Origin of the sequence: Bacillus cereus group sp. BceL291 (assembly GCF_051776705.1) — a bacterium.
GTDB lineage: Bacteria > Bacillota > Bacilli > Bacillales > Bacillaceae_G > Bacillus_A > Bacillus_A cereus.
On sequence record NZ_JBPWAP010000024.1, the window covers coordinates 1 to 57,333 of the forward strand.

Genomic DNA, 57,333 nt, shown 5'->3' on the forward strand with positions numbered 1-57,333 from the left:
TGAATCGAAAGATTCATAAAAAACGTCATCCTTTCTAGTTAGCTTTTTAGAAAGAATAACGTTTTTTTACACTTGGGGGTAGTCTAGATTCTTAAGTTGATGGGCATGTGGTAAAACCCCTATTTTATCAGATGATGGGTCATTAGACTTTGTGCCTGTATTAGGATTACTTAAAATTGCTCTCAATTCTTTTGGTGTATATGCCTTACCTAAATGTTCTTTAGCAATCCCTTGAATTGATACAGCAGCCCCAGCGATTATAGGCGAAGCGCTAGAAGTACCACGGAAATTAGAAGTATAACGATTCATTATACTCTGATCTGTAACTTTTTGTCCTTTACTATTTTGATTTTGATATGTATCTAATGTGTCAACATACTCTCCCCAACCATATACATCAATTCTACTACCATAGTTAGAGAAACCTAAACGTTTATGAGGAACTCTTGCAGTAGATGCTCCAACTATAATAGCTCCTGAATCTTTAAAGTCTGGACTATTTCGATTTAAAATCTGTTTACCATTACGGTCTTTAAATTCATCTAAATCAATCCCACCATTACCAGCTGCTTCTACAATAATAATGCCTTTATCTGTACCTTTGCGAATTGCGTTAAATATACTCGGGTATACTTCTACTGGTAAAGGGTCATCTCCATATCCATCATATTTAAAGGATTCCTCTATTAATAAAACATCTCCAGCCTGTAAAGAATCTACGGCACTTAAAATAGCATCTCTTACATCGATTCTCCCATTATCTCGGATCACTGAAATTACTTTTGCCTTTGCTTTTGGTGCAATCCCAATGTTCCCAATCCGATTGTCAGCTGCAGAAACAACACCTAGAACTGAAGTACCATGAGAAAGATCATTACTCATTTTTCCAGACATAAATTCAATATTTTGACCGACTAAATCTTCATGATTTAATAACCAGCCTTCTTCCAAATCTACAAAAGTTGCTCCTTGACCATCTCCTCCTTTAATTCCCCAAGCATAAGGAGCATTAATTCCTAAAGGTGCCTCTTCAAGATATCCCTGTCTCGAAAATCTAGGTTCATCATAAGGATTGACTGATAATACAGGCAATCTCGAGCTAGTTGTTGTATTTATACTCTTATTAGAACGAACTAGTATTTTACTAGAATTGTCATTAGCAGCATATACTGTATTTGTTACAAATGTCGTACCTACCCCAGCAAAAGTTGTAATTGCAAGTGATGATATCAACATACCTTTAAAATTTTTCATCTTTCCACCTCTAGTTTTCTATTAGAATTAACATATTTAATAATGTGTATGAACCGAAAAGCTTTTTATCTTATTATAAAAATTAATAGATTTTTATAACTTTTTGATTTACATAAAAACTCCTTTCATTCTTGTAATTCAATGTGTATATTTCAAAATAACAAACTCACTGTAACTATTATAGTTACACCTTTATTGATTTTCAACTACGAAATATAAATTTTTAAAAATAAATTTATATTACTTTAAAACAGAGCTAACCTTTTACGCATATAAAAAAACAAATTATCTGTGCAAATTACAGCGGTGAATAAGTTTATAGACTGCAAAAAAACAAGAAAAAGCAAAACACTAAGTGCTTTGCTACTTATAAAATTCCTTTTAACTTTTCACCAATTAACCTCGCTACATACTCATAGCCTTCTGGTCCAAAGTGTAATCCATCTTTTTCACCATTTTCTACAAATCTTTTATAATCCCGTTCTTGAATCATTTCAGCGAATACGTTTAGAAAATAACTTCCTGTTTCCCTCGCCACTTTCTCCACCACGTCTGCATACTGACCAAGCACTCTATTTGTTCTATTACGCTGTCTTTCTTCATCAACTGGTGCAGGACTAATCAGTAGTACTTTATCTGATGAAATATGGTTCACAATCTTCTCTAAGTTTTCTTTATATGCTTGTAATGACACTTGAGAAAAAGAAACCGCATCATTCGTACCAAGAAAAACTGTTACGAAATCTGGTTTATATGATATTACATCTTCTTCAATCCTATTTAACGCATCGAATGTATTATCCCCTGGAACACCTGCATTCACTACTTTCCACTTCGGAAACATCTCTTGCAAACGTGGTGTTAATCTCGGCATTCCATCAAAAAATGTTTCATCAGCTGTAATACTATCTCCAAAGCATACTAACGTTTTCATTAAGCTACTCTCCTTTTACGTATGAAACAACTTTCCTTCTATTGCTTTTATATATCTTTCAGCAGAACGTTCAACTGCCTCATCTGCATTTTCTTTTACTACTCGATGAAAAGCATTGTATAAACGATTAAACTGTAACGGCTTCACTCGGTTCACCATTTCTTCCACTTTTCTCGCTGGTAATGGAATTAAGTTTGGATAGCTATACATAAAACTTACCCACCGCTCATCCGCTACAACTTGAATAATATCACCTGTTAACAAAATCCCTTTTCCATCATTACCTTCTTCCCAATGCAATACAGAACCACCACTAAAATGTCCTCCAAGACGATGTACAGTAATCCCATCCGCTAATTGTAAAGACTCACCAGACCAATAAATAATACGACTACTTGGGCGCATCACCCATTCTTTATCATCTTCATGTATATAAATTGGTACATCAAATGTCTCTGCCCATTCTACTTGCGTTGAATAATAATGAGGATGAGACAATGCAATCGCATCTAATCCACCAAGCTCTTTTATTTTCGCAATTGTCGTTTCATCTAAATACGTAATACAGTCCCATAGTAAACGATATGACTCTGTTTTCACTATAAATGCCGTTTGACCGATCGCAAATCCTGGTTTTGTCGTAATACTATAAAGTCCATTTTCCTCTTCGATTATTACATTTTTATATGTATCATCTGTTTGCAAATTTTCTAAAGTCGTCCAAGACTGCCCTTTCGGATTCACATATTGCCTCTCTTCATCACAAATATGACAACTCACCGGTTCCTCTACACTCGCTGCATACTGCACACCGCACGTTGTACAAACGTAATTTTTCATCATAATTCCCCCTATCCCTATATTTTTATTAAACTGATTTTTGTTGATAATAATCTACTTTTTTATTTTCAATTAATAAACTTATAAAAGTAAGTAAATAAACAACTGTAACTGACAATGGAATTACAGTAAATCCTTTTTCGCTTCTGCAACATTCATCTCACTATCTCCCCAAAAATATTTGTGCTATAAAGTCACCTCAACCTCACCCATCCAATAACGCCAAGCTGCTAAATAATCTTCTAAATCTTTCGGGTGGTGCCGTAAACACGTATCTATACGCAAATATAATCCTATGACTATTTCTTCATATAAATCACGGTCTTTTTTATGAAATACACATTGTTTCATCGCATAATCGATTGTTTCTTTTGTTAAATCTTCCGGGGTTGAACAGAACGCATAAATTAAATCATATATAGGATCTCCTAACACTGGTAAAGGATCAATTACACCGTGCAGTTTATTCTCTTGAAATATAAAATTATGAAATCCAAGATCACCATGCAATAAAAATGGCTGATTTATTCCAGTCCCCCTACTTGGACTATTTGCTAACTTAAAAACCGTTCTATACTCTTCCTCACTTATGTAACGTCTTACATTTTCATGAGCTTCCATCACATTTGTCGTTAAAAATTCATTCCAAGATTGAACTGGGCTTTCTTTCCATCCCCAGCCATCAACCTCTGTAGCTACTTCATACTTATTGATAACTTCCTTTACAAGTTTACTAAGAACACTCCGTTTATGGCCTAGTTTGCAAGAAGTTGTGCCCTCAAGGAATGAGTAAACAATATAGCGATTTAAAGGTTCCTTATATAAAAGCTTTGGAAATAATTCGTCCTTTTTATAAAACTGAAGAAAATAAGCTTCTTCACGTATGACATCCGATTCATTCAACTTTATAACGTATTGTTCATCTAACAAATATATAGTACTTGTCGTTCCCCCGTTTAATGCTTTTACGCTATTTGGATAATGTGAAATAACTTTTTCCTTAACTAGTTGTGCAGTGATTATTGAAATGTCCATTCTCTCACCCTTCAACTCCGAATATTTCCTTAATTCAAAAGACAACTTTACTATTATTTGACAAACATAAGGGAATTCCTCCTAAAAATCTTAATATAACAAAAGATAATTTTATTTCATTTCAACTGCTTCCTTCAATATTCCATCATAAAGTTCATTCCATTTATGGTAATGCGATGTGATTTCTTCACTCCAAATGATCTTCATTTAATCTAGTAATTTCTATTGAATTATCTCTTTCTTTTAACTTAAGAACCAAACTTTCTACACCAAACACTTCTGTAAACGTATGACTGCCTACAATTAAATTAATTCCTTTAAATTTCGCATGTTGCACTGTATATAATGTTTTTTCACCTGTTATGTACGTGTCACATCCTTTTTCTAATGCACGTTCAATCAAATTTGTATTGTTTCCTGCACCGGTTAAGATCGCAATCCGTTTTACTGGTTTATCGTGATTTCTCCAGCTCTTCACTTTCTCTTCCATTTTTTCTTCAAGTTTTCCAACTAAGTTTGAAAAAGGAATCGCTTCTTTATATTCTCCTATTCCCGGTAGTTCTTCTTCCTCATAGGTTGAATATTCCAGTATTGTATCTATCCCAATTGCGTTAAATAACGATGTACACGTGCCAAACTTTACAAAATCTAACGGCAAATGAATCCAAAAATGATTCATTTCATATTGCTTCAATTTCTCAATACAAGCCTCTTCCATACCAAATAAAAAACTCCACGGCGCATGATGTGTAACTATCATATCGACTCCATTTCGATACGCTTCTTCAATAGTTTCTAACGTTAAATTTGTTGTGTAACCGATTTTGTGAAATTCATCTTTACTTATATAAGTAAAACCATATTCATCATCGCCATATTTATGAAGATGCTCTCCAAATAGTGATGTTATATGTTCATTAAACTGCTTTATATTCATTTTTATTTCTCCTTTCATTTACTTTTATATTTCATAAATAAGGAAATACTAAATTACAACGTTACATACATATAGGAGGACAATATGAAACCTGAATTTTTAAAAGCTGTACATGATGCAATCGGAAATGTCGAACACATTCATATAGAGGAAAGCGGTGCTGACAGCTTACTTATTCATCATGATGATGCACAGCAGTTACAACAAGTTGCTAAGGCGTTAGAAAATAATAATTTCCGCTCCGCTTTAAGAACAACTGGAAATGCTTCGTACATTGAAGTATTGAACAGATAATGAAAGTCCGGATGTATTCCGGGCTTTCTTTTTATCCCGCTATTCACCGGGCAGTAAGACCCCACTGATTAAAGTTTCACTTTATATTGAAACTTCAAACTCTTTCACATACACCGCTGTTCCAGCAATATCTATTTGTAACTTTTCGTTTTCTATCCCTTTCGTTACATAAACAGTTACACGACCATCTTTATTTATTTCCTGTCCTTGCTCAACGATTAAACCCAATTCATGTTCAAAACCTTTCTCTAAATACTCCACATAATACGCTCCCATTACACCTGAAGCTGTTCCTGTCACTGGATCTTCAATCGTCCCAGCGTAAGCTGATGAAAAATGACGGCCGTGCATTTGTGCTAGTTCATCATAAGTTTCTAGACAAATTGGGTGAATAGAAGCATTAGGTATTTCTTTTAATACTGATGGAAATGCAGCATTATTAGGTTTCATTCTCTCACATGCATTAAGATTTTTAATCGGTACAATTACAGTCCAATTACCGGTACTTCCATATACAATCGGTAAACTTACATCTAAATCATTTACTTCTAAACCGATACTATGAGCTAATTCTTCTGTTGAACCTGTAAATTCTTTAAACTGAGGTGCTGCCTGTCTCATTTTAATAAAGGTTTCTCCATTTTCATTTACACCTATTTGTATCGGTAAAATCCCAGCCTTCGTTTCAATCGTAAGGTTACTTTTCTCTTCTAATAAACCTTTTTCGCGCAAGGCAAATATCGTCCCTACTGTCCCATGACCACATAAATCCATTTCAAAACCAGGTGTAAAATAGCGCATTCTTATATCTCCTACTTCTGAGGAAAGAACAAAAGTTGTTTCGTTATATCCAACTTTTTCAGCAATAATTTGCATTTCCTCTTCCGTTAATCCATCTGCTTCTAATACAATACCTGCTGGATTTCCCTTATTTGGTTTATTCGTAAATGCGTCGTAATGAAATACATTTATAGTCTTCATTTTCTTTTCTCCTAACCTTCTTTAAAGATTTTATAATACAGCTCTATCTCCGTTTTCAACGAACAATTATTTCTCCAAAATATCCTCTGCATCTTTTCATTTGAAGTATGTGTGCTTCCAATGTAATAAGTAGCCCCTATTTTCTTTAACATATGCAACGATTGAAAATGCATATGGGAAGCAATTCCTTTCCCCCGATAATAAGGCATTACCCCAAAATAAAATAACCGTCCTTCACTTTCTGTTCCAGTTTCTATATGCGGTATGGACATACCAATCGGCTCATTTTTATCATAAAAAACAATACATGACTTTTCCCAGCCCGTACCTAACTCTGTTTGCACTGAATAAAAATGTTCATTGATAGTTAAAATTGAAGTTTGATTCCCTGAACCCGACATACATTGTTCCCAAATATATTTAAATTCTTTTTCCGATAACGTTCCTTCTGCTATTGATCGATATGTATATTGTCTTTCAAGCTCTTCTACATTGTTCAATTCTCTACATACTTCTATCTTTGCGGCATACAAAGAAAAACCGGCATCAAGTAACACTTTCACACTTGAGTTATAACTACTAAACCTTTTGTTTAATACAATACTCGCTCTTTTTAACTCCCAATTAAAACAAACCTGTTCCAATCTACTTATCTTTTCTTTATATGTTTGTACGTTATACAAAACATCTTCTTCTATTTCTTCAATCGTTACTGCCTTTGGTAAGCCATTTAACACTTTTTTAGAGGGCCCAAATAGATTCTGAATGATTGCAAGATCGTATATCACCACTTTAATTCACCTACACCTGGCTCAATAAACTTCCCTGAAGCATCCTCGTTTGAACCTCTTACCCAATCATATATATTTTTTGCTCCTTCTGCCGGAGTCATATTCGCATCAAAAGCACCAATGTCAGTCTTTAATTTTCCAGGGTGAATGGCAGTTACACGAATTCCTTTATTCTCAAACTCTTGTTGTAAGCAGAGTGTTAACATATTTTGTGCAGCTTTAGCAATTCGATATGAATATGAGAACTGACCTTGTGGAAACTCTTTGTTCGCCATTTTATGCAATGAACCTAATCGAGAAGACACATTTATGATTCTCGGATGATTCGATTTAGCTAAAGACACATATGTACCTTTTACAACTCGAATGACACCTAAGCAATGAATATTAAATAAGTCCGTTAACTCTTCTGAATTTGTATGTAAAATCTCAGTTTCCTTTCCAGTAATGCCAGCGTTATTTATAACTAGATCAATATACTCTGTATATTCCTCAAGCTGTTTCTTAATTTGCTCCGTACTCTCATCAGCCGATAAGTCTGCCAATATAGGAAAACATCTACAACTAAACATTTGCTTCAATTGCGTTACCGCAATCTTAGTTCTAACTAACGGATAAACAATATGCCCATTTTCATGAAATACTTTTACTAACTGTAACCCTAACCCTCGATTTCCACCTGTAATTAGAACCCTCATATATCCATCTCCTTATTTTTAAAATAAATAAGAAAATCCATCCACTCACCATTCTCTAAAGAAAACGCCTCTCTCTTGCATTCAAAAGAAAAACCTGCTCTTTCCGCAAGACGAACGGATGGCTCATTATCAACACGTATATGTAACTCGATTCTATGAAAATGAAGACGATTAAAAAATAATGAGATCGCAGCTTTCACACTTTCCATGCCATATCCATTTCTCCAATATTGATTATGTATGGAGTATCCCATCATCGCCCATTGATAGTCCATACGTAAAATTTTTATTAGCTCTAGCTTTCCAATATTAGCCCCATCTTCTTTACGAAAAATACCTAATACATACATCTCATCTCGATGTGCTGCTTCATCAAATCCTCTAATCCATTCCGTGAACCATTCTTTTGTTGATGATGCCATAACTTGATAACCATCGTCGTATTTATACTGAGATGGCAGCCTCTTATTAAATCCATCTAACCAACTTTCATAATCATCATTTTGGAACGGACGGATCATGAGTCTCTCTGTCTCTATCTGTAATAGCGGCAGCTTCATTTACATCTCTTCCCTTGATCAATATTTGAATATTCTTTATTATCTTACACAAAATACAAAATCTAGTAAATTATTATGTTTTTGATAAACATGCTTCTATTAAAATACAAAAGGAAACCCTGTTCTAAAGGGTTTCCTTTTGTCATCACACTACCAAACTTATCTGTAATTTAAAACGTTGTATTCTGTCTTTAATATTCCATAAACATCAACATCTTCATATGTATTTAATAAAAGTCTATTTTGTCTCAATGTGCCTTCTTTACGTAAACCCGACTTCTCTAATACTTTAATCGACGATCTATTTCTGGAAATGGCAGATGCCCAAATTTTGTTTAGACCTAATTCGATAAAGCCAAATTGAATCATTCTGTTTACAGCCTCAGTTGCAAAACCCTTTCCCCAATAATTCTTACCAATCCAATAACCAAGTTCACCTCTATTGTTACCCTTGTCAATTCTTAGTGTAATTGTACCTACAATTTCTCTTGATTCTTTAGAGACAATTCCTAAAGGATATTCGATTCCTTTCCTAATAAGTTCTGGTTGCATATCAACCCAATCTTGCGCGAACTCCAATTTATATGGATGCGGAAGCCCAAGAATATTAGCTAATTCCTTGTCATTAGCCAATTCTTTAATTCTAAAAACATCATCATTGGTAAAAGGTTCTATACATAAATGCTCAGTTTCTAATTTTATAGCCATCTTTTCTCCCCCTTGTACTGAAATTAGTTAGATCCCTTTATTTTCAATATTACACCAAAAACACAAAATTTTTAAAATCTTTATGATATCTACTAACAGAACCATAAACAAAAAATCCAGTTATGTACAAAGCATAACTGGATTCCTCATTATCTAATAGTTTTTTATTTTACAAGTACATTTTCTCTTAATTCCCTCTTTAACACTTTCCCTAAAGCATTTTTCGGTAACTCTTCTAAGAATACCACTTCTGGAATTTTGTAACTTGCTAACTTCTCTTTACAATACTGAAGAATACTTTCTTCTGTTAATGTTGTTTCGCCATCCTTCACAATGTAAGCTCTTGGAACCTCTCCCCAAAAGTCATCTGGAACTCCAACTACTGCAACTTCTAAAACACCATGTATTTCATGAATAACATCTTCTACCTGATCTGGATATACGTTGTCACCACCGCGTATAATAACGTCTTTATATCTTCCCATAATATGCAGGAATCCATCATCATCTATCATGCCAGCATCGCCCATGTTAAACCAGTTATCTTTTACTACCTTCTTTGTCGCCTTTTCATTATTCCAATATCCTTTAAACATGTATGGACTTTTCACATGAATCTCTCCAACTTCATTTGTTGTTAGTTCATGTCCTGTTTCCGGGTGAACAATTTTCACCTCTACATTTTTCAAGGTCTTTCCTACAGAAGACATCTTTTCTTTTCCCATCATTGGATGCCATGAGGTTACAACCCAACCTTCTGTACTACCATAGCCTTGCACCATATATATGCCTTTTTCCATATATTTTTGAATGAGTGTTTCTGGCACTTTTGTACCACCGCTTTGTGCTACTTTAAAGGTTGAAATGTTACGTTGTTTTTTATTTAGTTCATCAAGCATGTAACTATAAACGGCTGGGAAAGCAAGCATCGTAGTAATTTTCTCTTCTTCAATCTTATCCCAAATAAGAGCAGGATTCGAATCAGCTAAGAAGATCATCGTAACGCCATGATAAATACAATTTAAAATAGAAAGCACGCCACTCATATGAAACAATGGATGCACAGATAAAAAGCGTTCACCTGCTGGGATTTCTCTTTGTCCCGCAATTTCAGCAAAATAATGATGTAAGTTTTTATGTCCAATTACACATGCTTTTGCCTGTCCAGTCGTTCCTGATGTAAACAAGTAAATGGCATCGTCTTCTTCATGAACTTCTACGTTCGGTTCTGTCGTTGGCTGTTTTTGCAACTCTAATTCAAATGAACCAAAGCCTTCTTTTGTTGTTTGAATTACATAAGGAATTTCTTTAACAGCATCAACCTTTAATAACACTTCACTAAATTCTTCATCAATAACTAACACTTTTAATTTCGCTTCTTTTACAATCGTTTCTAATTCATAAACAGTCAGCTGATGATTTAGCGGAATAAATACCGCTCCAATTTTTAAACTTGCCATCATAACGCTTGGAAATGGGTGATTATTTTTGCATAGTATTCCTATACGATCTCCTCTTTGCACACCATTATGTAACAAATAATGTGCAAACTGATTTACTCGTTCATTATATTGCTGAAACGAATATCTTTTCTTCCCCCCTACAAGCGCTTCCAAATTTGGTGATTGCATTGCTCTTTTTTGTAGTAATTTTTGCATCGTTCTCAAGTAAAACTCCCCTTTATATATGTTAGGTTTTTTATTTTACCAGATTAACTATTAATTTACTAAAGATTACACTTAGTGAATATAAAAAGAATATAAAATAGCCATTTACTTTACAAGTAAATGGCTATTTTTCATTATATATTAGAATACTTCTTGTTCATCACATATTGCACATACTCAGGTGCACTTTTATCAATCTCTTCATCACTTAGTTTATATTCTGCACCATATAAATAAAAGGAAGGTATAAATTCCATACCTGTGTATAAGCATGTAGCTTGGAATGGTTTCGTCAACTCATCCATTGTAATTCCACTATTTTCATAGTCTTTTTCTAATCCACCTATAGAAATAGCTACACCAAATTCTTTCCCCTTCACTTTATCACCTTTAGATCCGTACGCAAATCCATATGTTAATACATCATCGAACCATTTTTTTAATAATGGTGGTGAGCTGTACCAGTAAAGCGGAAATTGAAATATATATCTGTCATGTTCTACTAATAACTTTTGCTCTTCTTCAATATTAAACTCCCAATTCGGTGCCACTTTATACAATTCATGCACCGTAATTTCATCCGAATATTTCTCAAGTTCTTCAATCCATCTTTTATTAATTTTTGATTTTTCAATATCAGGATGTGCTACAATTACAAGTGTTTTCATCTTTTTTCATCCCCTTTATAAATTATTCAACCCTTTACGTATTAGTATGAATGAGTCACATATAATTGAAAAGTACGTACTTTAAAGTGCTATAGGAACCTTAAAGTACCTGTGGAGGTGTTATATGAATCAAAATGATAATTGCCCAATTGCAACAACACTCGATGTAATCGGTGGAAAATGGAAAGTTCATATTTTATGTATTTTGTCGGATGGAAAAATGCGAACAAATGAAATTAAACGAGAAATCCCAAACATTACACAAAAGGTTCTTACACAACAACTTCGGCAACTTGAAGCTGATGGGATTATCTATCGTACCGTATATCAAGAAGTTCCACCAAAGGTTGAGTACACACTAAGTGAATACGGAAAATCTTTAATGCAAATAATGGATAATCTGTTTGAATGGGGAAAAGATCATCAGATTAAAAGATTACATGACTAAAAAAGCACTATATACTTTGTTTAATCCTCTACGTTCATATTTTTTATTTCTATAAAGTTTATTTTCATCATTTTTTAGCTAACTTGTTTTCTTAGATTGATGGACGTGACCCCACATCCATCAATCTAAAAAGATACAATTAGAAGAATGAGATTTCTATAAAGTTTCGCATATAAACACTACTTCCGCCTCATTAAACGCTCGCTCTACTTTTTCTAATCTCAATTGTACGTAAGCTATAAAGAAGCACCCCTAAACCGAGAATTTTTTCATTATTAGACGCATTAGAACCTAAGGTAATAGTAGGTACATTTAAACCCATAAACCTTTCACTCCATTCTATAGGCATATAAAAAGATACTCCTTAAAAATAAAAAACGCTATTCTCTCTGTAAAATCATAGAAAAGAATAGCGCTTTTTATTTTGAAATAGAAATCATCATTTAAACTAAACATGCTAATATTGATTTTGTGCGATTGTCAGTTACCTCATAATAAATTTCTAATCCTTTCCGAGTACCTGTAACCATTTTAGCAGCTTTTAGTTTAGATAAATGTTGACTAATTGTACTTTGAGGCATTTGTAAATCCCCATACATTGTTGTTACATTAGTAGGACCTTTTGCAAGCATTATTTTTACTAAAGATAGACGAACTGGATGCGCCAATACCTTTAACACCTCAGCGATTTCTTGAAACATTTCTTTTTTTTCTTTCATCTTATTTCTCCCCTTTTATATACATATTTATGTTATCCATATATATAATTCGGAGGTATATGCGTTTTTGTGTCCGTCATTTTAAAAAAATATAAAAAAACTTTAATCCGAAACTAAAGGATTAGCTTAACATAATGTCTCACCATTTTTATTGTAAAATAAATATTGCTTCCCCTCAGAAAATACAACACTTACACTAACTATTGAGATACATAGAAACCAAATAAAGGCTATGTTTCTCCTTCCTTTCGGATCATAAAAAACAGGTTTTTCTTTATCTTTCTCTTTTTGAATGTTTTTCTCCATTATATTTTTCACATACTCCTTCTTAATAGAACTATAGAATATTAAAGTGCAACTTTAATCAGTGGGGGTTTTGTTCATCCCCCCACTAATCATCAGCCCTCACCAATCGGGCTGCCCAGCAAATAGCGGAATAAATCCTTTTAGCTTTGAAGTGAATCTCTCACTTCCATATTCTATTGATTCTTCTTTTCATTCCCTTGCTGGTGGCCCCTATTTTCTTGTTGAGACCCCCTACCATTGTTCCCTTGCTCGTTTCCGTCATTTTCTTTCTGGGATCCTCTTCCATTGTTCCCTTGCCCATTTCCATTATTCCCTTGTTGAGATCCTCTTCCATTGTTCCCTTGCTGATTCCCATTATTTCCTTGTTGAGGATTTCTTCCATTGTTCCCTTGCCCATTTCCATTATTCCCTTGTTGAGACCCTCTTCCATTGTTCTCTTGCTCATTTCCATTATTTCCTTGTTGAGACCCTCTTCCATTGTCCCCTTGCCCATTTCCATTATTCCCCTGTTGAGATCCTCTTCCGTTGTTCCCTTGCTTGTTTCCATTATTCCCTTGTTGTGATCCTCTTCCATTGTTCCCTTGCCCATTTCCATTATTTCCTTGTTGTGATCCTCTTCCGTTGTTCCCTTGCCCATTTCCATTATTCCCTTGTTGTGATCCTCTTCCGTTGTTCTCTTGCTGTTTTCCATTATTTCCTTGTTGAGATTCTCTACTGTTATTCTCCTGTTGATTCCCTCTATTTTCTTGCTGAGATCCTCTTCCATTGTTTTCTTTTATTTGCTTCGATGGCTGTTCCTCTGTTTTCTTTTGTTCTTTCTGCTCTTGCTTTTCATATTTTTTTTCTTTTACAGGAGACAAATCCAGTGTTGCATCAGGAGATGACTCCGGGTGTGATTGCACCTCTTCTTCGTTTTCCACCGGATTAGACGGAGTGACAGGAGGCGTAAGTGATTTGTTCTTCTCATTCTCTTGCTTTATATAAACACCTGTGCCAATTCCAGCTTTTCTAGCATTCTCTCGTATTTGCATTGTGCTACTTTGATATTCAACTGTAATATGTTTTAGCTCATATTCTTTCTTTAATTCTTTCATTGCCTTTTCCAAAAGTGGTTCTAGTGCCTTGTCCTTTGCAACAGCTGTTAGCATAACTTGCTTATCATTCGTTAAATACTTATCCTCTTGACTTTGCTTTATAATAGTACGTATTACTTCTTGTAATTGTTTATTTTCCCATTGCTTCAATTCTTTTAAAATACGCCTTCCATCATCATTACAAGCCTGCAAATCTATAACACGAAAATCCTTTGTTACGCTCACCTCTAAACTTGGATTTATATCAACTGAGACGTAAGCAAATACTTTTTCTTCTGGTTGGTTGTAGAAAAACAGCACTGCAAATAGAAAACAAGCAACAAGTATTGATGCAGGCTTTAAAAAGGAAGGAATCGAAAAATGCGATGCTTTTTGTTCTTGCTCATCAAACGAGATTTCCTCCCCGATTATGCAAGAATCCCCTTTTCTTTTACACGTAATAAACTCTCCATTTGGTGTTAAAACAACTACGCTATGCTTTTTTATATCCATCACAATTCCTTTATTCATCATGCTTTTCCCCTCTTATGTAATCCAGAATATATGTATAGTTGTTTGCAAAAATAATACACATTGCAATAATGTATTTTCTATGTCGTTCCAACGTTTTACGACTTACCCTAACACGCGGTTCAATCTGTTTAAGCGGTAACTTTTTCTTTCGGAACAGCTCTTCCATCATTTCCTCTTCTTTTATAATTATTTTCACAATTTCTATTAAGTGCTCACGTGTATCACGATGCTTAGGAGATTCTTTAGCAAGCTCTGAGAATGTGATTTTAAACTCAGCTAGCACACTTTGAAAATGAAGAATTTCCTCCTTACGGTTACTATTTTCCATCTCTTTCATATACTCCGTAAGCGACACTTGCATTTCTAACATTTCCTCTTGCTCATCTTCTTTTAAAAAGACAAAGTTATGTTTAGACTCCTTACGTATATAGTCAATTACATCTCTTTTTATAAGAAGATCAGCAAACGCTAAAAAGGATTTTCCTTTTGTATAGGAATACTGTTCAATTGCTTCGTTAAAAGCAAACAATCCAATGCTATATTCATCATCCTGTTCTGTAATATATCGACGGCAGACAGATGAGATTGATTTTCTAATAAAAGGCTGATACTGTACGATAAACGCTTCTTTGTCTTCTTCGTTGTTTTGTATGTTACATACGATATCTTCTATTTTCGGTTTTCTTAAGATCTTCATTACTAAACTCAACACTTGTAATCTCCCAGCCTCCTTCAAATAGCAAAATGGCCACTACACAAGTGACCATTTAACCAGATTTTCTTGGTACTTTTCTTCGGTCTTGTTTTCTTGCTGTTAGTTATATTTTTCGAGTCTAACTTTTCCCAACGTTTTCTTAATAATTTTCCTTTTCTCTCGGCACTAAAGTTAAGTTTGTATTTTTATCTACTTTCTTATTTTCTACCGTTCGTTTTGCTTATTCTCTTTCTATTTTATCTGCAATTCTTGAATAACTCTTCTCTATATAATTGGTAATTTCATCCTTCCATTTTGGATGCCACTTAATCTAGTAATTTTATTAATACTTCTATATTCTTTCATAGTCATTTTTCTTCTATTTATTTTTTTCACTATACATATTCGGAGGAGTACAAAGTTTTATGGGGGTCAAAAAATATTTTCATAAAAAAATACATATTTATTTCAAAAATAAAAACCATCAATTTGAAAAAGGGTAATCAAATTGATGGTTTTCTTATAATATCTATTAAATTAAGTTGGATTCTCATTATATCTAAAAAAGCACTAACTATTTTCTACCGGTTTTCTCCATTTTTATCTTTCTTGGTTATCATAATATGTCTTATCTGCGTATTTTCTATCATTTCCTTTTAGATAAGCTAAAATTACTTTTGGATTTTTAAGTAAAGTCCAGTCTCCATATGTATCAAATCTTCTGCATGAAGTTATCATTCCATTTTTAATAGTACCGAATTTCTTATTATTTTTCTTTCCCCATTCTTTTAACCGTTTAGCGAAATCTGCATCTTCTGCCATAAGCATGTTTTCATTAAATCCGTTGATTGCCATAAAGTCTTTTCTATAGCACCAAAAAATCCCTACAGATATAGCTCCGTACTTAAAAAGTAAGGGGATGATTATTAACATTGCGGAGAGAAATATTCCTAAAGATATTCTTTCAAACTTTCCATTTACCCCACCACCAATGTATTTACCTGAAGCTAAATATTTATCTACATTAGACAACATAGACTCTGTCATTATGGTATCAGCGTCTATAGTGACGATTATTTCTCCATTAGCTATTTTAGCCCCTGCATTTCGAATTTTAGATAAGTTTTTATCGTTATTTTTCAATGTAACACAATTATAAGATTTTGCTATTTCCTCTGTTTTATCTGTGCAACGATTTAAAACAACTATAACTTCCGTTTGCTCTTTATATGCCTCTGATGCCTTTGCAATTGAATCTAAACATTTTCTAATGTACTTTTCTTCATTGTGTGCAGGAATTATAATAGAAAACTTCACATCTTTTTTCAAATTGACTCCTGAAGATTTGTTTGTCTCAGTCATAATATCCCCCTTATTTTATAAGGTAAATATCTGTTATACATAAAGTATATTAAAATTCAATAAATTATATTATAGGAACTGCAGGTAAACTATTACTTGAGTATTAAAAAACAAAAACGTTATTCTTTCTAAACAAGCAAAATTACTAGAAAGAATAACGTTTTTATTAGTTACATTAATATTTTATTCGTTGCTTTATTTTTTCAAAACGAGCATGTATAATTTTTCTGATATCTGGATGATTCTTATATAAAGTAACAGTATACATGATGGAAGATGCAAGAATAGTAGACCATATTAACCAATCTCTAGCATGAGAAAGAACTTTAATTATTTCACTCGTAAATTGTTCCTGTCCGTCATGAAATGTATAGCTCAGTAGTTACCTTATTTTTCAAAAAGACATTCTGATTATTTCTTTTTCACTTCTTCTACAAATTCCCATGTTTCTCCGTTATCTTTTGATTGATAAAGTGCACTACTATCGCCATTGTAGTCTCCATCTGCCCCTTGTCCAACTAACATATTAAAAACCCCATCTTTCTCATATGGCATACTAGGAGAATCAAAAGGACTTATTGTGGACTGTGTATGATCTAATTTCACTTCATGCGGCGGATATTCTACCTTTTTGAAAGATACTCCCCCATCATCTGTGCGATATAACTCTCCTTCATTACCAGAAGGCCTAATTGCTCCTAAAAACCCAAGTTTATCATTTATAAAAATGATTCCTGATACACTACCAATCCCCCCATTAAATGGGTCTGGATTGATAACCTCCCATGTTTTCCCTTCATCACTGGTCTTGCTTAATGAATAAAAAGCGCTCCCTAATGCTTTATCTGTCATATTTAGTTTATAACCAACTTCTTTCGATAGGAAAAACTGTTCTTTTTCATTCTTTAAATCTTGTTGTTCCTTCTCTTTAAGCATATCTTCTTTTGGAGGCGTCTTTGATTTACTCCAACTTGCGTCACTTATTAAATTATATCTAGCAGGGACTAGCTCTTTCTCTTTTCCAGGGACAAATATAGATACAGTATATCCAATGATATCAGAAGCTGCTTCTTTAACACTCTGCCTCTTACCATCCTCAGTAATATTAATAATTCCCTCTGTATTGGATCCCCAATTTCTTTTTCCATAATAAATCAACCCATACTTACTTTCATTCCATTTTTTGACCGTTTGCTTAACTGGGATCGCCTTAACCGTTTTAATTAAAGGTTCTACTAATTTATCATCATTATAATCAGGCTTTGCATATCCATCTCGTATTATAGTAATATCTTCTGATTTCTCCTTATTATAAGAGATTAAATAAGTTTCTTCTTTCCCATCAACATTTTTCCCATAAACAAATGTATCAAACGCTGTGATTGTTCCATCTGAATGAAATGTAAGATCAAAATCAGTTGCCATATACAATTTCTTTGGCAAAGGATATTTTTTATTTATATCTTCAAAAATACCTTCTACTCCAGATTTATATATATTATTATGTTTAAGTTTAACTGACCTTTCATGTTTTAACTTTTCTATAAACCATGCCAATTTGCCATTGTAATTTATTGCACTTTTATAAATCTGCATCCCATAAAATGATGTAATTGCAACAATAATGATAATAGAAATGGATCTCCATGCTATTGAATTTGTTAATTTTTTAGATTCATATTCTCTATTTTTTATCACCCGCATTGTAGTAAATGTAGTTATGGATATAAAAAGTACTATACACAATAACAAAATGTAAATATTATAATTCATTCTTCCGTACTTACAGTATAAGGCCAACTCATAGCAAAAGATCCCGTATACAATTATTAGTATTGGATTTGTTACTAATGACAGAAGTATCCTTTTTGTATTTTCTCTAAATATAGAAACCACTCCTAATTATATGAATTACTGATATTAAGTATACTTTATGAATATTCACCATTCTTATCATCGGATTTATACACATTCAAATAATATTTTCCTTGTTTCGCTACGAGTTTTCCCTTTATAGTATTTCCTTCATCTTTACCACAAGCTACGTAATTTTACATGTCTAATTCATGATAAAGTACCCATGTCATCCCAATATTTTGTTCATTTATCACAGAAATAACTACTTCTTTCAGAACTATAACATCAAACGTTTAAACATCTGTCTGATCAGGAGTACTCAGATTCCCTTTTACAAGCGTATTGGAAGTCCTTCTCCTCTTCGAGGGATCCACCTGTTTGCGGTTCTTGTTTTACAGTAACATTTGTTTGTTCTTTACTTTCTTTTCCTCTACTATCTTCCACTGTTAGTTCCACATTATATGTTCCTTTTTCTCCATATACGTGGGTAGGATTCGCTTCTGTACTTGTTGTACCATCACTATAAAATTTAATTTCTTCATTAAAAAGCATTTTTAATTTTTTTATATACTCTTACTGTCGACGTTCAAAAGCTAAACGTACTGCAAGACCTGTCAATACACTTGCCATAAGCCAACGCTGGACTCGCAGCCACGTTGGACGTGTGCCAAACCATTTCGCAATTTTACTTGCTGTGCATACAATTAGAAGGTTAACTATAAAGCTAACAGTGATTTGCGTAAGGCCCAAAACTGCACCTTGAAAAAGCAACGATCCCTTCTCTGGATCTTCAAATTGAGGTAAAAGTGATACATACAAAATAGCAATCTTTGGATTCAGAAGATTAGTCATTAGTCCCATTAAAAATAATTTCCGTGGTGGTTCATTAGAAATCGTACGAGGTTCCATAATAGATATAGCACCCGGTTTAATCGAATTCCAAGCTAGCCAGAGTAAGTAAGCAGCACCTGCCCACTTTACTGCTTCATATACAGCGGGAACCGCAAGGAATAGAACTGTAAGTCCAAACATAGTTGCGATTATATAGATTACAAATCCGAGCATGATGCTCAATAAAGAAATAAATCCCGCCATACGTCCCTCCGTAATGGAACGGGAAATGAGATAAATCATATTAGGCCCAGGTGAACAAACCATGCTAAGCGAAACAATTGCAAAAGCTATCAAGGTACTCAAGCTGACCATAAACCTTCCCCCTTTATGTTACATAAAATTTCCTATTATACATTTTATCATGATTGGGGAGAGAAAAAATTAATATAAACCGATGCAGCTAAGTAATATTATCGGATCGAATATAGTGTAATCACATATTTCTCATTCTCTTAAGTAAGGACTAAAAATAACCTATCCATAGAGCTACTAAAACCACTACGAATAAAGCAAAGCAACATGTAATATTTCGAATCCACTTTTGTATATCACCAAAATACCTTTCTATAAATATAGCGTTGATAGTAAGCATAAGAAATAAAACAATGTAAGTAAAAGCACCCAATTTATCGTTAAACTTCTTATTTGTAAATGTACTTACATGAAGGAATAGAAAAACAAACGTTACTATGAATAGCTCAAATAGCCTTTTTTTATTCACCCCACCACCACCTTACAGTAATTCCCTTTCATTCCATTTTATCAGAACATACTGTGTAGCAGCACATGAATATTATATTCATGTTAAAAAGGCCAACAATCCAAGATTGTTAGCCTCTACTTCCCCTATTCGTATCTTTTATCACTTTACTTCCTAACAACTGGAATCCACATTTCACCAAACACTAAGCCGTTTCTTTTCCCCATCTCAACCGTCGTATTTGGTCCACCAACATAAGCAAACTCATTTGCATCTGGTAAAGCTTGACCGAAGGCGATGCCAGTCAACTTATTACTTAACTCTTCAGCTGTTTTGTCTTCCCCTTTTACTACTAAGTATTCTCCCCTCGGAAACTGAATTACTCTAGATTCTTCTTCTATTTGTGCTTCTGTCATGACACCCGCATAATACATCATTTTGTTATTCACCGCTTCGCTCACAGAAAAAATGTATTCATTTGTCGCTAAAGCTTTTAAAGTGTCCAGCCTTCCATCTTCTTTAACAGCCGACCAAAAGGCTTCCTTTTCTTTATTTATTCCAGCAAAGTCTGTATATTCACTCTTAATTTCAGTTCCAATACCTAACACAATAAAGCTATCTTTTTCTTCTATAGTATAATTTTTCATATGCAAAACCTGCCTCTTTTTTTATTAATCAAACGATTTATCTTTTCATCTGATACGTTTATAATATCTTTAAACCATGTCAAAAAATGATACTGTTTAGGAGACCAACATGAAAAAAGTTGAACGGATCAATACAATTATGCGATATATCAACAACCGCTCCCACTTTACAATTTCTGAAATCATACGAGAATTTAACATATCAAGATCGACAGCTATTAGAGACATTAGAGAAATTGAAGCTATGGGAATGCCACTTGTCGCTGAAGTTGGGAGAACGGGTGGATATTTTGTTATGCATAATTCTATCCTGCCCGTTGTTCGCTTTACTGATAATGAAGTGAAAGCTCTTTTTATTGCCTTTATGGCTACGAGGAATCAACAACTTCCCTACCTAAAGAGTCATCAATCTTTAGCCGAAAAACTACTAGGACTCATCTCAGAAACCCAGCAGGATGACCTTGTTCTTTTAAATCAACTCTTGCTGTTCCAAGGAACTAATCCTCATAATCCCGATCTACTTGAGCTTTCTGATCTCCCCCATCCTATGTTAGAAAAACTCATTCAAATCCTTCTTTTGGATAACCATTTATTGATTACCATTAAAAAAGATGAAGAAATTAAGTCTTATCCAATTTATCTATTACACCTTTATCAAGAAAAAAGCCATTGGATTATTGAAGGATTTGACTTAAAAGAAGAAAAGAAGTTAATGTTTCCTGTCGATGATCTCATCAATATCGAACCATACACGACGAATAAAAGGCTCAATAAGAAAAAGATTTTAGAAAAACTAAGTAAGAAGGCTGAAGCAATTAACCTTGTACTTGAACTTGGTCCGACAGCAATTGCCCAGTTCAAAAAATACCATCCTTTAAAAATTTCAATATCTTATACTAATCCTTACCAATCCACAGCCATTTTAAAAACTTTTATCAATGTTAACAATCCCGATGAAGTGACGGAAATAATAAATTGGCTGCTTTTTCTAGGGAAGGATATTACAATTAGGGAAATGCCTGAAGAAATATTAAAAGATTTACAAGAGCGATTATGTTTATATTCCCCATAAGCAGTGATCAGTTAAACCTCAAAATATTGAGTTTAAGCGCTCACTACTGAACGAGGCTTCTATGAATAATACAACAAAAAAGGTATGAACTAACTTTTAGTTCATACCTTTTATATTAGAGTTTTCTATAAACACATTAAATTGCTTGTTTAAGATTTGAATGTGGATTTGGTCCATACTTATTCTCACCTTCATCACTTTCAATGATACAAAACACAAGTAGAACCGCTCCTCCAAATGGCACCAAATTTAATAGCTGCCACCATCCTGTTTTTCCACTATCATGTAATCGACGAGCTTCCACTGCCAGAGTAGGAACGATAAAAATTGTTATATATAGCAAGGTAATATTGGCTCTTAAGTAAAAGGCAGACGAAGAATAAGAGGCCAAATATATTAATGACCAAAACGTAACCTTATTAAATAAAGTAAAAATCCAGTACTCTTTTCTCGTAGCTCTCCCACTAAATTTCGCATAGTTTTTGAGAGTATATAAATACCATTTCATTTGAACCTCTCCCTTTTTCATCCCCTAAACGATTAATTTATACATTATATACCTTATAAGTATAAATATAACACACCACAACGATAACCTCTATATTCACACGGAATATTCTGTTTATTAACAAGTCATTTTAGTTAAGTGTTAACATACCATATTTCCAGGCACGTGTATTCGATTTATTATTCTCCTATTTACTTTAAAACTACTACAATTAAGCGAAGTATGAATGAATTATTAAAGCACGGAAAATCTTCCCGTGCTTTTTCAAAAAAATATATTATTCCGGATGATTTCATTCACTTACCCTAGCTGACGTTTAAATGCTTTACTAGCAAAGAAGTAAGCAATAACCATAATTCCGACGCACCAAGCGAGCGCAATCCAAATATCGTTTCCAACAGTTCCTTCATATAAAAGAGCACGAATCGCATTCACGATTGAAGTTACAGGCTGATTCTCTGCAAACACACGAACAATTTTTGGCATCGTTTCGGTAGGTACGAAGGCTGAACTAATAAATGGAAGAAAAACTAGTGGGTACGAGTAGGCTGTCGCCCCTTCCATAGACTTTGCCGTCAGCCCTGGAATGATAGCCAACCATGTTAGCGCTAACGTAAACATTCCTAGTATCCCAGCTACTGCAAGCCAATCTAGAATATTCGCACTGGAACGGAAACCCATTAAGAGCGCAACAAGAATAACTACAACGATAGTAAGTACATTAGCAACAAGAGAGGTTAAAACATGAGCCCACAATATCGATGAACGCTTAATAGGCATCGTAATGAAACGTGCCATCAGCCCACTCTTTACATCCGTAAAGAGTCGCACGGAAGTGTACGCTACACCGGATGCGATAGCCATTAGCAAAATTCCCGGCAATAAATAATTGACGTAGTTATCTGTTCCTGTCTGTATAGCCCCACCAAATACGTATACAAACAATAGCATCATCATAATCGGTGTAATCGCTACCGTAATAATTGTATCTGGACTACGCATAATATTGCGCATTAAGCGCCCAAGTAATACCCCTGTTTTGCTTTTCATTTACATCTCCTCCTTTTTGCCAATGATCGCAAGGAATATTTCTTCCAATGTAGGCTGCTTCTCGATATACTCCACTTTTGCCGGTGGGAACATCTCTTTCAGTTCAGTAAGAGTACCTGTCGTAATAATTTTTCCACCATGCAAAATTGCGATACGATCAGCCAGTTGTTCTGCTTCCTCCAAGTACTGAGTCGTAAGCAAAATAGTTGTACCACTATCAGCAAGTTCCTTGACTGTATCCCACACTTCAATCCGCGCTTCAGGATCGAGTCCAGTCGTTGGTTCGTCAAGAAAAATAACTGCTGGCGCCCCAATCAAACTCATCGCGATATCAAGCCGGCGCTTCATCCCGCCTGAATACTGATCTGCCCTTTGGTTTGCCGCATCAGTCAGGCTAAATCTTGCAAGTAGATTGTCAGCAACTTGAGCGGGACTGGAAACACCACGTAGCCTAGCAATCATTATCAAGTTTTCCCTCCCAGTCAGCATACCGTCTAAAGCTGCGAACTGCCCTGTCAAACTGATACTTTGACGAACATGATTTGGTTGACGCTGTACACCAAATCCGCAAATACTTACTTCACCACTATCTTGCTTCATGAGTGTCGAAAGGATGTTGACCGTTGTCGTCTTTCCCGCTCCATTTGAGCCTAGCAGCGCGAAAATTTCTCCACGCTGCACCTCAAAATCTACCCCTTTTAAAACTTCCTTGTCTTTAAAGGATTTTTTCAAGCCTTTTATAGAAATCGCTGCATGACTCATACTTTTTTCCTCCCTATAAAAATGTTTTGCGGAGATAATTTATTTACCTCTATCTATTTAGTACCACTGATATTCTGTATCACTTAGTACCGAGCTAAAAATATAACTGAATAGCTATGGTGGCAATTCATATGTGTAACCAGCTAATCAGTCGGTATTACTTATTCCATTTATTTTTTTCTCAATTTCTTCATAATACTTTCATTCAAATCTTCACGATACTTGGAGACGTAAGTTTTAGCATTTGCCACTAGTTCGTCAGCAAAGGAAGCCACGTCATCCCCAGTAATGTCAAGCACTTGTCTTCCTTCTGCTGCACCAGCTTCAAACAAATCGATTAATTCATACTGTATGTGTAACATATCCATCCCGTTACCCGCTGAGAAATTCCACATGTAGTTTTGAATTTTCTTAAATACAAATTGGTAGTCCTCTGGCAGAGCCTCAACTCGTGCCATCATCATTTTGTACTCTTTTTTATCACCAATTAACTTTTTAAACATTTCTAACATCTTATTTTCCTCCTTTTTTATAAAACCGAACAAGAAATTCCCAAAGTATCGGCCGGAACATTTTATCTTATGAACCTATTTTGACTTCAAGACGTTAATTTTTGACGATACAAAATCCCATTTTTTCCAAAACAATTCAAGCTCTTGGCGGCCCTCTTCATTTAATGAATAAAACTTACGAGGCGGTCCCATATCTGATGGTTTCTTTTCAATATTCACAAGCTTTTTCTTCTCTAATCGTACAAGGATGGTATACACCGTACCTTCCACAACTTCGGTAAACCCAAGATCATTCAGATGGCGGGTAATCTCATAGCCATACGTTTCACGGCGACTGATGATTTCCAGTACACACCCTTCCAGTGAACCTTTTAGCATTTCAGTTAAATTTTCCATGTCCTGATCCTCCTTTACCCCCTATTCTGTCTGACTTATATTCAGTATCACAGAGTACTAAGGCGAATTTTTTACTGAATAGCTTTTGAGTAAAACCACACTATTCAGTATTACTTATTACAACTACATTGTATGACTAAGTAGTTGTGGATGTCAACTTTATTTTCAAAAAAATTAAAAATCCGCTTTACCCTAACCGGATACAGCCTCCTTTTTTGTTGTAAGGGCCATCAAACTAGTAAAACAGAGCTGATTCAAAGTGTAATTTAAATCAGCTCTGTTTTATTGTTTTTATACCGATATATCTTGTTTTTTCACGATACAAATTGTTTCTCACTACCATTCCCATTGCATATAAAGCATAAAGGCAAGTGCGATCAGAGAAAATTTCCAGAGATTATCCGTACATGATACGAGCCCCTAAAATACAATTCTGTTAGAAATCTGTTCTCTATATTCTCTTTTATTTTATTTCTGATAGTTGATTAGCAACACTATCTAAAAATTTTTCTACCTTTTCTTTTGATGTATCCGGCGCATGATAACCGATCGTAAATGTAAGCCTTCCATTATAAGAGCTTGCTCCCATTGAAAAGAATGGTGCATACATAATAGGTGATGTCATATACCCGTCCTCAGCTTGAATTTCACCAAACTGAATAGATTCATCAGCGATTACTCCCAAATTTGTCAGTAACGGCAATGCCATTCCCATCTGTACAGCCTGTTCATATTGCTGATTAAACATTTCCTTCACTGTAGATAGCTTCATTTCTGCCAGTAACTCCATTCCTGCTGCTGAAGAAAGACCTGGATTTTGAGACTTTATTTTATCCATTGATTGTTTAACTCGAACAAGAGTCTGCTTAAATGTTTCATCGTCTTCCATTTTAATCACTGGCATTTCCATACCGGATAAATTGCAAATAGCACCAGTTGTATTATTAGGCAGATATCGACGTAAATCAATTGTCAAGCCAATCATTTTTTCTGCAGTGCGCGGTTCTGCATACACAGTGAAATGTGATAAAGCTCGGAAGTATGCAGTCATGATTACATCATTCAAGGTAGCCTGTTGAGCTTTTGTCCATTGGGTTAAACGTAGAGTTTGCTCATGGCTCAATCGCCGTACGGACATTTGGGGAAATTTATTTTTGTTAGGTTGAGATGGAAAAGACCATAACGATGCCTGTTGTTCTTGGTTAGGACGATACGCACTTTTTATGTTCGATATTCCAGCGTATTTGAATACATGTAATTGATCTCGACAACTCTCATTTCCCTCATCAAATTCCTTTATAATTTGCTTCTTAGACCATCCCAATGAAAGGTGAGTATATATCGTTCCAAGCAATTTAATATATTCCTTGACTCCTGCACCATCTGAACATAGATGAGACAATTTCACAACTAACATATCTGTTGTAGTGCCCCGTAATAATTTCGTTTGAACCATAGGCCCCTGAATACGATCACCAGGTTCCTTAATAAAATCTATTGCCATTATTTCAAGTTCTTGATTATTTCCTTCTGCAAAAAAGCAAATAGATGAATTAGTGTCAGATGAATGTTCCTCCCAGTAAGGAATATCATTTTCTACAAACCGGCTGTTCAAAACTGGTTGCAATTGCAACGTTATCCTTACTGATTCTTCAAGTATATCCTTTGATATACCTACAGGAAAATAAAGAACTGCATTAATTTGTTGATCTGCAGAATAAAGACCTAATACATAATTCATTCGATCTTGTGGTGTTACTGAATACTTTCTTTTCTCCATAATTCCGTCCCCCTTTAGGACTTTTTGTATAACCCTATTTTCCATATGCTTATAATTTTTCTAGTCATTTTTCTTCAAGAGCTAATAACGCTTATTTTTCGAATTTTTAACGAAATCATCTTCTCCGTATTGGTTTCATTCTTTTTGCAGGTGATATATTCATTATTTTATTGTTATCCACACTGCCTAACCTCACAATAAAACCAAACAAGAATAAATTAAGTTTATATATACGTAAACATTTTATTATAACGTCTATAAATTATCAATACGGCAAATAAATCATTTTTATGTCTGTCAATAAAAAACAATATATTCAAGGGCCACTTCATAATAAAAGATTGATGTGAATGTAAATGTACCCATATCACTTTCAAAATAAGAATGAGAATTTTTTCAACAAAAATAAGCTGCAGTTATTGATTTTACAGTAAAAAAGCCCCTCCATTTTGAAAATGCGCAATCAAAATGAGTAGGGCTATTTCTAATTTAAATTTTATAAAAGAATGATTATCATAAATAATATTTTAATTTTTAGTCTACCTTATTATTTTCAATCCATTTTCCTAATAAATGAATGGATTTTATTCATATAATTTGAGGTGGTATCGTTGGTTTTTAAAAATAGAAAGCTTATTTTCAAATCAAATGAAAAAGAGGTAAAATTATAGATATTCATGTAGAAATTTCGTTTTGGGGATACTTAAAATCTTAAGGTGATGGGCATGTGGTGTTACACTTTAAAAGCTTTATAAAATTATAAAATTTATAGATATAGCAGATTTTCTTTATTAATAATCATTTGTATGTACGTTTACTCACATACATACAAATGATTTATAAAGCTACAATTAAGTGAAAACATCTTTTCCGTTACGATAACATCATAGCCATGTCTTCTGCTGCATTTGTAATTAGTTTTAAACCAAATGTTTCTTGTAATACATCAAGCACGCCAGGTGAAATAAATTCAGGAGCCTTTGGACCGATGCGAATATCTTGAATCCCAAGACTAAATAGCCCGAGTAAAATGGCAACCGCTTTTTGTTCAAACCATGATAGCACAATACTTACTGGCAATTCATTCACTTCACATTGGAAAGCATCAGCTAAAGCAGCCGCTATTTTCACTGTAGAAATTGAATTATTGCACTGTCCTAAATCAATGTAACGCGGAATTTCCGTACCAGGTACAACACCGTAATCCACATCATTAAAGCGGAATTTCCCGCAAGAAGTTGTTAAAATAACCGTTTCTGGCGGAAGTGACGTTGCTAATTCACGATAATATTCTCCGCCTTTTCCCGGTGCATCACAACCCGCGATAACAAAGAAACGCTTTATTTTCCCCTCTTTTACTGCATCAATAATTTCTGGAGCTAATGATAATACTGTATTATGATGAAACCCTGTCACTAACTGTTCATCCGACTCCATATGTATTTCTGGAAGTTCTAGTGCTTTTTGAATTAATGGTGTAAAATCATCATTTTCAATTTTTTGTACACCTTCTAAACCTGCAATGTCATATGAAAAGAATCGATCAGAGTACGAGCCTTTAATTGGCATAACACAGTTCGTTGTAGCTAATATGGCACCAGTAAATTTTTCAAAAAGGCGTCTTTGATCATACCATGCCTTACCGATGTTTCCTTTTAAATGTTTATATTTTTTCAGCTGCGGGTATCCGTGTGCTGGTAGCATTTCAGAATGCGTATAAATATTAATGTCTTTTCCTTCTGTTTGCTTTAATAGTTCTTCTAGTGCAAATAAATTATGACCCGTAACTACAATTGCTTTACCTTCTACACGATTTTGTGTAATTTGTACAGGCTCTGGCACACCAAAATGATTCGTATGTGCCTCATCTAATAATTCCATCACCCGTAAAGCTGATTTCCCCACTTTCATAGCCATATCAATATGCTCTTGTTCGTTAAAGTTAGAATTTGTTAATGTCATATATAAAGCTTCTTGTGTTGTAGCATCTACAAATGCATCCGTATATCCTAGCTGAGCAGCATGTGTGCGATAAGCTGCAATTCCTTTTAGCCCAAACACAATCGTATCTTGTAAACTCACAATCGTTTCATTCTTGCCGCACACACCCATTACTTTACATCCGCCTGCTGGCGTTTGTTCACATTGATAACAAAACATATCATCCCACCCTCTCCCAATCATTCATTACACCTTAAGCATAATACCCATTGAAAAAAAGTGATGTGATATCAATCACAATAATATATAAAGATTTGTGACAGTTCATATTGTTGACATAATATTTTTATTGACACTAAAAAATATGCATTAGTGTACACACATCTTTCGATACTTTTAAATAGCTAATTAATTTGGAGAAATATATACAACGAAAAAAATTTTTGAATCCCATGTACAAATAGTTGCAATTCATCACATATGAAATAGATATAAAAATACGCTCTTCTTTCTATCATTCAATAGAAAGAAGAGCGCATTTGTCATTTTAAGGAACTATCATTTTTTATTAAAGTCTTTATTGTAAACCTTTTTATTTACAATACATTTACATTATCTTAACATTACTTACATTATTTATATGATATATTTATATAGAAGCTACTTAAGAAATTTCATATACATTTTATCTTTATGATCTCTTATCTAATCAATAAAAAGATCATGTTATATTTTTATAACAGGAGTGAATTACGATGACTGAAACTTTAAAAACACTTATAATGCTTGATGCTACTTACGTTGTTATAGCAATTATGACAGTACTAGTATTTGTATACTTGGAATTAAAATCTCAGTAATATATGCTGGCGTAATCGACAGATCCAGCATTTAAATATAGTTAGAAGAAAGAGAGGAGAAAATTATTTCTCCTCTCTTTTGTATTTCTACAATTTCTTATTTTAATAAATCCAATGTATGTAAAAATAATCCTTTGTCCCCTACTTCCCCATGACCAGGCACTACTGCATTTATATTTCTATATCGCTTCAGCACATTCTCAATCGATGTAGACCATTCATTTACATAAGCATCAGCAACGTTTCCTAAATCTTTCGCGGACGTAGATTTCACTAAACAGCCTCCAACTAAAATATTGTATTGCGGTAACCATACGACAATATTATCTTCTGTATGCCCTTTCCCTGGATAAAATGTTTCTACTTTCATATTTCCAAACTTCAAATTTGTAACGGTTTGTAAATCTCCAAGTGGCTCTTCATATCCACTTTTCTTTGCTAGTTCTGCGGTTAATGCTGTACTATGCGCTTTAATTCCTCTTTCTTTCAACGTTTTTATTCCGCCAATTCGATCAGCGTGCGCATGTGTAATAATGACATCCGTTACACGCTTCTGAAACTTCTTTTCTACCATTTCTATTAGTTCCTTCGTTAATTTGTCATCCCAAGAAGAATCAACAAGTACTAACCCTTTAGAAGTATTAAGAACTAGACCGTTCGAAGGAACTGCTTCTCCATTAAAAGAACCTAACTCCGTATGAACCCATACATTCTTGTTTAACTGAGATATTGAAATGGTTCCCGTCTCATTTTTTATTACTGTTTTCTCTACCTTTTGTGATGCTTGTACAGAAGAAATTGTGCTAACAAATTGAATTGTTCCTAGTAAACCTACACATAATCCTACTTTTAACAACGTATTCTTTTTCATGTCATCAACCCTTTCCTTCAAGCCAAATAGTTATTACCTATATTAGACAATTTATCTTCAGTGTTTGTTCCATATAATTGAACACTTTATAATCGCGGCTGATGTAAATACACGCATGGTGCAGTAAAAAAGATCACCCAAATGGATGATCTTTTTTATAATTTATCAACATATTGCTTCGCTTCTAGTAAGGAAAAACCAAAAACTTCTCTTACTCTCTTAACTGCTGTAACTTTTTTGCCTTCTTCTACAAGCTGGCGTAGTTCTTTATTAATTTCAGGTTCTCTTTCTACAATTCCCATTTCTTTCGTAATTAATTGTAATCTATCTTCAATTCTCTTTAAACGCGCATCATTTTTCTTTTCAATTGTAGCTAATTTTTCAGCGATATAAATGAAACCAAAGGCTACTATCGGTATAACCATCCAGAATTCCATAAATATTCCCCCTTACTAACTTTCATTTGTTTTATTTCACTAACTTATCAGCTTTAGTTATTGAAATCATTTATTCCTTACAAGGAAAGGGTAAACTAAAACTTTCTCAAAAATTTGTACTAGACATGATTTCTCCTCAAGGTTGCTCAAAATGGACTGGATTAGGTGTTTTTCTAGATGATTCTAATGAAGAATTACAGATTTATTCACTCGGATGGGGCGTTGGATTTCAATGTATGATGGTTTGTTATCCATACTGCGGGAATGGTGCTGTTATTATGACCAATTCCGATTTAGGTGTTCATCAAATGGAAGGGATCATTGGTGAGGTTGTAAAAACGTTATCCTTATAATGAAAATAAAGAAGCTGTTCCTTCCAGCTTCTTTATCTATATAACATTTTTCGCAACAATTTTTATATGTTCTGGTGCGATAATCTCCGTTATACTTTCTTGGAAATCTTCCCGCAACATTTCTTCCAAATGTTCTAACTGCACTTCAACATGTGTGCATTCTAAATTATGTATATTTAACAGTGCATAATGATCTTTTTTCTTAATTACTAAATATTGATTTTCCTCTGTCACAAGTACAGAACCTAATCGGACTCCTAATAAGCGTTGATCATCAAACTTCATAATTACTTCTCCTTCCCTCATATAAACAAAACTACAATGAAAATAATTACATTTATGAAAAAAAACGCTTATTTAGACTATATCATAATTTACTAAAATAGAAATATCTTTTTCTATTTCAATAAAAATCCCTATTTTTTCATATATTTCGATACAAAAAACTTTCTCAACATTAAATTTGAATTTTCAGTTTTTAATTCCGTAAAAATCTATTATAATAAAGTTAATAAATGTTTGACCTCTCCTAATTCATGTACATATGGATGATCAGTAGTTATCGCTACTGATCTATTTTTTTGATTTCAGAAAGTACATACGCTGCATCCTTTCCTACACCACAAATAAGTGCGGAACCCCTTTGAGATTGCCATGGTAAACCGATATAATACAATCCTTTTACTGGACTGATTCCCTTTATATGATTAGGAAATCCTTTCTCATTCACTGCCTGTTCAATTTCAATCCAATTATAATTTTGAACAAAACCAGTTGACCATAAAGTAAACGCTCCTTCATTCTACCTTCCCAGTCTTTAGCGCCTGTGCCCAGTCATATCTTTCTTGTTGAACAGCCAATCCAGCAGCTTCTTCCCAATTATAAGGAACTGAAATTTGTTCAATTGTCCATTCTCCCAAAACCTTTTCTATCACTACATATTTTGCATGCGGAGTTCCTGATTCCATTTTATGCATAACAGGTAACTCATCTTTGTATGCTGGAAGTCCTACACTTCCTGGATTTATAATGATCTTTCCGTTCGCTAAATAAACAACTCTAGGAATATGTGTATGACCACATACTATTATTTTTTGTTCTATATTTTGGAGTTGATCCATTATATTTTTTTCATTCTTTAATATTGCACCATTCTCATTCATCTCTTCTAACAAATACACTTCATCTGAAGTTGGCGTACCGTGACAACATAACATATCGTCTACAATAAATTGTGAAGGATGTTGTTTTAACCAACCTATATGATAATTTGTTAATTGATTTTGAACAAAAGTTAGTGTAGCAGATTGCTCTTGTATAGGTTCCCAAAGCATGCGATCACAATTGCCTTTAATATGTATCATCTCGCTACTCATTAATATTTCAATTGTCTCTAGAGGCTCTAACGGCCCATACACACTATCTCCTAAATTTATTATCATTTCGACCTTGCGACGTGTAATATCTTTTAATACCGATTTTAAAGCGTGACTATTTCCGTGGATATCTGAAATTATAGCTATTTTCATCTTAATCCCTACTTTAATATATTATTTATAAACATCTGCAGCCAATTCCCTCAAAACTTCTACATTCACTACTTCAAAACAACCATTGTTTTTCTTGATTATATTTTTATCACAAAAGAGATTCAAAGTACGTAATAAATGCCGATAGCTCGTTCCTAACAACTCCGCTATTTCCGTTAAATTCCCACTAAACACAATTCTATTTTCATGCTGAACTGCTCGTTCTCCTGCTGCTAACATGTAACTCGCAAGTCTATTTTCAAGCGGATACAATAAATTAATTGTACTGTTTTTGGAAAGTCGGTTTAATTTATGTGCCAATGATCCGCAAATACATCTTAAAAATTTCGCATCATGAAATAGCTTATTTCTCACCTTTCCTAAAGGTAAACCCACACAATACGAATCTGCCATCACTTGTACGTTTGAAGTGATTCTTTGAGAATGAATTAACTCCACATCTCCAAGTAACTGCAAACTATCGTAAAAACATAATAATACCGATTTCCCGTTACTTAATGTGTTAAACGCTTTCGCTTTTCCTTCAACAAAGAAATATAAATAATCTATCTCTTCATTTTCTCTACAAATAAACTCATTCTTTTTAAAAAATATAAGTTCCATATATGGCTTCATATCATGACTAAAAAATGAATCAATATTATTTTGCTTTATATACTCTGCTAATTTAATAGAATTACATACTTTCTTCATAGTTCCCCACCTTTACAACTCATCCCCATTGTAATCAAAATTTTCTTCTTCCACTATGACATATGTCATAACAATACACAATTTCAGCATGATACAGTCATTACAAATATGAAATATAAAGGGGATATTACATTGTATAACTTTCTTTCTGTCTTTATTGGTGTGCTCATCGCCGTTATGCTTCCATTAAACGGAATTTTATCCGAGTTAATTGGAAAGTATACAGCAAGCGTTGTCATTCACCTTGTCGGTTTAATTGCAGTTATTTTCGTTTTAATCTTAAACAAACATAAAATTCATTTCGATAAAGGTATTCCGCTTTTTTTATATAGCGCTGGAGCGATTGGAGTATTCACTGTTCTTTTTAATAATATAAGTTTCTCCGTCCTTGGTGCCTCTATTACGATCGCATTAAGTTTACTCGGCCAATCCATTGCTTCCATCATTATCGATCATTTCGGCTTATTAGGAATGAAAGTTGCAAAGTTTGAAAAGAAAAAACTAATTGGATTATGTTTCATCTCTTCTGGAATTATAATCATGACAATTTATTAATGGAGGCAAAAATATGTTATATATTACTATCGCTATTTTAGCTGGTGTTTCTATCGTCGTTGCTAGAATTATTAACGCGAATTTAGCAAAGGAAATTGGAAACTGGGAAGGCACGTTTTTCAATTATATTACTGGATTATTTTTCTCTATGTTATTTTTAATTTTCAGTTCAGATTCATTGTATATCCCTATTCATACGTTGCAATCTATTCCTATCGCCGTGTACTTAGGCGGATTAGTAGGCGTTATCGTTATTTCATTATCCAACTATATTACTCCTAAAATATCAGCCTTTTATTTAACATTACTCATCTTTATCGGACAATTATTTGCGGGGACTATTATTGATTTCTTCCTGACAAATGAACTCTCGATCGGGAAAGTTATCGGTGGCATTTTCGTATTAATTGGGCTCACTTACAATTTACTCATAGATCGCCCGATAAAAACTGTGAAGCATAACCAAGTTCAACTATAATACTTTACGCTTACCTATCATATATTAATAGAAAAGCTCTTCACACGAAGTAATAGAGAGGAGAAAATCCTATTAAAAAAATTATTTTATTGCTAGGTAGCGTATTGATTATTTGTGGAATTGTATGGTTTATAAACTCGGGAAAATCTATTCAAGATCTCTATACTGCAAACAAACCGAAAAAGAAAGCTACTATTATTTCAAGCTCGCGAGATCCAAATAAGCCTCCTGTTTTTTTAGGTAAACAGGAAATAAAAGATATACATGTAGAATCAATTAAAACAAAAAAGGATATCTTTCTCACAAAAACAGATGAATTAAAAACGTTTATTAACAGTATGAATACCGCAAAAAAAGGCAAATTAACATTGGATGAAGAAGGATCAGATTTAATAGATTGTGATATGTGGATTACTTTCGAGGATGGAACTTATAAAAAATATTTCATATGGGTAGTTGATCATCACAGCAGCGAAGTGATGATTGCGCAGCAAGATACTCCTGATGATGTAAACCTTACGTACTATCAGTTAAACGAAGATAGTTCACAAAAAGTTTATAATTTATTTAAAAAAATTATTTAAACGAAAAAGTCATGAGCACGCGAACTCATGACTTTTTGCACTATATATATTCCGGGAACACTCTACAACCCTTTTCCTGCTCTATATCATGACCAAAGAAAATAATTGGTTTCTCTTTTTTCACAACTTCTTTTAAACGTTTAATTGAAGATAAAGCTAATTCTGGATCAAATCCTGCGAACGGCACTTCATCTTCAAAATTCTCTTTCGTGTATGATGCATCAATCGTTAATAAAACTGAACCGGATTGCTCCGTCTCAATGAATAGCGACTGATGGCCTGGAGAATGACCTGGCGTATACAATAATTGAACACCTGGTACCACTTCATAATCCCCTTCAATAATTTTGTAGTTCAAATGCGGTAATATACATTCTTTCATATATTCTTCTCTATGAAGTGCTGCCTCATATTCCGTTCGCTGCACAATAATCGGTGTATTTGTAAAAGCACCGTTTCCTCCTGCATGATCAAAATGTAAGTGAGAACTAATAATATATAAAAGGTCGTCCGGCTCATACCCTACACGCTTTAATATATTCACGATTCTATCTTCTTCAGTCATTTTCGGTAAGATCTGTCCTTCAACAAATGTACCGTTAAAAAGCCCTTCATTATTAACTGCACTTTCTGGCATACCTGTGTCTACTAAAATAGGACCTTCTTCCGTCTCCAAAAGATAACACCACACCGGCAAGTTTAATAGTTTCCCCGGTGTTAACGCACTGTTAACAGACGAATGATCCAACATACAACGACCTGCTGGGATGAAACAAAGTTTCTTTACTGTCATTATGTATCCACCTTTACATTTAGTTTTGGATAAAGTAATACATTAAAAAATTCTTCTTTTTAGAAATAAACTCCTTCTAGACTATCAGTGCAGCTTGCATAAAAAAGAGGATATTTTTTTACATAGCAGTATTTCACCAACTATAATATAGAAGTAAAGAATTCTTACTTTAAATGAAACATTAACACCGATTAACGCTGAAAACTTAAAGAAAGCACATGCACTACTTGAAAGCGGGCACACCATTGGGAAAATCGTATTAGAAAAATTTTAATCATGATAGTGACAGATAGTATGTGAAATTATATTAACAATTTTTCGAATATATCTATCATAACGTACAATATATCAACGATTTTTCAAATATATCTATCACAAATCAAATTATATCAACGATTCGACAAGTTATATCAATTTATCAACAAATAACAACAATAAGAAAAGGCTGTTCCAGATGAACAGCCTCTTCTTTATTTACTTGAAATTTCTTTATTATTTTGAACGTCTAACGGAGCCCGCTTTCCTATTCCGAAAGCATAGAAACTAATTGTAACGATAGCTAAGAAAATGATACCTACAACTAGTGAAATGCGCGTATCATCGTTAAACCACATTCCGATTAATACCATAATTAAAAAGGCAATTGTTAAATAGTTTGTAACAGGAGCAAATGGCATTTTGAACGGATGATCTTTCATCTCTGCTCCCTTTTCTTTCCTAAAACGGATTTGACTAATTAAAATGACGAACCATGGTACCATACCAGGAAGTACACTCGCACTATATACATATACGAATAAGTTTTTCGGTGCGATGTAACTTAAAACAACACCAACCGCCAGACCGATAATTACGCCAACTGTACCAAATAAAGGTACACCATTTCCAGAAAGTTTCGTGAAATATTTCGGTGCTTGTCCATTTACACCTAACGTATAAAGCATACGACCAGCACTATAAATACCACTATTACAACCAGACATTGCTGCTGTAATAACAACGAAGTTAATAAGGCCAGCTGCTGCCGTAATACCAACCTTCGCAAAAGTTGCTACGAACGGGCTACCAATTGTACTTAATTGATCCCACGGATACACAGTTACAATAACGAAAATAGCACCGATGTAGAAAATTAAAATACGCCAAATTGTACTTTGAATCGCTCTTGTAAGTGTCTTCTTTGGATCCTTCGCTTCACCAGCAGTAATACCGATTAATTCCACACCTTGATACGCTCCAACTACAAGTGATAATGCAAAGAAGAATCCTGAAAAACCACCTGTAAAGAAACCGCCATTTGACCAAAGATTAGATATGCCAATCGCTTCTCCGCCGTTACCAATTCCGAAGAAAATAAGGCCAAATCCTGCAATAATCATTAATAGAATCGTAACGATTTTAATCATCGCAAACCAAAATTCAAATTCACCAAATGACTTAACAGAAATTAAGTTAGCTGCACCAAGAATAACCATTGCAATTATACCTGGTATCCAAGCTGGTAAATCCGGGAACCAATATTGCATATACGCTCCAACCGCGATAATTTCTGACATCCCAACGATAACCCACTGGAACCAGTTACTCCACGCTGTCATATAACCAGCTAGTGGATGAATATACTTATGACCGAATGTCGCAAATGAGCCTGTACTTGGCTCCATATACAACATTTCTCCCATGGCACGCATGATGAAGAAGATGAAAATACCTGCAATTGCATAAGCAAGCATTACTGACGGACCTGTCCATTTAATTGTGCTGGCTGATCCCATAAACAAACCAACACCAATCGTTCCGCCTAAAGCAATCATTTGAATATGACGTGCTTCTAAACCTCTTTTCAATTCTTTGTTTGCCACTTCACTTCCCCCTCTTAGATGATTCATAGCCGCATTTTAACACAAGATGCTTTCCCCTAACTCCTTTCGGCCCTGAAAATGATGAAGCAAACGTCATTTTACACTAGCTTTAAAGCTATCCTAAAATCGTTTTGTGCTCCTAATAAAATTCTCAAAACCTTTCATCTTCCAATATTCTATAAATCTTAAAATTACTTACCTTATATTAATTCATTAATCTGAAAAATTCAATTATTTTTTCAATAAATTATTATACATAAGTCTGATTAATTTTTAACTAAATTAACAATAAAATACATCTATTCAATATGATTCCGGCATGTATATTATTACAATATAAATAACCGAGGAGATGCTATCTTCCTCGGTTTCATATCTCAAATACTTCAACCTTTATAGTTGATAACGTAATTTCCCACACATTCGATTCATATACCAATAAGAAATTTAATATATTAATAAACTACTAACTTCTTTACCCCAGCCAAATTTTGAGGCAGAAACCTTTCTGCCTCAAAACAACGGGATAAAATATAAAAGAGTCTCATTAAAAAATGAGACTCTTTTACATTTTCATATTTAAATCGATTTCGAAGTTTGCTTACCAAAGATAAATACCCTAGTAAACACTGCCATTATAACTACAATAACTAGAAAATAAAGTGGCATCACCAGTAACGAGCCCGTATGCAATTGACTCATTCCCCAAATTGTCATCGTTACAATTACATAGTATCCTAAGCTAAACAACGCTCCAGCTGTACCAATGACATCTTGAAAATCTACTAACGCTAAACTTAAACAATTAGGTAACGCTACTCCAATTCCTAATAGCAATATAAACATCGCTATTAAAAATACAACCATATATATTACATTCGGATTTGATCCCACAAACGTAATAACAGATAAAAAGATAGCTCCTCCTGTCATTACGAGACAACTGATATATATAATTTTCTCTGGTTTATAAGTAGCAAGTAAACGTTTTGAAATTTTCGCTCCAACAATAGAAGCAGACGCTACAACAATTCCTAGAAATCCATACATACTAGGCGATAATTGAAAATATTCAATAAAGATAAACGGCGCTTCTGCGTAATAGCTAAATAAAACACCATTTGCTCCTCCAATTAACAACCCATATGTTACCACTTTCGGATTTGTAATTAACCTCTTCAAGACTGAAAATACATTTATTTTATTCGTTACTGAGCCCGTTTTTGTTTCAGGAAGAGAAACAAACGTATACAGAAAAATACCGATACTCATAACTACTAAACTTAAAAATACTATTTTAAATCCAAACATTTGATCAAGAAAGCCACCAATTAACGGTCCTATCGCTGGTGTAAAAGCAATGACTGCCGAGATTTGAGCAAACATAACATGCCTCTTATGCCCTTCTACACTTTCACGAAGAATCGTTTGCGTCACAACTGATCCTGCACTTGCTCCAAACGCTTGAATAAAACGACTTACCAATAAAACTTCAATGGAATTTGCAATAAAGCACAAGAAACTCCCAGCGCCGTATACAACAATTCCAAATAACATTGCCCAGCGACGGCCAATTATATCTGATAGCCATCCAATAAAAAATACACCTAAAGCAAATCCAGCAAAATACACACTAAGCGTTAACTGCACCTCATTATTACTTACATGTAACGCCTTTGAAATGTCCGGTAAAGACGGTGTGTAAATCGTTTCACTAATTTGCGGAAATGCGACAAGAATAATCATTAACAAAAGTGATGGTACTGAGACTTTTTTCATTTTTCATACCCTCCTATAACTTTGAAAATCTCAGAAGTAAAAAGACTTTCCTAAGCTACGGAACAGGAGGGGCCATTATAGAAATCCGGTCATAAAACAACAAAGAAAACACCTCAATTACGTATGCTAATACTTATAGGAGGGTAATATTAACATCGATTTTTAAATATACTTTTTCAATTATATTACATATTACTTTTATTTTTCTAGTATTATCATTTCGAATGCTCTTTTTATATTAGTGAACAAATAATACACGCCATAAAAAATAACAACTTGATATGAACTCCTTATTATGGAATAATTAGAAATAGTTTGAATTAATGAACCTGATTATAAAATGATAGACTCATATATTCCTAATGTCATAAAGTTGAACAAGTAGGAGGACTTTCGTAATGATTGAAATTTTAAGGACAGTATTAAACTTCCTAATTTCTCTATTCTCAGGAGAATTACCCTTTGTGTATTATGTATGGATTATTACCCTATTCCTAATTCAAATAATCCAATCTACTCTGAACTATAAGCTTTTTAACAAGAAAAACAATTTCAGCACTTATATATCGGAAGGATTACTTGCTTTTATTATTTTATTGTTTGGAGGAATATTAGTATCTAAGTTACTTGCTTACATAATAGACGATTCTACTATTAGTATGACGAATTTAACACATTATTTTGTTTCTCTTATCATATTAACTATATTTGTTGTAATAACCTGTGTTAAAGACTTTATAGAAACATCTATAAAGAATAAAAATACCTCTCTTTTTAGCTTTTTAGTAATTTCCTTCATAACAAGTATACTTTCATTCAAGTTTTTATCACCTTTAATTGAAGGTTCTTTTTCTCTTTCTAAATCTTTTATAACTACTTTAATCATTCTAGTAACTATATCAATCCCTCTATTAATTTCCTTAGAGGATAAGTATGCAGACGAAAAGGAAACGGAAAATTTATAGATTCTCATTTACATAAAAGAAAGAGGGAGTTCCCCTCTTTCTTTTATATCGTCCTATTTCACAAGACTAAATCATTCCTTTTAATATTAATCCTAAAACTGACATTATTATCGCGCTAATAATAATTCGCAAAATCCAAGTAGTGTTTGTACTTATTTTTTCTAATTGCTTATTGATTGTTGCTATGTCTTTCTCATTAATAGTGGTACGCGTTTCTAAATTTCGAATGTCTCTCATAATTTCTTTTTGCTCCGCCTTGAGATTGTCAATTTTAGCGTAAACATCTTCCATATATTCACACCCTCTGTTCATCTTAATAGAAAAATCTATATATATTATGAGACAACCCTCTTATCTGTGAATACGTTGCGTATATCCGCGTACCAAATTTTTTGTACAATCTAATTGAATTACTCACACGTTTCCATTCTTCTATTTATAAATTAGCGTTGAGATACATTAAAATTAGAAAAGGAATCCCTTGTTTATTTAACAACAAACAAGGTGCAATCCACCATTCGGGAGCACCTACGATAATTTCTATTGTTTTCATATTTACAACTCCATATAATCAGTATGATTTTCTGAAGAAGCCAATTTTTGAACTGCTTAAAGTATACTAATATGAATACGAAATAGCTGTATTGATAAACTCTCTAGAACAATAAATATACTGGCTGAAACGGATCTATATCCAATATTTTTTCCAGTAACATGAATGGTTATTTCTGATAAATGCGTTTGTACATCATTGTTTTCAAAAATTTCATCCTCAACCTTTACAATATCTGCTTCACAATCTACTTCTTTAAAAGTTTTCAATAATTTTGTTTCCAATAAACTACAATCAAAGCTCTCATCTTTTATTACGGCAAATTTAACCTTCATATCGATTTCCCCATTTTTAACAAACTAAAATCACTAAATCAATATAAATATATATTATTCTATTAAATAATTCAAAATATACGCTTCTTATATACATTATTAAAAATAAGTTCTAAAGAATTAAATGAAAAAAGAAATTACATATACAAATCCCCTCTTTCAACCAATCAATATAGAATTCCCTTATGCCCAATGATTAAAATCTTTTCATATTAAAGCCGTAGATTCTAAGGACTTTTTGTTTTTATATTGATAAGTCATTTCTTGAATTTTGTATCATCGGAATTAATAATATAGTAAAACAAATTAAATATTAGGCGTTCAACTAATCTTTCATATAATTCGTCTCTTAATTATTTTGCTCATTGCGCTTTTTTATTTTCCTCACTATTTCAACTAAACTTTGTGTAATAATACATATTTCAAATACATTATTTCCTTTCACTCATACTTTTATCATTGAGTTTTTATTCACAAATTCGTAACACATATATATGAGTTATCATGCTAAAATTAGTTTATTCACAAGAAGAAGTTCTTCTTAATAAATCAATCATTTTTAATACCCTGTTTAAAGCCTTGCCCCCCTGCAAGGTTTTTTCCTATTTAAATAGAGTAGTAGTTTTCGTTATGCTTCTCTCCCCCTTGTTCCTTACCCTACAAATAATACTTCATATTTATTTTAATTTTTCAGCATCCGTACTCGCTCTGTTCGAGAGCTCTTTACCAAATATTCAATCTAATGATAAGATTGACCAAATTAATATTTTCGTCCATAACTGTATCAAAAAGTACACTAAAGAAAAAATAGCACTCTCACAATTAAGTAAACGCGAGCTTTTTCTTCTATCTACTTACTATTTAAGGTTAATAGTGATATAACCAGATTTAAAAATTCGACTTAAATTCATTGATGAATGGAGAGGTTTATATGAAATTGAAAGACAAAGTAGCAATCATAACTGGTGGTGCAAGTGGAATTGGCGAATCTACTGTTCGTCTTTTTATCGAAGAAGGTGCAAAAGTAGTTATTGCTGACTTTTCTGAACGTGGAAAAGAACTATCAGATGAATTGAATGCACATGGATATAATACGTTATTTATTAAAACTGATGTAACAAAAGAGGCAGATATTAAACAGCTAATTCATGAGACAGTAAGTACATACGGTAAATTAGATATTATGTATGCCAATGCCGGCGTTGCTGATGATGCACCAGCAAACGAATTATCCTATGAAAAGTGGAAAAGAACTATTGATATTAATTTGTCTGGGGTATTCCTTTCTGATAAATATTCGATTGAACAATTCCTTAAACAAGGTACAGGTGGTGTCATCGTTAACGCTGGTTCGATTCATAGTTTTGTTTCATTACCTACCCCAACAGCATACTCCTCTGCAAAAGGTGGTGTGAAACTATTAACTCAAAATTTATGTACTGCCTACGCTAAATATGGAATACGTATTAATGCGGTGTGCCCCGGTTATATTGACACCCCTTTACTTGGTAGTGTTAATCCTGAACAGAAAGAATATTTAGCTTCACTTCATCCACAAGGCAGACTTGGAACACCAGAAGAAGTCGCTAAAGCTGTCTTATTTTTAGCAAGTGATGATGCTAGTTTTGTTAACGGTACAACACTTCTTGTTGATGGAGGCTATACTGCACGTTAATTTAAAAATTTTGAAGCACCCTAAGAAATATATAGTCTTCAACAAGAAAAAGCGCCATCACAAGTGACGGCGCTTTTTCTATGTAAGAGCAACTAGAAGGTATCCTTCTAGCCTACTCCCATTTATAAGTCCAAAACTGTTCAAGTTGCAGCCATTTTAATGTTGCTGCATCTTTGTTTTTTATTTTTGCATGCGTGTCTTCAAGCATTGCTTCTGTTTGTGAACGGTGCGCACCTAATGCAGTTAATTTATGATCAAATACTTCACTAATGTTATTTACAACATCCGGTTCTCCTAATACTGCTTCACGATTTTTCGTAATCGCAACAGCATGGATAACTGGGCGCTCTTCTTTTGGCATACGTGATACAGCGCGAACGACAGCGCGGCCAAATGCATTATGATCTGGATGTACACCGTGCTCTGGATAAAATGTAATAATTCGAGATGGATTTACTTCTTGAATAATTGCTTCAATTTTGTCAGCAACGAAATCAACATCTTCAAATTCTAACGTTTTATCATGGAAGCCAAGCATTCTTAAATCTTTAATACCCATCGCTTCACAAGCATCTTTCAATTCTTTCTTACGGATATGTGGAATCGTTTCACGGTTAGCGAATACGTTCTTACCCATGTTACGCCCCATTTGTCCTAGAGTACCACATGCATACGTTACAGGTACTCCTTGATCTGTTAATAAGCGAATTGTTCCTCCCGCAGCATATGCTTCATCATCTGGATGCGGAAATACAACAAGTACATGTCTCTCCATAAGTTTCCCTCCTTCTTACTTAAATGGTGTTAAGCTTAACTCAAGTGCAACTGCTAGACGACCTAAATTATCATGTCCAGCTAATAATAAACGCTCTTGATCGTCTACTTCCCAGTGCGTAATACCTTCAGCATATACCCAACCGTGATCCATTTTCAAACCAACTCGGTATGGATTTGTTCCAGTTATCTTCCCGCGTTCAAAACGGATAATCGCATTTCGAATGAAAGCACCAACTGTCATCATCTTTTCATTTATGTGTGATGCATACGCTCCGTTTGTCGTTTCTAAATGAATATATACATCTTTATTTACAAAACGTTCAATTTCATTTTGAATAAGAGAACTATCTTTTACTATTTCCATCGGAATTCACCTCTTTAAACCATTTTACGCAAAAATAATGTAAATTGCTATCTCTATATTAGAGGACAACGCTCACTTTTCCTAATAATTTGCACTGTGTTTTTTATATTTTTTATATGATATGTAAAAAATACATTTTTTCCTTCACTTTGTTAAATAGTTTTCTTTCTTTTTTGAATTTGCTACAATATATTTTATCCCGTATTATTGCAGCGAGATACATTTCGACAATTGAATACATAATTTAAAGAAGGTGACATGATTGGAACAGTCAGCACATGAAGTAGCAAATTGGCAATATTATTTTGCAATTGCCGTATTTTTAATCACGTACGGATTTATTATTTCTGAGAAATTGAATCGTGCTGTAATCGCACTATTCGGTGCTGCTATTATGATTATTTTTGGAGTTGTAGATTTACATACTGCTTTCACATCACATATTCAATGGGAAACGATTACCCTTTTAATTGGGATGATGATTCTCGTACATATTACGAGTCAATCAGGCGTCTTTGAATTTGTGGCCATTAAAGCGGCAAAAGCAGCTGGTGGAAAACCAATTCGCATTTTATTATTACTATCCCTATTAACTGCTGTCGGATCAGCATTTTTGGACAATGTAACGACTGTTTTATTAATCGTTCCTGTTACATTATCCATTACACGTATTTTAAAAGTAAATCCTGTGCCTTATTTGATTTCAGAAGTGCTGTTTTCAAATATAGGCGGAACAGCAACATTAATCGGTGATCCACCTAATATTATGATTGGATCAGCAAACAAGCATTTAGACTTTAACGCCTTTTTACTTAACTTAGCTCCAATCGTAATTATTATTTCTATCGTGACACTTGGCATTATTTACTTCATGTATCGTAACAAACTAAAAACAACACCTGAACAAATCGAAAAACTAATGGCATTAAACGAAAAAGATTACATTAAAGATCAAAGCCTCCTTTTAAAATCTATTTCGATTTTAGGACTAACTATTTTAGGCTTCGTACTTCATTCGATTATTCATGTAGACGCTGCTGTTATCGCGATGACAGGCGCTACACTTCTTATGTTAATCGGCGTGAAAGAACATGATATTGAAGATGTATTTGCCCATGTTGAATGGGTAACCATTTTCTTCTTCGCCGGATTATTTGTTCTCGTTGGCGGGTTAATTGATATCGGACTTATCTCTTCACTTGCAAGAGAAGTAATCGACGTAACAAACGGTGACATCGGATTCGCAGCTATACTTATTTTATGGGTATCTGGCATCGCATCTGCGACAATCGACAACATCCCATTTGTCGCAACGATGATTCCTCTTATTCAAGACTTAGCTACAGGACTCGGACTATCTGTCGATTCTCCGCAAATCGAAGTACTATGGTGGGCGTTATCTCTTGGAGCTTGCTTAGGAGGAAATGGAACACTAATCGGTGCATCTGCAAACGTAGTCGTTGCTGGTATTGCAAAACGTGAAGGACATGGCTTCTCTTATATGGACTTCTTAAAAATTGGTTTACCATTAACTATTGTTGCACTCTTGTTATCACATGCTTATATATATTTACGTTATTTAATGTAAAAGTTGCATTGCATGAAATTATATCGTCAAATACAAAAGGTTTGCAGCATCCGTGCTGCAAACCTTTTTTCATCACCAAAATATACCGATAATTGCTAAACCACCTAAAATCATACCACCAATTTGTCCGACAATTGTTGGTGATAATTGAACACCTTTTCTCACTTCAACAACTGGTCTTTCGTGCCTTAGTTGCTGCACTTCACTTTGAAGTTGGTGCACACTTCCGTGTAACTCTTTAATAAGTTCTTTTAATTCGGCGACCTCTTCATTTACTGGTTTTGCCTTTTCTAAATTCATTTTACATGACTCCTTATAAATTCAATCAACACACTGTAAATTTTCGCCAATTACCATTATATCTCCTGCATACTACATATATAATTTCGAATGTACTTTCTAACCTTGCAGCTCTATCCATTCATCCCGCAATATCCCCATAATCATACGGTCAAAACACTTCCCATCTCTTTGAACCGCTTCTCTCATACAGCCTTCCATTTGAAAACCCATCTTTTTATACAATGCAATGGCAGGTTTATTATACGAAATAACATCGAGACCGATGCGGTGTAAATTCAATTCATAGAAAGCATACTTTAGAATAAGATGTATTGCTTCTTTCCCATATCCTTTTCCTCTATCATTCGCATCTCCTATACCAATGGCTAATAAACCTGTTTTGTTATTCCACTCTATACCATGAAAGAAACACTATTCGATCTCCGTCCTTTTAATAACTCATCACTTGCTATTTCATTTAAAGATTGCGGGAATGCTACATCTGTATCAACATTTCTTAAATACTCACTATCTTCTTGCCACATAGCCATTACTTCAGCATCTGTTTCTCTCATAGCTGATAATTTAATCGTTTTATTTCGAAAAAGATTCATTGTCATTTCAAACTCCCCCTTTTAAATAACAGGGATACTTATTTTAGACTATTTATCCCCTTATTCCATAAACTGTTTCATAAACGGGATACTTACAATAAGCGCTGACATTGGCACATCTCCTCCATATTGAATTAACTTCATTGTATAATTTTTTATTTATTCTAACAATAATAGAAAGGCCCTCCAAATTTAGAGGGCCTTTCCTAATAGCAAAACTATATTATTTCGTAAACATTTTCTCCGCTTCATCCATTGCCATTTTGTTTCCTAAAGCAGAATAGTCCAGCCATGGTTGATCATTGATAATGTATACGTGCTTGCCTTTAACTGCTTTTAAGTCTTTCCAAATTGGCGTTTCTTGAAGTTGTTTAAATGCTGCTTTTGCTTTATCATCTCTATTTACAACAACGAAAATCGCATCTGCATCAAAGTCAGGTAATACTTCTTGTGAAATGACTTCGAAAGGGCGGTTTCCATCAATTTTCTCTACACCATTTGCAGGCTGTAACCCTAAGTCTTGGAATAAAATTGGTCCCATCGGTCTTTTCGTACTAAATACACGCAATTCTTTTGCAGTAACGCGAATTGCCATTACTTTTTCGTTATTACCTAGCTCTTTATCTATTAAACCTTTTACTCGTTTTGATTGCTCTTCGTAATCTTGAATATATTTATCTGCTTCTTTCTCACGGTTTACAAGTTTACCAACTTGTTTTAAATGATCTCTCCACGTACCTTCATCTAAATTGAAAGAATGTGTTTTTGCAATTTTTTCGTATTTCGCTACATCTTTACCAGCATATTTTTCATCAACATAAATGTCAGTTGGCTTTAATTGAAGTAACGCTTCCATATTCGGATCTGTTACAACACCAAGCTTCTTCGTATCTTTCAACTTCTCTTTAGCGTGCGGTAAGAAATCTTTTAAATCTCCACCAATAACAGAACCTACTGGTGTAATTCCTAATGCAAGTAAATCATTTGTTAAATGAATAGACATTGAAGCAATTTTTGGGTCATTACTTTTTTCCGTTTTTTTCGTTGCCTCTTCATTAGATTTCGTTTGACCACATGCTGCTAATACTAAAATACACATGATGCTAAATAAAATAGTAAGTTTCTTTTTCATATGTTCTCCTCTTTGAAGTATTTATTTTGTTTTTGTAAGTAAATAAAGAAAATACGGCGCTCCTAAAGCTGCCACTACTACACCAGCTGGAATAGAGTTTGGCTCAAATATAGAACGACCTATCGTATCTGCTAGCACTAAAATAATCATTCCGATAATGCCAGCTAGTGGAAGGAAATGTTGATACGTAGTACCTACTAACTTTCTTGCAATATGCGGAGCAACTAAACCAATAAAACCAATCCCTCCTGCCATCGATACACTCGCGCAAGATAATCCAACCGCTGTAGCTAAAAGGAGTAACCGTTCTTTTTGAACAGAAACACCAAGTCCCGCTGCCACACTATCACCGAGTGACAATGCATTTAACGTTTTAGATTTTAGCCATGCATACGGAGTTAGTATGAAAATCCAAGGTAATAATGCAAGGACATGAATCCAATCCCTTCCCCACACGTTACCAACTAACCATCTAGAAGCGAATGTATATGTCTCATCATTTAACTTGAGAGAGAAAAATAACGAAATTGCACTAAAGCCAGCTGAAACCGCAATACCAACGAGAATAAGTCTAATGGGAAGTAAACCTTTTGATCGATCACTCGCAAGTAAAATAATAAGAAATGCAGCTAATACTCCTCCGCCAAATGTAAATAACGGTATTAATATCGATGCATTCTCATTAATAGAATGAAAGAAAGTAACGAATATAATTAGCCCGAAAGATGCACCTGCATGCAGTCCAAGAATACCAGGATCGGCCAACGCATTCCTTGATAACCCTTGCAAAATCGCACCGGAAATCCCAAGGCCAATACCAGCTAACATTGTGATTATAATTCTTGGCATACGATAATCGTACAGCACGGTTGCACTCTCAAAATCACCATGACCGAAAAGCGTTTGAATTACTTTGAGCGGTGCAATGCTAAGTGTCCCCGTATTTAAGCTAAGCAAAATGACAGCGATACTAATACAACCAAATATTGTAGTTATAGTAACGGCTCTCGTTTTATCTGTGTTTAAAATCTTCTTCACTTACAACTCCCTCCCAACTTTACGTGCTATATAGAGGAAGAACGGAACTCCAACAAGAGCCACCATAATTCCTATCGCCAGTTCTTTAGGAGGGTTTACTGTTCTTGCCCCTAGGTCAGCTAAAACTAATAACATAGCACCTAATAATGCTGACATAGGAATAATGAGTCGATAATTCACACCAACTAATTTTCTAGCAATATGCGGGATAACTAGTCCTACAAATCCAATAGAGCCAACAGCTGAAACAGATACACCTGCAAGAATGACTACTATAATCATCCCTAGTATTCTCGTTCGGTTCGTTTTTACTCCTAAATTCGTAGCGACATCATCCCCCATTGATATGAGTGAAATAGACCGCCCTAAAATTGTCGCAAAAACAATTGTTATGAGAATAATAGGAACTAAAAATTTCAAGTGTTCCCACTTAACCCCTGCAACACCACCAGCGTACCAAAAAGCTAAATCTTGACTTAAGTCATAATAAATCGCGACACCTGAACTTAACGAATGTAAAAGCGCAGCCATAACTGCCCCAGCGATCGTTAATCTCATCGGTGTTAATCCGCCTGATGTGGCCGATCCGATAATAAAAATGAGTACTGTACTTAAGACCGCTCCAATAAAGGAGACAATCATTAAATAGGAATACGGCATATGCGGAAAAAAGGCAAAACTAAGTGCTACTACAAACATCGCACCTGCATTTATGCCAAGTACACCTGCATCAGCTAAAGGATTTCGTGTTACTCCTTGCATAACAGCCCCAGCGACCGCAAAAGCCGCTCCTACAACTGCTGCGCCAATTACCCTTGGGAGCCTTAATTCGTAAATGATTTGATGCTGCGTTAATTTCGGATTGTAATCAAAAACCGCTGTCCACACCGTTTGCAAATGAATATCCTTTGCACCAAATGCGACGGCCAAAAATATAGATCCAATTAAACATATAATTGTTAAGCTCATAAAACATATGAACTTAATATGTATCCAGCGGTTATTGCCAGCATGTATAGTAGACTTATGTAACATGTTTCATTTCATCCTTTATATGCAGTTGTTTTTTATAATTATTTTTAATTTATAATCATTACTGATAATAATTATCATTTTCATTTAGATATTATATCCTCACTTTTTTTAAATAGCAAACTATTTTTTTGCTTCGTTAAATATTAAAATACTCATTACAATTCCCTTCCAAAACTTACAAATACACGCAAAATAGAATACTAGCTTATTTTTAAAAGTGTAGTATACTTAATCATTATTTTGAGTTTTCAAATAAAAACATCCAAGGTGATGCAATGTTATATAAAACAACTACTCTATTTTACTTATGAACAAGCATTATCCTGCTTATTCCCAGTCGTTATTTTCTTAACACTAGCCCTTTCAAAAATCGTTTCGATCCCAGGGTTATACCGCTACGATTTCATACTCATCGTATGCCTTCTTATGCAGTGGGTTATGTACAAGACTGGCCTTGAGACGAAAGACGAATTAAAAGTAATTACTGTCTTCCACCTCATCGGCCTTTTACTAGAAATATATAAAGTTCATTTCGGTTCATGAAGTTATCCGGAAGAGGCATATTCAAAGGTTTTTGGAGTTCCACTTTACAGCGGCTTTATGTATGCAAGTGTTGCCAGTTACATATGCCAAGCGTGGAGAAGATTGCATTTACAAATGCATCATTGGCCGAAAGCTATTTTTGTAATACCTCTAGGAGCACTGATTTACTTCAATTTTTTCACACATCATTTTCTATACGATTTTAGATGGTTCTTAACGTTACTTCTATTCATCGTTTTCTTTCGAACATTTGTGGAATTTTCATTACGAGGCGTTACATATAAAATGCCGCTCGTTCTCTCCTTTTTTCTTATCGGATTCTTTATTTGGATTGCAGAAAACATCGCAACATTTTTCGGTGCATGGCAATATCCAAACCAACGGGAAACTTGGAATCTCGTTCACTTAAGTAAAATCAGCTCATGGTTTTTACTCGTTGTTATTAGCATTATGATTGTTACACAACTCAAACATTTGAAAGAGTCGAAAAAATAATGCTGATTATGTAAAAATAGTTAGCCCATCACTAATTAGAAAGTGATGGGCTTTTTACCTTCCTTATTAAAGGATTTACACATTATGAACTACTACTAGCAGAAGATGTTGCTGCAGATGAAGCGGCAATCGTTGCCATCATAGCAGCCTGTTGTGCTTGTATGAGGACTTCTATCATTGTTTGTAAACCTGTGTTGGTAGTTTTACTTTCCTCACCTTTCTGACTTACGAACAGTTGAATAGCAATAAGAATATTTGTATCTGTATGCCAACGGAACAATTTATCCCCCTGCAATTTTTCAATAAATGCTCTAATAGAATGAATCTCTTTTTCTCCATCCTCGAGTAACGCTAGTAACCCGATAGCTGGGTAATGCATCTGTTTTACTTTTACCTTTTCTTGCTTTAACAAATTCCATATATTTGTGCATTTTGCGACTAACAGTTCTTCCCTGACATCCTTCTTTAGTGAAAGAATATGACTCAAAAATTGAAGATCATTCCCTTTATGCAAACCAGCTGTCGCTAGTTTCTGATAAAGGCGTTCCACTCGGTCCATAAGTGTGTCTACATTCTCTGATTGTCCTGCTAATAAAACCGCGAGCGGATAATCATTTGTACTTGTAAGAAAGAGGTGATCCTTTTTCATGCGTTTATATACTTGCATCGAGCGTTGAATGTGCGCGCCATGCTGTTCATTTTCTTCTGTTAAAAGTACAGCTGCTGCGAGATAAGTAAATATACTCCGGCTAAACCCACCAGTGACCAATTGTTCATATAAATCTAAAAACTCCCGAAAAGCTTTCTGGTAATCTGTAAAGTGAATATCTAATGTTGCTGCCACTACAAAACGATGATAAGACTTTAAGTATGAAAACATCCCTACCTGATTCTTAATATAACTACTAATTTCTAAAAAACGTCCGAGATCAAACAGTTTATCACTACCTGCATACATAGCAGCAATCATCATTCCTGTTCGAGAATCGCTCGTTTTCCATTTTAGTTCTCCCTTTAACTGTACATATGTATGTTTATATTGCTCCAACTTTTGCTCTAATGTAATCATAGTATTCACCCCTATTTCTAGTTCTTCTCTATCATTATACTTATATTCCATATTTAGGAATACTACAATTAATAATCACACCATAAAAATTATAAAATCCTCTTATCCTTCTTCATCAGCATCACGATGATAATCCCTAATCCTTCAAGAAGTTAAACAAAAAAGGTAGATAATAATTTATCTACCTTTTTTGTTTATATCATTTAACATTACACCTGTATTGCTTGTTATATGCAATTAAGACTAAAGAGCTTTAATAATACGTTCCATCGCCTTCATTTGTCCAATATGATCTGCTTCATGATAAAGCATCATACCGTAAAGCTCACCAACTGTTTCTAGTCCTAGGAACGGCTCTGGCAGTTTATTTTCAAATGCTTTTGCTGGCATTTCGTTAATACGTTTTGCTTGTTCTTTTAATTGGGCCATTAATACTTCTAATGACGGTCCTTCTGTTTTCCATTTAGATGGTCTTGATCCATATCCAAACATACCTGGATATTCCGTTGGTAATTGTTTGAATTCTTTTCCAAACATGAAAACTTCTGCTGCCGTTAACACATGACCGATATGCCAGCGAATTGTATTGTTAAAACCCTCTGGCTGCGTATCTGCAGTTTTATCATCTAGCGTCTCCATAAATGTAAGTAATGCACCGCGCGTTATTTCAAATTGTTTTAAGCCAACTAGTCTATTCATTTTATCGTTCCCCTTCTTCATGTACAATTTATTATGAACTAAGAATGTTCAACTTATTAAAGTTTCACCTTGTTTAATCTATCAGAAACAAATAAGAAATACATCTAATATGCTTATTAAAAATAATAAAAAGGTTCACTCCTCGTAAATATAGAATTACTTACTATGTAAATAAAGGAGGAGTGTACTTGCATGATGCATATTTTAAAACAACAATATAATCTTATTAGCTCTACAAGAGAAACTCTATTCACATTTTTAGAAGAAATCCCACTAGAAAAATTACATAGCACTGTTCCGAATTTCGGGAGCGGTAGCATTATAAAGACTCATATTCATGTAGCCGATTGCTACCGATACTGGCTTGGATCATTCGCATTTAAACAAAAGCGAGTAGACTTTTCATTTGCTAGCGATTACGAAATTGAGCATGCAGATGTGAAAAAAGTTCGCGCTAGATTTAAGTTAGTAGATGAGACTGTACAACGTTTTTTAGATGAATACAATGAACGTTGGCTCGAAAATATTGCAAATGAAGTAAAGTGGCAAAAAGAGCCTTGGAGTACAACTCCGCTATGGCTTTTAACTCATACGGAAACTCATGAGTTTCATCATAAAGGACAAATTGTATCAATGGCTAGGCACCTTGGATATACTCCTCCTGATACAGACCTTAGTTAATACATTCATGTTCATTTCAAAGCGGAATGAGCAGCAAGAATAATAGTATGATCAAAAAACTCGTTGATACATTTTGTAGTGTATAAAACTTTTATTATTTGTTTTAGGTATACCATACCATTATAAAATTCATGTAACATCGAATTAAGGTTCATATTTTTTATGTAACTCATTGAAGAAAGTTTAAGTATTTATACATTCAATTACTAACTAAAGGAGAAAATTATAATGAGATTAGAGAGCGAAAGAATTTATTTAAGGCCTCTTTGCCAGCTAGATGCTCCTATTATATTAGAAAGTACAATGGATGATGAAATAAGATATATGACTGGAACTAAGTCCACTTTTTCATTGGAGCAAATTACGAAACATATAGATCATATAAATAATGATTCAAGTCGCTATGATTTCGCTATTTGTTTACAAAGTACTGAAGAGATGATTGGAGAGTTGTCGATTTTAGATATCGATGAGGAGAACAAAAGAGCAGGATTCAGAATATCAATGTTTTCAATAGCATTAACAGGACAAGGTTATGGAACTGAAGCTATTAAAATAGTTTTAAGATTTGTTTTTGAACAACTATCATTAAATCGTTTACAGTTAGAAGTATTTAGCCATAATTTACGCGGAATTAAAGCTTATGAAAAAGTTGGTTTTGCAAAAGAAGGAACCTTACGTCAATCTTTATTTTATAACGATACATACTCAGATGAAATTATTATGGCCATACTTAAAAGCGATTATATAGAGAGACCTTTGTAAATGAATGTACTTAATCTATTAAACAATTTTAAAGAACCTTACCACAATAAAATGCAGTAAGGCTCTTTCATTTTTATATCAAATAACAGCTCTTAAAACATGTATAATCGTATCAATACCAAATAGTCTCCGTATAATTATATGCATCACTATTCGGAATTGCATGTTTCCCCTGCGCTTGTGCTTTTCTTGGATCTAAATCATATACCATTGGCGTATAGCATGATGTTTGCCCTTTATTTACAACACCATTTCCTCCAGCACTTCCGCAAGTGTATGCCTTTCCATCTGTTTTTCTAATAATTCTTGCATCAGCTTCATTATTATAAACTGCCAGGCGAGTTACAGTAACTTTTGCCCATGCTGTCTTACACGTCGTGCTAAATTTTAATTCCACATAAGAATTTGAATCAATCCACTTCTTTTCTTTCGTTACTGCTGATTGATCACAACTATTGTAATACGGACTTTTCCCATCATACGAATGGTCTTCTGCAAATGCTTTATCATTATTGGTCGTACTAAACACACTAGTTACGACGAGCAATGCCAGACAAAGACATGCGCTTACCTTTTTAATAAGTTTCACAGGATTCCACTCCTTTATTAATAACGTCCAGTTTTCCCGTAACCATTATTAATCGTCACTGCTTCGGCATCAGCTGTATAACCAAAATCAGCAGTTAAATCAAACACCATTCCTGTATAAGTGCTCGTTTGCCCCGTTTTAATTGCTCCATTACCACTATTAGAATCTACTGATTTTTGGAATACACCATTTTTATATTTATTAATAACAGCGTAAGCATATACTCCTCCAGAAACAGAAGGTGCTGGTTGATCTAAAACAAGCTTAGACCATGCCGCATGACATGTATTACTGTAACGTAAATACACTGTTCCTACTTTTTTACTACCTTCATAAACTGCTGTAGACTTTGCATTAAATCCATCTGCATCACATGTTGTACTTCCCCCGTATACTTTCGTTGTTGCTGGATTTTTTCCGTCATAATAGCTACTCAGATCAGTAGCTGCAAATGTACTTTCTTGAAAACTAAATAATACCCCTACACTCGCTACACTTAACACACATACTTTCATTAACTTTTTAAACATTTTTAATTCCCCCTCAAAATGATTATGTATACTAAACACAACCTATACTGCTGTGTCAGCCCTCCTTCCATGCTTCCTAGAGGCATCTTACAAAAACGAATTAACGTTGTAAATTCCCTTATGATTATTGGAATATACGAAGAACTTTACTTATCCTTGTAAGAAAAAAAGTTGAGAAATACACATTTTATAGCATCCTTTATTTAAAACATAAAAGAACCGATACTTGTTATATTCAAGCATCGGTTCTTTATACAAAATTGCCATTTTTTCTTTTATATAAAATAAATATTTCTCCACTTAATTTGTTGTAAAAAACTCCCTCGTTACATCAATAAATTGCTGCAGTGGTGCTGTCATCCATTTATCTTTATGCCAAGCAATTTGTGTGTATATTGGAGGTATTGTTTCGTTTAACATTAACTCCTTTAACGTCCCTTCCCGTATATCTTTTTCTACTACTATCGCTGGTAAAACGGCTATACCTAAATCTGCAATAACACATTGTTTAATTGCTTCCACACTAACAAACTCAATTTTATTTGCTGGATATAGATCTTCCCCGCGAAATAGCTCTTCAAATAAAGTTCTATATGAGCAGCCTAATTCTGTTAATAAAAGTGTTTCACTCTCTAAATCTTTTATAGAAACAGTAGTCTGTTCAAGTAAAATATGCCCTGGAGCAGCTACTACTTTTAATTCTTCTTTCATAAGTGGTTCCACATGTAAAACATCTTCTGTTTTACATTCGTCCAAAATAAATGCAAGATCTACTTTTCCCTCCATCAATTGTTCCTTCGCATCTTTATTGGAATGTGCTGGTTTAAATATAAGCTTTATTTTGGGGAATTGTATTTTAAACCTCTTTAATATAGAAGGCAGTCTGTATGTACATTGACTTTCTTGTGCACCAATTATTAACGTACCTGCTATTTCCTCATCATCTTTCACGGCCGTCTTTGCTTCGTTACTAAGTGCGATTATCTTGTCTGCATATAGTTGAAACTTTCTTCCTGCTTCAGTTAAGAAAAGACGTTTCCCTAATCTCTCAAATAGTGGTGTACCGAGCTCAGCCTCTAACGTTTTAATTTGTGCTGTAACGCTCGATTGAGCAAAGTTTAATTTCTTCGCAGTTTGTGTAAAGTTCAAAGTATCTGCTGCTACTTTAAATGTAATTAATTGTTTTATCTCCATTTATCATCCCTCTTTTTCAATCGATATTTCCGATTGATTTCATCGAAATAATCCTCTTTGTCTATTGATATTTATATTGTATGATAAAGAGCATCGACAAACAATAAAATGGAGGTATTCCATATGAAAGCACTTTGTTTCGAAACATTCGGAGATGCTGATGTACTTCAATATAAAGAAATCCCTGATCCAATCATTAATCCAAATGAAATTCTTATCCGCACGAAAGCAATCGGTCTAAATTTCGCAGATATTTATAGACGCCGTGGTGATTATCACCTCGCTGGTAACCCTCCTTATATATTAGGTTATGAAGGCGCTGGTATCGTTGAAGAAGTAGGTGCTAACGTTACTACTATCAATCCTGGAGACCGTATTGCATTTGCTGACGTTCCATTCGCAAATGCAGAATTAGTTGCCGTTCCAGCAGAAAAAGCAATCCCGCTTCCAGATTCAATTTCTTTTGAAACAGCCGCTTCTATCTTATTGCAAGGTCTAACGGCACATTATTTAACGAAAGATAGCTATCAAATAAAACAAGGTGATACAGCTTTAGTCCATGCTGCGGCTGGTGGCGTTGGTCAACTTCTTATTCAAATGATTAAACTACTAGGTGGAACAGTAATCGGTCTTACGTCATCAACCGAAAAAACCAAAGTAGCCACGTTAGTTGGGGCTGATCACGTATTTTTATATACTGAAAAATGGCATTCAAAAGTACTTGAAATAACAAACGGTACTGGAGTAAATGTTGTATATGAATCAGTAGGCTCTACACTTGAGGAAAGTTTTAACGCTACTAAAATCGGTGGTACTGTCGTATTTTACGGAATGGCCGGTGGTAATCCTGCGCCCATTGATCCACGTATGCTTATGGATACTTCGAAAACTTTAACTGGCGGAGATCTTTGGAACGTACTTACTACTTTTGAAGAACGTAAGCAGCGCTCTACTCAATTATTTGATTGGATCG

60 protein-coding genes and 10 pseudogenes (1 of these 70 only partly in view) are annotated in these 57,333 nt (G+C 34.1%); 15 read left to right on the forward strand and 55 right to left on the reverse strand.

Annotated elements, in window-relative coordinates; all coding sequences use genetic code 11:
* Positions 1-78: 78 nt before the first annotated feature.
* The 6 genes and pseudogenes from ACS2CR_RS16420 to ACS2CR_RS16445 all read right to left on the reverse strand — a co-directional run.
* Positions 79-1,254, reverse strand: a pseudogene (locus ACS2CR_RS16420) (S8 family peptidase); the annotation flags it as partial.
* Between the two features lie 367 nt (positions 1,255-1,621).
* On the reverse strand, positions 1,622-2,188 hold the full coding sequence (locus ACS2CR_RS16425) for an SGNH/GDSL hydrolase family protein (protein WP_000855202.1): 567 nt from the start codon (positions 2,186-2,188) through the stop codon (positions 1,622-1,624).
* 15 nt (positions 2,189-2,203) lie between these two features.
* Positions 2,204-3,031 (reverse strand): MBL fold metallo-hydrolase, encoded by an 828-nt coding sequence (locus ACS2CR_RS16430; protein ID WP_080024542.1) that lies wholly within the window; start codon positions 3,029-3,031, stop codon positions 2,204-2,206.
* A 25-nt stretch (positions 3,032-3,056) separates the two neighbouring features.
* Positions 3,057-3,173: pseudogene (locus ACS2CR_RS16435) on the reverse strand (DUF7010 family protein); the annotation flags it as partial.
* 41 nt (positions 3,174-3,214) lie between these two features.
* Positions 3,215-4,063: a phosphotransferase gene (locus ACS2CR_RS16440; protein ID WP_000355251.1), complete on the reverse strand. Its 849-nt coding sequence runs from the start codon at positions 4,061-4,063 to the stop codon at positions 3,215-3,217.
* Positions 4,064-4,250: 187 nt separating this feature from the next.
* Positions 4,251-5,000: a Nif3-like dinuclear metal center hexameric protein gene (locus tag ACS2CR_RS16445; protein WP_001022446.1), complete on the reverse strand. Its 750-nt coding sequence runs from the start codon at positions 4,998-5,000 to the stop codon at positions 4,251-4,253.
* An 84-nt stretch (positions 5,001-5,084) separates the two neighbouring features.
* On the opposite strand from ACS2CR_RS16445, the gene ACS2CR_RS16450 reads away from it, so the two are divergent.
* Entirely contained in the window at positions 5,085-5,294 is a 210-nt protein-coding gene (locus ACS2CR_RS16450) for a hypothetical protein (RefSeq protein WP_000801651.1), read from the forward strand.
* Positions 5,295-5,375: 81 nt separating this feature from the next.
* On the opposite strand, the gene ACS2CR_RS16455 is transcribed toward ACS2CR_RS16450, so the two are convergent.
* The 7 genes from ACS2CR_RS16455 to ACS2CR_RS16485 form a co-directional block, all read right to left on the reverse strand.
* Positions 5,376-6,275 carry a PhzF family phenazine biosynthesis isomerase gene (locus tag ACS2CR_RS16455; protein WP_000849318.1) on the reverse strand — a complete coding sequence of 300 codons (900 nt, stop codon included), beginning with the start codon at positions 6,273-6,275 and terminating at the stop codon, positions 5,376-5,378.
* An 11-nt stretch (positions 6,276-6,286) separates the two neighbouring features.
* Positions 6,287-7,063, reverse strand: a complete 777-nt coding sequence (locus ACS2CR_RS16460; protein ID WP_053512634.1) for a GNAT family N-acetyltransferase — start codon at positions 7,061-7,063, stop codon at positions 6,287-6,289.
* Complete coding sequence (locus ACS2CR_RS16465) at positions 7,060-7,764, reverse strand: SDR family NAD(P)-dependent oxidoreductase (RefSeq protein ID WP_053512635.1); 705 nt, start codon at positions 7,762-7,764, stop codon at positions 7,060-7,062. The genes ACS2CR_RS16460 and ACS2CR_RS16465 overlap by 4 nt, the downstream gene beginning before the upstream one ends.
* Positions 7,761-8,324 carry a GNAT family N-acetyltransferase gene (locus ACS2CR_RS16470; RefSeq protein ID WP_000775351.1) on the reverse strand — a complete coding sequence of 188 codons (564 nt, stop codon included), beginning with the start codon at positions 8,322-8,324 and terminating at the stop codon, positions 7,761-7,763. Before ACS2CR_RS16470 ends, ACS2CR_RS16465 begins: the two co-directional genes overlap by 4 nt.
* 159 nt (positions 8,325-8,483) lie before the next feature.
* Positions 8,484-9,032, reverse strand: coding sequence for a GNAT family N-acetyltransferase (locus ACS2CR_RS16475; protein WP_000985518.1), 549 nt, complete (start codon positions 9,030-9,032; stop codon positions 8,484-8,486).
* A gap of 164 nt (positions 9,033-9,196) precedes the next feature.
* On the reverse strand, positions 9,197-10,690 hold the full coding sequence (locus ACS2CR_RS16480; protein ID WP_074643721.1) for a class I adenylate-forming enzyme family protein: 1,494 nt from the start codon (positions 10,688-10,690) through the stop codon (positions 9,197-9,199).
* A gap of 143 nt (positions 10,691-10,833) precedes the next feature.
* On the reverse strand, positions 10,834-11,367 hold the full coding sequence (locus tag ACS2CR_RS16485; protein ID WP_000855231.1) for an NAD(P)H-dependent oxidoreductase: 534 nt from the start codon (positions 11,365-11,367) through the stop codon (positions 10,834-10,836).
* 124 nt (positions 11,368-11,491) lie between these two features.
* Here ACS2CR_RS16485 and ACS2CR_RS16490 point away from each other — a divergent pair, with 124 nt between their 5' ends.
* Entirely contained in the window at positions 11,492-11,815 is a 324-nt protein-coding gene (locus ACS2CR_RS16490) for a winged helix-turn-helix transcriptional regulator (RefSeq protein WP_001072981.1), read from the forward strand.
* Positions 11,816-12,008: 193 nt separating this feature from the next.
* Here the strand turns inward: ACS2CR_RS16490 and ACS2CR_RS16495 are convergent, their stop codons facing one another.
* The 12 genes and pseudogenes from ACS2CR_RS16495 to ACS2CR_RS16550 all read right to left on the reverse strand — a co-directional run bounded on the left by ACS2CR_RS16495 (position 12,009) and on the right by ACS2CR_RS16550 (position 20,601).
* Complete coding sequence (locus ACS2CR_RS16495) at positions 12,009-12,164, reverse strand: hypothetical protein (protein ID WP_001121202.1); 156 nt, start codon at positions 12,162-12,164, stop codon at positions 12,009-12,011.
* A gap of 94 nt (positions 12,165-12,258) precedes the next feature.
* Positions 12,259-12,534 (reverse strand): ArsR/SmtB family transcription factor, encoded by a 276-nt coding sequence (locus ACS2CR_RS16500; RefSeq protein WP_000660066.1) that lies wholly within the window; start codon positions 12,532-12,534, stop codon positions 12,259-12,261.
* A gap of 180 nt (positions 12,535-12,714) precedes the next feature.
* A pseudogene (locus ACS2CR_RS16505) lies at positions 12,715-12,840 on the reverse strand (glycosyl hydrolase family 18 protein); the annotation flags it as partial.
* Between the two features lie 173 nt (positions 12,841-13,013).
* On the reverse strand, positions 13,014-14,447 hold the full coding sequence (locus ACS2CR_RS16510; RefSeq protein ID WP_074643710.1) for an anti-sigma factor domain-containing protein: 1,434 nt from the start codon (positions 14,445-14,447) through the stop codon (positions 13,014-13,016).
* Positions 14,437-15,159, reverse strand: coding sequence for an RNA polymerase sigma factor SigI (gene sigI / locus ACS2CR_RS16515; protein WP_002101143.1), 723 nt, complete (start codon positions 15,157-15,159; stop codon positions 14,437-14,439). Before sigI ends, ACS2CR_RS16510 begins: the two co-directional genes overlap by 11 nt.
* A gap of 582 nt (positions 15,160-15,741) precedes the next feature.
* Positions 15,742-16,503, reverse strand: coding sequence for a glycosyltransferase (locus ACS2CR_RS16520; protein ID WP_053512638.1), 762 nt, complete (start codon positions 16,501-16,503; stop codon positions 15,742-15,744).
* A gap of 175 nt (positions 16,504-16,678) precedes the next feature.
* Positions 16,679-16,873, reverse strand: a pseudogene (locus ACS2CR_RS16525) (hypothetical protein); the annotation flags it as partial.
* 41 nt (positions 16,874-16,914) lie between these two features.
* Entirely contained in the window at positions 16,915-18,399 is a 1,485-nt protein-coding gene (locus ACS2CR_RS16530) for a WD40/YVTN/BNR-like repeat-containing protein (protein ID WP_074643706.1), read from the reverse strand.
* A 35-nt stretch (positions 18,400-18,434) separates the two neighbouring features.
* Positions 18,435-18,909, reverse strand: a pseudogene (locus tag ACS2CR_RS16535) (PKD domain-containing protein); the annotation flags it as partial.
* Positions 18,910-18,933: 24 nt separating this feature from the next.
* Complete coding sequence (locus ACS2CR_RS16540) at positions 18,934-19,566, reverse strand: LysE family translocator (RefSeq protein WP_053512640.1); 633 nt, start codon at positions 19,564-19,566, stop codon at positions 18,934-18,936.
* Positions 19,567-19,717: 151 nt separating this feature from the next.
* Positions 19,718-19,975, reverse strand: a complete 258-nt coding sequence (locus tag ACS2CR_RS16545) for a DUF3963 domain-containing protein (RefSeq protein ID WP_016111510.1) — start codon at positions 19,973-19,975, stop codon at positions 19,718-19,720.
* Positions 19,976-20,121: 146 nt separating this feature from the next.
* The gene (locus ACS2CR_RS16550) at positions 20,122-20,601 is read right to left on the reverse strand and encodes a GyrI-like domain-containing protein (protein WP_000801032.1); all 480 of its coding nucleotides are present in this window, start codon (positions 20,599-20,601) and stop codon (positions 20,122-20,124) included.
* Positions 20,602-20,710: 109 nt separating this feature from the next.
* On the opposite strand from ACS2CR_RS16550, the gene ACS2CR_RS16555 reads away from it, so the two are divergent.
* Positions 20,711-21,673 (forward strand): helix-turn-helix transcriptional regulator, encoded by a 963-nt coding sequence (locus tag ACS2CR_RS16555; RefSeq protein WP_153602459.1) that lies wholly within the window; start codon positions 20,711-20,713, stop codon positions 21,671-21,673.
* 136 nt (positions 21,674-21,809) lie between these two features.
* Here the strand turns inward: ACS2CR_RS16555 and ACS2CR_RS16560 are convergent, their stop codons facing one another.
* The 9 genes from ACS2CR_RS16560 to ACS2CR_RS16600 all read right to left on the reverse strand — a co-directional run bounded on the left by ACS2CR_RS16560 (position 21,810) and on the right by ACS2CR_RS16600 (position 30,790).
* Positions 21,810-22,181 carry a DUF805 domain-containing protein gene (locus tag ACS2CR_RS16560; protein ID WP_000872434.1) on the reverse strand — a complete coding sequence of 124 codons (372 nt, stop codon included), beginning with the start codon at positions 22,179-22,181 and terminating at the stop codon, positions 21,810-21,812.
* Between the two features lie 300 nt (positions 22,182-22,481).
* Positions 22,482-23,231 carry an ABC transporter permease gene (locus ACS2CR_RS16565; protein WP_000837827.1) on the reverse strand — a complete coding sequence of 250 codons (750 nt, stop codon included), beginning with the start codon at positions 23,229-23,231 and terminating at the stop codon, positions 22,482-22,484.
* The gene (locus tag ACS2CR_RS16570) at positions 23,232-23,993 is read right to left on the reverse strand and encodes an ABC transporter ATP-binding protein (RefSeq protein WP_153602458.1); all 762 of its coding nucleotides are present in this window, start codon (positions 23,991-23,993) and stop codon (positions 23,232-23,234) included.
* A 170-nt stretch (positions 23,994-24,163) separates the two neighbouring features.
* Positions 24,164-24,505, reverse strand: a complete 342-nt coding sequence (locus tag ACS2CR_RS16575) for a DUF1048 domain-containing protein (RefSeq protein ID WP_000891986.1) — start codon at positions 24,503-24,505, stop codon at positions 24,164-24,166.
* Between the two features lie 75 nt (positions 24,506-24,580).
* Positions 24,581-24,901 carry a PadR family transcriptional regulator gene (locus tag ACS2CR_RS16580; RefSeq protein WP_000429488.1) on the reverse strand — a complete coding sequence of 107 codons (321 nt, stop codon included), beginning with the start codon at positions 24,899-24,901 and terminating at the stop codon, positions 24,581-24,583.
* Between the two features lie 463 nt (positions 24,902-25,364).
* A complete protein-coding gene (locus ACS2CR_RS16585; RefSeq protein ID WP_153602457.1) occupies positions 25,365-26,681 on the reverse strand; it encodes a condensation domain-containing protein in 1,317 nt (438 codons plus the stop codon).
* An 873-nt stretch (positions 26,682-27,554) separates the two neighbouring features.
* Positions 27,555-28,841, reverse strand: a complete 1,287-nt coding sequence (gene hcp, locus ACS2CR_RS16590; protein ID WP_053512672.1) for a hydroxylamine reductase — start codon at positions 28,839-28,841, stop codon at positions 27,555-27,557.
* A gap of 738 nt (positions 28,842-29,579) precedes the next feature.
* On the reverse strand, positions 29,580-30,353 hold the full coding sequence (gene bla2, locus ACS2CR_RS16595; RefSeq protein WP_053512642.1) for a BcII family subclass B1 metallo-beta-lactamase: 774 nt from the start codon (positions 30,351-30,353) through the stop codon (positions 29,580-29,582).
* Positions 30,354-30,508: 155 nt separating this feature from the next.
* The gene (locus ACS2CR_RS16600; RefSeq protein WP_053512643.1) at positions 30,509-30,790 is read right to left on the reverse strand and encodes a hypothetical protein; all 282 of its coding nucleotides are present in this window, start codon (positions 30,788-30,790) and stop codon (positions 30,509-30,511) included.
* Positions 30,791-30,828: 38 nt separating this feature from the next.
* On the opposite strand from ACS2CR_RS16600, the pseudogene ACS2CR_RS16605 reads away from it, so the two are divergent.
* Positions 30,829-31,143: pseudogene (locus ACS2CR_RS16605) on the forward strand (penicillin-binding protein); the annotation flags it as partial.
* Positions 31,144-31,179: 36 nt separating this feature from the next.
* Here the strand turns inward: ACS2CR_RS16605 and ACS2CR_RS16610 are convergent.
* The 4 genes and pseudogenes from ACS2CR_RS16610 to yeiL all read right to left on the reverse strand — a co-directional run bounded on the left by ACS2CR_RS16610 (position 31,180) and on the right by yeiL (position 33,386).
* On the reverse strand, positions 31,180-31,428 hold the full coding sequence (locus tag ACS2CR_RS16610; RefSeq protein ID WP_000666948.1) for a hypothetical protein: 249 nt from the start codon (positions 31,426-31,428) through the stop codon (positions 31,180-31,182).
* Between the two features lie 280 nt (positions 31,429-31,708).
* Positions 31,709-31,927, reverse strand: a pseudogene (locus ACS2CR_RS16615) (oxidoreductase); the annotation flags it as partial.
* 13 nt (positions 31,928-31,940) lie between these two features.
* Complete coding sequence (locus ACS2CR_RS16620; protein ID WP_053512645.1) at positions 31,941-32,672, reverse strand: metallophosphoesterase family protein; 732 nt, start codon at positions 32,670-32,672, stop codon at positions 31,941-31,943.
* A 21-nt stretch (positions 32,673-32,693) separates the two neighbouring features.
* Positions 32,694-33,386 (reverse strand): transcriptional regulator YeiL, encoded by a 693-nt coding sequence (yeiL, locus tag ACS2CR_RS16625; protein ID WP_000754824.1) that lies wholly within the window; start codon positions 33,384-33,386, stop codon positions 32,694-32,696.
* Positions 33,387-33,494: 108 nt separating this feature from the next.
* On the opposite strand from yeiL, the gene ACS2CR_RS16630 reads away from it, so the two are divergent.
* The 3 genes from ACS2CR_RS16630 to ACS2CR_RS16640 all read left to right on the forward strand — a co-directional run bounded on the left by ACS2CR_RS16630 (position 33,495) and on the right by ACS2CR_RS16640 (position 35,003).
* Positions 33,495-33,941 carry a DMT family transporter gene (locus tag ACS2CR_RS16630; RefSeq protein WP_002103413.1) on the forward strand — a complete coding sequence of 149 codons (447 nt, stop codon included), beginning with the start codon at positions 33,495-33,497 and terminating at the stop codon, positions 33,939-33,941.
* A 13-nt stretch (positions 33,942-33,954) separates the two neighbouring features.
* Positions 33,955-34,419, forward strand: coding sequence for a DMT family transporter (locus ACS2CR_RS16635; RefSeq protein WP_000965812.1), 465 nt, complete (start codon positions 33,955-33,957; stop codon positions 34,417-34,419).
* A gap of 89 nt (positions 34,420-34,508) precedes the next feature.
* Positions 34,509-35,003 carry a hypothetical protein gene (locus tag ACS2CR_RS16640; protein WP_053512646.1) on the forward strand — a complete coding sequence of 165 codons (495 nt, stop codon included), beginning with the start codon at positions 34,509-34,511 and terminating at the stop codon, positions 35,001-35,003.
* 40 nt (positions 35,004-35,043) lie between these two features.
* On the opposite strand, the gene aiiA is transcribed toward ACS2CR_RS16640, so the two are convergent.
* Positions 35,044-35,796, reverse strand: coding sequence for a quorum-quenching N-acyl homoserine lactonase AiiA (gene aiiA, locus ACS2CR_RS16645; protein WP_053512647.1), 753 nt, complete (start codon positions 35,794-35,796; stop codon positions 35,044-35,046).
* Between the two features lie 166 nt (positions 35,797-35,962).
* On the opposite strand from aiiA, the pseudogene ACS2CR_RS16650 reads away from it, so the two are divergent.
* A pseudogene (locus tag ACS2CR_RS16650) lies at positions 35,963-36,070 on the forward strand (zinc-binding alcohol dehydrogenase family protein); the annotation flags it as partial.
* A gap of 196 nt (positions 36,071-36,266) precedes the next feature.
* On the opposite strand, the gene ACS2CR_RS16655 reads toward ACS2CR_RS16650, so the two are convergent.
* Both ACS2CR_RS16655 and ACS2CR_RS16660 read right to left on the reverse strand, forming a co-directional pair.
* On the reverse strand, positions 36,267-37,658 hold the full coding sequence (locus ACS2CR_RS16655; protein ID WP_001284405.1) for an amino acid permease: 1,392 nt from the start codon (positions 37,656-37,658) through the stop codon (positions 36,267-36,269).
* A 579-nt stretch (positions 37,659-38,237) separates the two neighbouring features.
* The gene (locus ACS2CR_RS16660; protein ID WP_438906068.1) at positions 38,238-39,437 is read right to left on the reverse strand and encodes a multidrug effflux MFS transporter; all 1,200 of its coding nucleotides are present in this window, start codon (positions 39,435-39,437) and stop codon (positions 38,238-38,240) included.
* A gap of 398 nt (positions 39,438-39,835) precedes the next feature.
* Between ACS2CR_RS16660 and ACS2CR_RS16665 the strand changes: the two genes are divergently transcribed.
* Positions 39,836-40,402 carry a DUF5823 family protein gene (locus ACS2CR_RS16665; protein ID WP_053512648.1) on the forward strand — a complete coding sequence of 189 codons (567 nt, stop codon included), beginning with the start codon at positions 39,836-39,838 and terminating at the stop codon, positions 40,400-40,402.
* A 66-nt stretch (positions 40,403-40,468) separates the two neighbouring features.
* Here the strand turns inward: ACS2CR_RS16665 and ACS2CR_RS16670 are convergent, their stop codons facing one another.
* Both ACS2CR_RS16670 and ACS2CR_RS16675 read right to left on the reverse strand, forming a co-directional pair.
* Positions 40,469-40,693, reverse strand: coding sequence for a hemolysin XhlA family protein (locus ACS2CR_RS16670; protein ID WP_000390458.1), 225 nt, complete (start codon positions 40,691-40,693; stop codon positions 40,469-40,471).
* Between the two features lie 318 nt (positions 40,694-41,011).
* Positions 41,012-41,290, reverse strand: a complete 279-nt coding sequence (locus ACS2CR_RS16675) for a hypothetical protein (protein ID WP_000865018.1) — start codon at positions 41,288-41,290, stop codon at positions 41,012-41,014.
* A gap of 931 nt (positions 41,291-42,221) precedes the next feature.
* Here ACS2CR_RS16675 and ACS2CR_RS16680 point away from each other — a divergent pair.
* Positions 42,222-42,965 (forward strand): SDR family NAD(P)-dependent oxidoreductase, encoded by a 744-nt coding sequence (locus tag ACS2CR_RS16680; RefSeq protein ID WP_000768017.1) that lies wholly within the window; start codon positions 42,222-42,224, stop codon positions 42,963-42,965.
* Positions 42,966-43,077: 112 nt separating this feature from the next.
* On the opposite strand, the gene bshB2 is transcribed toward ACS2CR_RS16680, so the two are convergent.
* Both bshB2 and ACS2CR_RS16690 read right to left on the reverse strand, forming a co-directional pair.
* A complete protein-coding gene (gene bshB2 / locus ACS2CR_RS16685) occupies positions 43,078-43,740 on the reverse strand; it encodes a bacillithiol biosynthesis deacetylase BshB2 (protein WP_000439483.1) in 663 nt (220 codons plus the stop codon).
* Between the two features lie 15 nt (positions 43,741-43,755).
* Entirely contained in the window at positions 43,756-44,106 is a 351-nt protein-coding gene (locus tag ACS2CR_RS16690) for a YojF family protein (RefSeq protein WP_000407045.1), read from the reverse strand.
* Positions 44,107-44,368: 262 nt separating this feature from the next.
* Between ACS2CR_RS16690 and ACS2CR_RS16695 the strand changes: the two genes are divergently transcribed.
* A complete protein-coding gene (locus ACS2CR_RS16695; protein WP_000437992.1) occupies positions 44,369-45,694 on the forward strand; it encodes an ArsB/NhaD family transporter in 1,326 nt (441 codons plus the stop codon).
* A gap of 72 nt (positions 45,695-45,766) precedes the next feature.
* Here ACS2CR_RS16695 and ACS2CR_RS16700 read toward each other — a convergent pair whose 3' ends face one another.
* The 5 genes and pseudogenes from ACS2CR_RS16700 to ACS2CR_RS16720 form a co-directional block, all read right to left on the reverse strand.
* Positions 45,767-45,994, reverse strand: coding sequence for a hypothetical protein (locus ACS2CR_RS16700; protein ID WP_001047304.1), 228 nt, complete (start codon positions 45,992-45,994; stop codon positions 45,767-45,769).
* Positions 45,995-46,093: 99 nt separating this feature from the next.
* Positions 46,094-46,596 (reverse strand): annotated as a pseudogene (locus ACS2CR_RS16705) (GNAT family N-acetyltransferase).
* Between the two features lie 217 nt (positions 46,597-46,813).
* The gene (locus ACS2CR_RS16710; RefSeq protein WP_053512649.1) at positions 46,814-47,722 is read right to left on the reverse strand and encodes an iron-hydroxamate ABC transporter substrate-binding protein; all 909 of its coding nucleotides are present in this window, start codon (positions 47,720-47,722) and stop codon (positions 46,814-46,816) included.
* Between the two features lie 21 nt (positions 47,723-47,743).
* Positions 47,744-48,760: a FecCD family ABC transporter permease gene (locus tag ACS2CR_RS16715; RefSeq protein WP_098570060.1), complete on the reverse strand. Its 1,017-nt coding sequence runs from the start codon at positions 48,758-48,760 to the stop codon at positions 47,744-47,746.
* Positions 48,761-49,795, reverse strand: coding sequence for a FecCD family ABC transporter permease (locus tag ACS2CR_RS16720; protein ID WP_000902703.1), 1,035 nt, complete (start codon positions 49,793-49,795; stop codon positions 48,761-48,763).
* A 270-nt stretch (positions 49,796-50,065) separates the two neighbouring features.
* Here ACS2CR_RS16720 and ACS2CR_RS16725 point away from each other — a divergent pair.
* A pseudogene (locus ACS2CR_RS16725) lies at positions 50,066-50,833 on the forward strand (DUF817 domain-containing protein).
* A gap of 82 nt (positions 50,834-50,915) precedes the next feature.
* Here ACS2CR_RS16725 and ACS2CR_RS16730 read toward each other — a convergent pair.
* The gene (locus ACS2CR_RS16730) at positions 50,916-51,953 is read right to left on the reverse strand and encodes a DUF4003 domain-containing protein (protein WP_002103418.1); all 1,038 of its coding nucleotides are present in this window, start codon (positions 51,951-51,953) and stop codon (positions 50,916-50,918) included.
* Positions 51,954-52,145: 192 nt separating this feature from the next.
* The gene (locus ACS2CR_RS16735; RefSeq protein WP_140159916.1) at positions 52,146-52,622 is read right to left on the reverse strand and encodes a DinB family protein; all 477 of its coding nucleotides are present in this window, start codon (positions 52,620-52,622) and stop codon (positions 52,146-52,148) included.
* A gap of 171 nt (positions 52,623-52,793) precedes the next feature.
* Here ACS2CR_RS16735 and ACS2CR_RS16740 point away from each other — a divergent pair, with 171 nt between their 5' ends.
* Together ACS2CR_RS16740 and ACS2CR_RS16745 are read left to right on the forward strand one after the other, a co-directional pair.
* Positions 52,794-53,282: a DinB family protein gene (locus ACS2CR_RS16740; protein ID WP_053512652.1), complete on the forward strand. Its 489-nt coding sequence runs from the start codon at positions 52,794-52,796 to the stop codon at positions 53,280-53,282.
* A 228-nt stretch (positions 53,283-53,510) separates the two neighbouring features.
* Complete coding sequence (locus tag ACS2CR_RS16745; protein WP_153602456.1) at positions 53,511-54,047, forward strand: GNAT family N-acetyltransferase; 537 nt, start codon at positions 53,511-53,513, stop codon at positions 54,045-54,047.
* A gap of 112 nt (positions 54,048-54,159) precedes the next feature.
* Here ACS2CR_RS16745 and ACS2CR_RS16750 read toward each other — a convergent pair whose 3' ends face one another.
* The 3 genes from ACS2CR_RS16750 to ACS2CR_RS16760 form a co-directional block, all read right to left on the reverse strand.
* Positions 54,160-54,636 carry a DUF2690 domain-containing protein gene (locus ACS2CR_RS16750; protein ID WP_053512653.1) on the reverse strand — a complete coding sequence of 159 codons (477 nt, stop codon included), beginning with the start codon at positions 54,634-54,636 and terminating at the stop codon, positions 54,160-54,162.
* Between the two features lie 17 nt (positions 54,637-54,653).
* A complete protein-coding gene (locus ACS2CR_RS16755; RefSeq protein WP_000473748.1) occupies positions 54,654-55,166 on the reverse strand; it encodes a DUF2690 domain-containing protein in 513 nt (170 codons plus the stop codon).
* Between the two features lie 300 nt (positions 55,167-55,466).
* Complete coding sequence (locus ACS2CR_RS16760) at positions 55,467-56,360, reverse strand: LysR family transcriptional regulator (RefSeq protein WP_000403876.1); 894 nt, start codon at positions 56,358-56,360, stop codon at positions 55,467-55,469.
* A gap of 123 nt (positions 56,361-56,483) precedes the next feature.
* On the opposite strand from ACS2CR_RS16760, the gene ACS2CR_RS16765 reads away from it, so the two are divergent.
* A protein-coding gene (locus ACS2CR_RS16765) for a quinone oxidoreductase family protein (protein WP_053512654.1) crosses the window boundary here: on the forward strand, positions 56,484-57,333 show its 5' portion. 116 nt of this gene lie beyond the right edge of the window; only the first 850 of its 966 coding nucleotides appear in the window; its start codon is at positions 56,484-56,486; its stop codon lies beyond the right edge, outside the window.

What these genes read in the sequence shown, in the direction of transcription:
- ACS2CR_RS16675 (WP_000865018.1), bottom strand. Translation starts at nt 41,290, where the DNA reads ATGAAGGTTAAATTTGCCGTAATAAAAGATGAGAGCTTTGATTGTAGT.
- ACS2CR_RS16480 (WP_074643721.1), bottom strand. Translation starts at nt 10,690, where the DNA reads ATGCAAAAATTACTACAAAAAAGAGCAATGCAATCACCAAATTTGGAA.
- ACS2CR_RS16540 (WP_053512640.1), bottom strand. Translation starts at nt 19,566, where the DNA reads ATGGTCAGCTTGAGTACCTTGATAGCTTTTGCAATTGTTTCGCTTAGC.
- ACS2CR_RS16500 (WP_000660066.1), bottom strand. Translation starts at nt 12,534, where the DNA reads ATGAAAGAAAAAAAAGAAATGTTTCAAGAAATCGCTGAGGTGTTAAAG.
- ACS2CR_RS16735 (WP_140159916.1), bottom strand. Translation starts at nt 52,622, where the DNA reads ATGAAGAAGGGGAACGATAAAATGAATAGACTAGTTGGCTTAAAACAA.
- ACS2CR_RS16450 (WP_000801651.1), top strand. Translation starts at nt 5,085, where the DNA reads ATGAAACCTGAATTTTTAAAAGCTGTACATGATGCAATCGGAAATGTC.
- ACS2CR_RS16470 (WP_000775351.1), bottom strand. Translation starts at nt 8,324, where the DNA reads ATGAAGCTGCCGCTATTACAGATAGAGACAGAGAGACTCATGATCCGT.
- ACS2CR_RS16700 (WP_001047304.1), bottom strand. Translation starts at nt 45,994, where the DNA reads ATGAATTTAGAAAAGGCAAAACCAGTAAATGAAGAGGTCGCCGAATTA.
- ACS2CR_RS16760 (WP_000403876.1), bottom strand. Translation starts at nt 56,360, where the DNA reads ATGGAGATAAAACAATTAATTACATTTAAAGTAGCAGCAGATACTTTG.
- ACS2CR_RS16440 (WP_000355251.1), bottom strand. Translation starts at nt 4,063, where the DNA reads ATGGACATTTCAATAATCACTGCACAACTAGTTAAGGAAAAAGTTATT.
- ACS2CR_RS16555 (WP_153602459.1), top strand. Translation starts at nt 20,711, where the DNA reads ATGAAAAAAGTTGAACGGATCAATACAATTATGCGATATATCAACAAC.
- ACS2CR_RS16550 (WP_000801032.1), bottom strand. Translation starts at nt 20,601, where the DNA reads ATGAAAAATTATACTATAGAAGAAAAAGATAGCTTTATTGTGTTAGGT.
- ACS2CR_RS16660 (WP_438906068.1), bottom strand. Translation starts at nt 39,437, where the DNA reads ATGAAAAAAGTCTCAGTACCATCACTTTTGTTAATGATTATTCTTGTC.
- ACS2CR_RS16730 (WP_002103418.1), bottom strand. Translation starts at nt 51,953, where the DNA reads ATGGAATATAAGTATAATGATAGAGAAGAACTAGAAATAGGGGTGAAT.
- ACS2CR_RS16740 (WP_053512652.1), top strand. Translation starts at nt 52,794, where the DNA reads ATGATGCATATTTTAAAACAACAATATAATCTTATTAGCTCTACAAGA.
- ACS2CR_RS16745 (WP_153602456.1), top strand. Translation starts at nt 53,511, where the DNA reads ATGAGATTAGAGAGCGAAAGAATTTATTTAAGGCCTCTTTGCCAGCTA.
- ACS2CR_RS16610 (WP_000666948.1), bottom strand. Translation starts at nt 31,428, where the DNA reads ATGAAGTTTGATGATCAACGCTTATTAGGAGTCCGATTAGGTTCTGTA.
- bshB2 (WP_000439483.1), bottom strand. Translation starts at nt 43,740, where the DNA reads ATGGAGAGACATGTACTTGTTGTATTTCCGCATCCAGATGATGAAGCA.
- ACS2CR_RS16490 (WP_001072981.1), top strand. Translation starts at nt 11,492, where the DNA reads ATGAATCAAAATGATAATTGCCCAATTGCAACAACACTCGATGTAATC.
- ACS2CR_RS16495 (WP_001121202.1), bottom strand. Translation starts at nt 12,164, where the DNA reads ATGCCTATAGAATGGAGTGAAAGGTTTATGGGTTTAAATGTACCTACT.
- ACS2CR_RS16620 (WP_053512645.1), bottom strand. Translation starts at nt 32,672, where the DNA reads ATGAAAATAGCTATAATTTCAGATATCCACGGAAATAGTCACGCTTTA.
- ACS2CR_RS16665 (WP_053512648.1), top strand. Translation starts at nt 39,836, where the DNA reads ATGATTGAAATTTTAAGGACAGTATTAAACTTCCTAATTTCTCTATTC.
- ACS2CR_RS16465 (WP_053512635.1), bottom strand. Translation starts at nt 7,764, where the DNA reads ATGAGGGTTCTAATTACAGGTGGAAATCGAGGGTTAGGGTTACAGTTA.
- ACS2CR_RS16670 (WP_000390458.1), bottom strand. Translation starts at nt 40,693, where the DNA reads ATGGAAGATGTTTACGCTAAAATTGACAATCTCAAGGCGGAGCAAAAA.
- ACS2CR_RS16485 (WP_000855231.1), bottom strand. Translation starts at nt 11,367, where the DNA reads ATGAAAACACTTGTAATTGTAGCACATCCTGATATTGAAAAATCAAAA.
- ACS2CR_RS16690 (WP_000407045.1), bottom strand. Translation starts at nt 44,106, where the DNA reads ATGGAAATAGTAAAAGATAGTTCTCTTATTCAAAATGAAATTGAACGT.
- ACS2CR_RS16455 (WP_000849318.1), bottom strand. Translation starts at nt 6,275, where the DNA reads ATGAAGACTATAAATGTATTTCATTACGACGCATTTACGAATAAACCA.
- ACS2CR_RS16580 (WP_000429488.1), bottom strand. Translation starts at nt 24,901, where the DNA reads ATGGAAAATTTAACTGAAATGCTAAAAGGTTCACTGGAAGGGTGTGTA.
- ACS2CR_RS16755 (WP_000473748.1), bottom strand. Translation starts at nt 55,166, where the DNA reads ATGTTTAAAAAGTTAATGAAAGTATGTGTGTTAAGTGTAGCGAGTGTA.
- ACS2CR_RS16720 (WP_000902703.1), bottom strand. Translation starts at nt 49,795, where the DNA reads ATGTTACATAAGTCTACTATACATGCTGGCAATAACCGCTGGATACAT.
- ACS2CR_RS16585 (WP_153602457.1), bottom strand. Translation starts at nt 26,681, where the DNA reads ATGGAGAAAAGAAAGTATTCAGTAACACCACAAGATCGAATGAATTAT.
- hcp (WP_053512672.1), bottom strand. Translation starts at nt 28,841, where the DNA reads ATGTTTTGTTATCAATGTGAACAAACGCCAGCAGGCGGATGTAAAGTA.
- ACS2CR_RS16575 (WP_000891986.1), bottom strand. Translation starts at nt 24,505, where the DNA reads ATGTTAGAAATGTTTAAAAAGTTAATTGGTGATAAAAAAGAGTACAAA.
- ACS2CR_RS16600 (WP_053512643.1), bottom strand. Translation starts at nt 30,790, where the DNA reads ATGGAATTCTGGATGGTTATACCGATAGTAGCCTTTGGTTTCATTTAT.
- ACS2CR_RS16630 (WP_002103413.1), top strand. Translation starts at nt 33,495, where the DNA reads ATGAAATATAAAGGGGATATTACATTGTATAACTTTCTTTCTGTCTTT.
- ACS2CR_RS16680 (WP_000768017.1), top strand. Translation starts at nt 42,222, where the DNA reads ATGAAATTGAAAGACAAAGTAGCAATCATAACTGGTGGTGCAAGTGGA.
- ACS2CR_RS16425 (WP_000855202.1), bottom strand. Translation starts at nt 2,188, where the DNA reads ATGAAAACGTTAGTATGCTTTGGAGATAGTATTACAGCTGATGAAACA.
- ACS2CR_RS16510 (WP_074643710.1), bottom strand. Translation starts at nt 14,447, where the DNA reads ATGATGAATAAAGGAATTGTGATGGATATAAAAAAGCATAGCGTAGTT.
- ACS2CR_RS16635 (WP_000965812.1), top strand. Translation starts at nt 33,955, where the DNA reads ATGTTATATATTACTATCGCTATTTTAGCTGGTGTTTCTATCGTCGTT.
- ACS2CR_RS16570 (WP_153602458.1), bottom strand. Translation starts at nt 23,993, where the DNA reads ATGAGTCATGCAGCGATTTCTATAAAAGGCTTGAAAAAATCCTTTAAA.
- ACS2CR_RS16475 (WP_000985518.1), bottom strand. Translation starts at nt 9,032, where the DNA reads ATGGCTATAAAATTAGAAACTGAGCATTTATGTATAGAACCTTTTACC.
- ACS2CR_RS16430 (WP_080024542.1), bottom strand. Translation starts at nt 3,031, where the DNA reads ATGATGAAAAATTACGTTTGTACAACGTGCGGTGTGCAGTATGCAGCG.
- ACS2CR_RS16565 (WP_000837827.1), bottom strand. Translation starts at nt 23,231, where the DNA reads ATGAAAAGCAAAACAGGGGTATTACTTGGGCGCTTAATGCGCAATATT.
- bla2 (WP_053512642.1), bottom strand. Translation starts at nt 30,353, where the DNA reads ATGAAAAAGAATACGTTGTTAAAAGTAGGATTATGTGTAGGTTTACTA.
- ACS2CR_RS16710 (WP_053512649.1), bottom strand. Translation starts at nt 47,722, where the DNA reads ATGAAAAAGAAACTTACTATTTTATTTAGCATCATGTGTATTTTAGTA.
- ACS2CR_RS16560 (WP_000872434.1), bottom strand. Translation starts at nt 22,181, where the DNA reads ATGAAATGGTATTTATATACTCTCAAAAACTATGCGAAATTTAGTGGG.
- ACS2CR_RS16445 (WP_001022446.1), bottom strand. Translation starts at nt 5,000, where the DNA reads ATGAATATAAAGCAGTTTAATGAACATATAACATCACTATTTGGAGAG.
- yeiL (WP_000754824.1), bottom strand. Translation starts at nt 33,386, where the DNA reads ATGAAGAAAGTATGTAATTCTATTAAATTAGCAGAGTATATAAAGCAA.
- ACS2CR_RS16520 (WP_053512638.1), bottom strand. Translation starts at nt 16,503, where the DNA reads ATGACTGAGACAAACAAATCTTCAGGAGTCAATTTGAAAAAAGATGTG.
- aiiA (WP_053512647.1), bottom strand. Translation starts at nt 35,796, where the DNA reads ATGACAGTAAAGAAACTTTGTTTCATCCCAGCAGGTCGTTGTATGTTG.